The following is a 56,922-nucleotide window of genomic DNA, read 5'->3' on the forward strand; positions in this document are numbered from 1 at the left end:
GGGCGGCATTCGACTGGTCCTCAGCCATGAACCAGTTCGCGATTCTGTTTGGAGAGCGTTTTACCAACGCACGCGGGTAACTCCGCTAACCGCCTCGCACACAAAAATGCGGACAGGTTCGTGCGGGGCGGCACCTACTTTTCTTTGCCTGCCGCAAAGAAAAGTAGGCAAAAGAAAGCGGCTCACACCGCTAATTCTTAAGCGGGTCCCCCGCACAGTCGCGGTAGTGGTGCATCTGGAATCTGTCGCCTCGCACACTCCACCTTAGTGACAAGGCAGTCATACCTCCGGCGGCGCTGCGCGCGCCGATACCCGGTTCATAAAATCGCCCGCCGGATTTTCGCTTCCGCGGTTTGGTCCGCCCCCCCCCACTCGTCGTTACATCGCTGCTGGAAGCACAATCGCGATAGCGAAATCGATGTACCGACATTCATTTGAAATGGGATTGGCCAACCAGAGCGGGGGCGCCTCGCCGAGGCGAAGCCGACGGGTCCCGCTGCGCGGAGCAAACCCGCAGGTTTCCCTGGCAGACCCGTCCGCGACGCACGCAGTGCGGAGTGGGAGCTGATGAGTCCTTTGTCAACGGCGCGGAGTGTGCGAGGGGACGGATTCCAGATGCACCACTACCGCGGCTGTGCGGGGGACCCGCTTAAAAATTAGCGGTGTGAGCCGCTTTCTTTTGCCTACTTTTCTTTGCGGCAGGCAAAGAAAAGTAGGTGCCGCCCCGCACAGGGGCAACGCTAATAGACCACTAACAATTCAAGGAAAGGCCAAAAGACCAGAAGGGCAACGCCAAACACACCACGAACCCAGCAAGGCACCGCCCAAAATCCAGATCAACAACCAAACCGCCGAGCAGGCCCCACCCCTAAGTCTGCGCTTCAAACGCAGCCGCAGCCCGCCCTAACCTGTCATTAACAGCAATCCACTCAATCGTATCCGGCAACTTCTCGATCAAAATCCGCGTCACGTCCGCGCGATCCAGCGCTCTAAGCAACCCATACAACTCACGCGCATAAACATGCGGATCCTCAGGCGCAGCAATGAAATGCACTCCCTCAGCATGAGCCCACTCGCCCGCGCGAGAAACCCGCGCCACAAGAGCCACGCGTTCGTCGCCCCGACGCGCCGCAAGCAAAGCCTGCAAGGCATCAAAAGGCAACAACGCCAACGGCGTGCGCGGCGCATAGTGCGCCTTCAACGTACCCGATGCACGTGGAGCCGTCGCATCCGACCCATCCGGCAAACGGGGCGCCTCGCCGAGCACGTCGGCGATATCCTGCGGCGTGACTCGCCCAGGCCGCAACAGCGCCGGAAACCCGCGCGACAAATCGAGAATCGTCGACTCGATCCCGACCTCCGACGCACCACCGTCCAGCACGTGAATCGCACCGCCAAACTCGTCGCGCACATGTTGCGCCGTGGTCGGGCTCACATGACCAAAACGATTCGCCGACGGCGCAGCCACCCCACCATGCCCGCCACGCAACGCGCTAAACGCCTCCAGCAGAGCCTGAGCAACCGGATGCGACGGGCAACGCAAGCCCACTGAATCCTGCCCGCCGCTCACCGCCGCATTGATTCGCGCCGCCCGCTTCAGGATCAACGTGAGCGGCCCCGGCCAGAACGCGTCGATCAACCGCTGCGCCTCAGCCGGCAAATGCTCGACCCAATAGTTCGGGTCGCCCTGCGGCGCCAGATGCACGATCACCGGATGATTCGCCGGCCTGCCCTTCGCCGCGTAAATACGCGCAACCGCATCCGGATTCTCGGCGTCGCCGCCAAGTCCGTAGACCGTCTCCGTCGGGAACGCGACGAGGCCGCCCGCATCGAGCAGCGCGGCAGCGTGCTCGATCTGCGCGGCACTCACCGGCAAGACGCTCGCGGCGCCAGCTTCGACAGGTTTGCTTTGATCCGGCATAGCGTTCGCGTCAGCTCGTGACGATATGCAGGAGCCGCGCGCAATCGCGCGCCGCCGTGCGGGCTTCTTCAAGCGTCGCGGACGTGAAGTTCACGTGGCCCATCTTGCGCCCGCAACGTGCTTCTTCCTTGCCGTACAGATGTAGACGCGCCGCCGGCATCGCAGCGACTTCGTGCCACGGCGGCGTGACCGATGCGCCCTTCGGGCCGTCCGGGAACCAGACGTCGCCGAGAATGTTCAGCATCACGGCCGGCGAATGCTGGCGCGTGTCGCCCAGCGGCATACCGGTCATTGCCCGAACCTGCTGTTCGAACTGGCTGGTCGCGCACGCATCGACCGTGTAGTGGCCGGAGTTGTGCGGACGCGGCGCCATTTCGTTGGCGACGAGCGATCCGTCTTCGAGAATGAAGAACTCGACGCACAGCACGCCGACATAGCCGAGCTTGTCCGCGATTTGCAGCGCAGCCTGTTGCGCCTGCTCGACCAGCGTCGGGTTTGCATCCGGCGCGGGCACGATGGTGTGCGACAGCACGCCGTCACGATGCGTGTTCTGCGCAAGCGGATATACGACCGACGCGCCGCTCGCCGCGCGCGCGATCAGCGAGGACACTTCGAACTTCAACGGCAAGCGTTTTTCCAGCACGCACGGCACGCCCGCGAGCGACGCATGCGCCTCGCGCACTTCCTCGGCGTTGCGCACACGGATCTGGCCTTTGCCGTCGTAGCCCATCCGAGCGGTCTTGAGAATGCCGGGCAGCACCGCTTCGAGCTTCGCATCGTCAAGCGCGGCGAGCGCGTCCGACGATTCGATCACCACGTGCGGCGCCACCGTCACGCCCGACGACGCGATAAAGCGCTTCTCGGCGATCCGGTCCTGCGCCACGGCGACGCAGCGGCCGGCCGGGCTCACAAACGTGGTTTTGGCGAGGAAATCGAGACTCGTGGCCGGCACGTTTTCGAACTCAGTCGACACCGCCGCGCACAGCCGCGCGAGTTCGGTGAGCGACGCTTCGTCGTCGTAAGACGCGCGGATATGGCGGTCGGCCACGGTGCCCGCGGGACTGCTTTCGTCCGGGTCGAGCACGGCGACGCGATAGCCCATCGCCTGAGCGGCAAAGCAGAACATGCGGCCAAGCTGGCCGCCACCGACCATGCCAAGCCATGCGCCGGGCAGAATCGGTGAAACCGGTGTGTTGTCTGGATTCATCTTAGTGGTCGGTCGCGGCCGGATGCGCTGCAAAACGTGCAATAGCGGCATCCGGCCGAGGGTCAGACAGAGGGACGTCTAAAAGCAATCAGCCTTGGCGCTCACAGCGCCGGCAGCACCATGGCGTGGGCCGCTGCGTTCTGGCGCACGCGGAACGCCGCCAGCTTCTCCACATAGTCGCTGCTCGTGCCGCTCAGAATCGACACCGCGAACAGCGCCGCATTCGCCGCGCCCGCCTCGCCGATGGCAAACGTGGCAACCGGCACGCCCTTGGGCATCTGCACGATGGAGTGCAACGAATCGACACCCTTCAGATACTTGCTCGCCACCGGCACGCCGAGTACCGGCACCGTGGTCTTGGCGGCCAGCATGCCCGGCAGATGCGCTGCACCGCCCGCACCCGCGATGATCGCGCGAATGCCGCGCTCCCGTGCGCGCTCGGCGTACTCAAACATCTCGTCGGGCATGCGGTGCGCGGACACCACCTTGGCTTCGTACGGCACACCGAATTCCTGCAGGATCGCGACGGCGTTCTTCATTACTTCCCAGTCGGAACTGGAACCCATCAGCACGCCGACAACAGGCGCGTCATGCATATGGGCAGTCTGGACTTCACTCATCTTACGGCTTCCTTGTTTCTCAAGCTGTGCGGGTCGAACAGGTGCGCGTAATCAAGCGAGCTTGTGTCCGGTCAGGCGTTCGAGCGCTTCCTGATATTTCTCGCCCGTCTTCGTGACCACGTCGTCCGGCAGCTTCGGTGCGGGCGGCTCTTTCTTCCACGGTTGGGTTTCGAGCCAGTCGCGCACGAACTGCTTGTCGAACGACGGCGGGTTGGTGCCGACCTGATACTGGTCGGCCGGCCAGAAGCGCGACGAATCGGCGGTCAGTGCTTCGTCCATCAGATATAGCTGGCCGTGGTTGTCCAGACCGAATTCGAACTTCGTATCCGCGATGATGATGCCGCGCGTGGCGGCATAATCCGCAGCTTCCTTGTACAGCTTGATCGAGATGTCGCGGATCGTGGCCGACAGTTCGGTGCCGATGCGGCGCTCCATCTCGTTGTACGTGATGTTTTCGTCGTGATGGCCCATTTCGGCCTTGGCTGCCGGCGTGAAAATCGGCTCAGGCAGCTTTTGTGCGTTCTGCAGACCGGGCGGCAGTTCAACACCGCATACCGAACCGGTTGCCTGGTAGTCTTTCCAGCCGCTGCCGGCCAGATAGCCGCGCACCACCGCCTCGACGAGGATCGGCTCGAGGCGCTTCACCACCACCGCGCGGCCCTTGACCTGCTCGACCTCGTCAGCCGCCACCACGGATTCGGGCGCCACGCCCGTGAGGTGATTCGGCACCACGTGCTTGAGCTTCTCGAACCAGAAGTTCGCCATTTCGTTGAGCACGCGGCCCTTGTTCGGAATCGGCTCGCCCATGATGACGTCGAACGCCGACAGACGGTCGGTCGTGACGATCAGCAACTGGTCGTTGCCCACCGCATAGTTGTCGCGGACTTTTCCGCGGCCGAGCAGCGGCAGCGAGTGGAGCGTGGATTCGTAAAGGGTAGACATCGTCGTGGTTCGCTAAAAGTGGGGCAAAAATGGGACCGGAACAAAAGGGAAACGCCGTTCCCCGGATGATGCGGGAACGGCGATCGAACGACAACCTGGCCAATCGGCCAGGTGCAGAGCCTGTTTATAGCTTAGCGGACAACTTGCGCGAGCTCGCCCGATTTGTACTTCTCCGCGATTTTATCAAGCGAAACCGGCTTGATCTTGCCTGCCTGGCCTTCGCAGCCAAATTGGGTGAAGCGCTCGAGACAGATCTTCATCGCGGCTTCGCGCGCCGGCTTCAGGTAGTCGCGCGGATCGAACTTGCCCGGATTGGTCGCCATGTAGCGGCGGATCGCGCCGGTGATCGCCAGACGCAAGTCGGTGTCGATATTGACCTTGCGCACGCCGTGCTTGATGCCTTCCTGAATTTCTTCGACCGGCACGCCGTAGGTTTCCTTCATGTCGCCGCCGAATTCGCGGATTTCCGCGAGCAGTTCCTGCGGCACCGACGACGAACCGTGCATCACCAGGTGCGTGTTCGGAATGCGCTGATGAATTTCCTTGATGCGCTGGATCGACAGAATGTCGCCCGTGGGCTTCTTGCTGAACTTGTACGCGCCGTGCGACGTGCCGATCGCGATCGCCAGGGCGTCGCATTGCGTCTGCTTGACGAAGTCGGCAGCCTGCTCCGGGTCGGTCAGCAGTTGTTCGCGGGTCATCGTGCCTTCCGCGCCGTGGCCGTCTTCCTTGTCGCCCTTCATGGTTTCCAGCGAACCGAGCACGCCCAGTTCCGCTTCCACCGTGATGCCGATCGAATGCGCCGCTTCAACCACTTTGCGCGAGACTTCGACGTTGTATTCGTACGAGGCGACCGTCTTGCCGTCGGCTTCGAGCGAACCGTCCATCATCACGCTGGTGAACCCGCTGCGGATCGCCGCCATACAGACCGCCGGCGACTGGCCGTGATCCTGGTGCATCACGACCGGAATATGCGGATACGACTCGACGGCGGCTTCGATCAGGTGACGCAGGAACGGCTCACCCGCGTACTTACGCGCGCCGGCCGACGCCTGCATGATGACCGGGGCATTGACCTTGTCGGCCGCGGCCATGATGGCCTGCACCTGCTCCAGATTGTTCACGTTGAATGCCGGGATGCCATAGCCGTTTTCGGCGGCATGGTCCAGCAGTTGACGCATTGATACGAGAGGCATGCTGTAACTCCTTAGATTGAAACGAATTCTGTGCCGTCGGCATCTTGTATGGCGATTTTATCGCGAAGCAAGCTGCATACCCGTCACACATTCCCTAAAGCGCACTGCCTGCGGACCTTTACCGCATGCGCAATTGGAGTCTGTGCGCCGCCTCTCGCGGGGCATGACAACCTGCTTCGCTCATCAAAACTTCGTTGACCAGAGTTGGCGCTTTAGCTCCTGCTCCAGTCCCACCCAGTCCGTGCCGATCGAGCGGTACACCACGAATCAATACGGCTCGCCGACGCGCACGATCTTCAGCGTATTCGTGCCGCCTGCCTGACCCATCGGCTCGCCGACGGTCAGCACCACCATATCGCCGCGCGACGCGTAGCCCTTGCTGACCACGGTTTCCAGCGCCTGCTGCAAGGCCGTGTCGCGATCGGTGCTGGTGTCCAGATGCAGCGACGTGACATTGCGATAAATCGCCATTGCCCGCTCGCTGCCGACACGCGGCGTGAGCGCGAAAATCGGCACATGCGTCCAGTGACGCGACATCCACAGCGCGGTCGATCCCGACTCGGTCAACGCGACAATCGCCTTCGCACCGAGATGGAACGCCGTGAACAGCGCGCCCATCGCGATCGACTGGTCGATCCGCGTGAACGTGCGGTCGAGGAAATCCTTGTCCAGCTCCGACTGTTCCGACTTCTCGGCTTCGAGGCAGATCGCCGCCATCGTCTCGATGGTCTGCACCGGGTACTTGCCCGCTGCGGATTCGGCCGACAGCATTACCGCGTCGGTGCCGTCGAGCACCGCGTTGGCAACGTCCGACACTTCCGCGCGGGTCGGCACCGGCGCGTAGATCATCGATTCCATCATCTGGGTCGCGGTGATCACGAACTTGTTCGATTCACGCGCCATACGAATCATGCGCTTTTGCAGCGCGGGAACTGCGGCATTCCCCACTTCCACGGCCAGATCGCCGCGCGCCACCATGATGCCGTCCGATGCGTCGAGGATGCCTTGCAGCGCCGGAATCGCTTCCGCGCGCTCGATCTTCGCGATCATCTTCGGCTTGATGCCGTAGGGCGCGCCCGCGATGTTCGCGAGCTGACGGGCCATTTCCATGTCGGTGGCGTTCTTGGGGAACGACACCGCGACATAATCCACGCCGAGCGACATCGCCGTGCGGATGTCTTCCATATCTTTGGCCGTCAGGGCCGGTGCCGTCAGGCCACCGCCCTGGCGGTTGATACCCTTGTTGTTCGACAGATCGCCGCCGACCTTCACGGTGGTGTGGATCTCGCTGCCGAGCACGCGCACGACGTCGAGCACGATCAGACCGTCGTTCAGCAACAGCACGTCGCCCGGTTTCAGGTCGCGCGGCAGATCCTTGTAGTCGAGACCGACGCGCTCGTCGTTGCCGAGTTCGCACTCGGCGTCGAGGATGAACGAATTGCCGGGAACGAGCGTGGTCTTGCCGTTTTCGAATTTGCCGACCCGAATCTTCGGGCCTTGCAGGTCAGCCATGATGGCAACTTCACGGCCGGCCTGGCGGGCCGCCTCGCGCACGAATTCGGCGCGCTGGCGGTGGTCGTCGGCGGTGCCGTGCGAGAAATTGAGCCGCACCACGTCCAACCCTGCCCGAATCATTTGCAGCAGGATTTCCGGCGTACTGGAAGCCGGTCCGATGGTAGCGACAATCTTGGTAGCGCGATGCATGAGTCTCCTCGTCTGGATGGGATCGCTGGAATGAGCGCTGCGAGTCGGATGCGGAGGCTGCGCACCGAAGGGTGCTACGGGGGGCTGCGCGCCGGTTGAAACCAGCGTCGCTTTATGGGGTGAAGCGGTGTTCGACACCAGCACGGGGGGTGCCGGTGGGGGTACCGGTGCGACCTCTGCGTCCGGGAGTTCTGCCGCTGAGTGGGCGGATTGTCCGGTGGACAACTCCGCTGCCTCGCCGGCAGTGGTCAACTCCGCGAGCGCGAGGGGCGACCCGGATTCTTCCTGCTGGGTGGTCACCGCTGCCGGGGCGGCGGAGCGCGCTTCGCGCTCCCCTGCCGTTGCTGCTGCGGTATTGCGCGGCTTGCCGCCGCGCGCTTTTGCAGACTTCGCCGAGGGGGAGCGCGTCGCCACGTTAAGCCCGCGATTCCAGAACAGCGACCGCCGGCAGCGTCTTGCCCTCGAGGAACTCGAGGAAGGCGCCGCCGCCCGTCGAGATATAGCTGACCTTGTCGTGAATGCCGTACTTGGCAATCGCCGCCAGCGTATCGCCGCCGCCGGCAATCGAGAACGCCGACGATTTGGCGATGGCGTCAGCCAGGGTCCTCGTGCCGTTGCCGAACTGGTCGAATTCGAACACACCGACCGGGCCGTTCCACACAATCGTGCCGGCTTTTTCCAGTTGTGCGGCGAGCACTTTGGCGGTTTCCGGTCCGATGTCGAGGATCAGGTCGTCGTCCTGCACGTCGGCGACGGCCTTCACTTCGGCCTTGGCGGTCGGCGAGAATTCTTTCGCGGTGACCACGTCGGTCGGAATCGGCACCGAGGCGCCGCGGGCTTTCGCCGCGTCGATGATGGCTTTGGCTTCGTTGACCAGATCGGCTTCGGCGAGCGACTTGCCGATCTTCAGGCCGGCCGCCAGCATGAACGTATTGGCGATGCCGCCGCCGACGATCAACTGATCGACCTTGTCGGCGAGCGACTTCAGAATGGTCAGCTTGGTGGACACCTTCGAGCCGGCGACGATCGCCACCAGCGGACGCTTCGGCGCGCCCAGCGCCTTGCCGAGCGCTTCGAGCTCAGCGGCCAGCAGCGGGCCGGCACAGGCGACCGGCGCGTACTTCGCAATTCCGTGCGTGGTGGCTTCGGCGCGGTGCGCAGTGCCGAATGCATCGTTCACGTAGATGTCGCAAAGCTTCGCCATTTTCTGCGCGAGCTCGTCGGAATCCTTCTTTTCGCCCTTGTTGACGCGGCAGTTTTCCAGCAACACGACCTGACCCGGCGCCACGTTCACGCCGTTTTCGACCCAGTTCGCAACCAGCGGCACGTCACGGCCGAGCAACTCGGCGAGACGCTTCGCGACCGGCGCGAGCGAGTCTTCCGGCTTGAAGTCGCCTTCGGTCGGACGGCCCAGGTGCGACGTGACCATGACAGCGGCGCCAGCGTCCAGCGCGGCCTTGATCGCCGGCACGGAGGCGCGGATGCGGGTGTCTTCGGTGATGTTGCCTTGATCGTCCTGCGGCACGTTCAGATCGGCGCGGATGAACACGCGTTTGCCGGATAGCTTGCCTTCGGCGATCAGATCGGAGAGACGCAATACCTTGTTCATGGGCGTGTATGTGCGAGTTGATGAGAAGGCGGTGGTGGATGACGCGCCAGCAACCTGGCGCGGCAAACACCAGCGCTTCGGCACGGCAGCGGCTCCACTGAATCGGGTGCCGGCGACAAGGCCGCGGCTGTCGCGCCATGCAGCGGCGCGGTTATCCCGGAAACGAGCATTTTAACTGATCCCCACTGCCTTCTGACCCGCGACGAGGCGAATGTCCCGTATTTGGAGGATGCGCCGCGCATGCCGCAACGCAGCATTTCCGCTCCGGTCAATTACACAAAGAGGCGCAAGAGCGTGAATACAACCATTCCCACGACAATCGTACCGAGCATGGTGCGCCGCCACAAAAACCACACGAGACCGGACAGCGTCGCGTAAAACTCATGGTTCGACGGCGCGAACGAGAGCCCCTCCGGCGTCGCCAGCACATCGGGCAACACCACGGCGGCGAGCGCCGCGGCCGGCGCATAGCGCAGCATCCGCTGCACACGCTCCGGCAACACCGTGCGCTCGCCGCCGATTAGAAACATGGCGCGTGTCACGGCGGTGACGAAAGTCATGCCGATAATGGCCAGCCAGATCTGCGTGGATGTCATGGGGAATCTCCGGCGCTGTTACGGATGCGGCGCAAGTCGGCACGCTCGACCATCAGGTCGGCGGCACTGCCCGCGATAATCGCCGCGATCACGGCCAGCGGCAGCGCGAGCCGGTACGGCAGGTCGAAAGCGAGCAGCGAAACGAGGCCGGCGATGCTGACGGCGACCAGCGTGGAACGGTTGGCGATCGCCGACACCATGATGGGCAGCAGCGCCAGCGTGCCCGCGAGCGCGAGGCCCCAGTTGTCCGGAATCAGGCTCGCCAGCAGGATGCCGACGATCGACGAGACCTGCCACGACAGCCAGCTGCACGCCGCCATGCCCCAGAAGTACGCCTCCTTGCCCGGTACATAACCCGTCTGAAAGCTCTTCTTCTGGAACAGCAGATAGATCACGTCGCCGTTGAAGTAGCCCAGCACGATGCGCCGCCACATCGGCAGATACGAGAAATGCGGCGCGAGCCCGGCGCTGAAGATCACGAAACGCGTATTGACCATGGCGGCGGTCAGCAATACCGTCCACATTGGCAGCTTGGCGGCCAGCAACGGCAACACGGCCAATTGCGAGGAACCGGCGTAGCACAGCAGCGACATGGTGAGCGCCTGCGGCACGGTGAGCACGGACTTGCTCATCGCAATGCCAGTCACGAGGCCCCAGGAGAATATCGCCATGAGCGTGGGCGAATAGTCGCGCGCGCCCTGACGGAAGGCGCGGCGATCGATATCTGACAGGCGAGCGAGCATGAAGGCGAAGCGCGGGCGCGAGGCAGCGCCGCAACGAAGGGAAGTCGGCGCCAGGTCGTCAAGCACCCGCTGGCGCATCCGGATTTGAATTATGCGTGCGCCGAATTATAGCGCCCGACGTGCGGCCAAATGCCCGTTTCGTGTGCAAAAGAAGCTAAAATGACGCTCTTTCACCGCACCCGCTGGAGAATCTTATGTCAATGGCCGACCGCGACGGCAAGATCTGGATGGATGGCAAGCTCATCGACTGGCGCGACGCCAAGATCCACGTGCTGACCCACACGCTGCATTACGGCATGGGCGTTTTCGAAGGCGTCCGCGCCTACAAGACGGCAGACGGAGGCACGGCGATTTTCCGCCTCCAGGAACACACCAAGCGCCTGCTGAACTCGGCCAAGATCTTCCAGATGGACGTGCCGTTCGACCATGAAACGCTGGCAGCCGCGCAGCGCGAAGTGGTCCGCGAAAACAAGCTGGAATCCTGCTACCTGCGCCCGATCATCTGGGTCGGCTCGGAAAAGCTCGGCGTGTCGGCCAAGGGCAACACGATCCACGTGGCGATCGCCGCCTGGCCGTGGGGCGCTTACCTCGGTGAAGACGGGATCGCCAAGGGCATCCGCGTGAAGACCTCGTCGTTCACGCGCCATCACGTGAATGTGTCCATGGTCCGCGCCAAGGCGTCGGGCTGGTACGTGAACTCGATCCTCGCCAACCAGGAAGCGATTGCCGACGGTTACGACGAAGCGCTGCTGCTGGACGTGGACGGCTACGTGTCGGAAGGCTCCGGCGAGAACTTCTTCCTCGTGAACAACGGCAAGCTGTACACGCCGGATCTGTCGTCGTGCCTCGACGGCATCACGCGCGACACGGTCATCACGCTGGCGCGCGACGCGGGCATCCAGGTGATCGAAAAGCGCATCACGCGCGACGAGGTCTACACCTGCGACGAAGCGTTCTTCACTGGCACAGCCGCCGAAGTCACGCCGATCCGCGAACTCGACAACCGCACGATCGGTTCGGGTGCACGCGGCCCGATCACGGAGAAGCTGCAAGCGGGCTTCTTCGATATCGTGAACGGCAAGAGCGACAAGTACGCGCACTGGCTGACCAAGATCTAACGCGCGCTGCGCCGGCCCTTTGGCCCCGGGCCTTTTTGCCGGCGCAACGTACGCACCCTGCATACAACGAGAAAGTCCTCATGAGCGAAATCAAGGAAATGCCGCTGGTCGAACTGTCGGCAAAAGACCTGCCGGCGTATTGCCCGAATCCCGCGATGCCGCGCTGGAGCGCGCATCCGCGTGTCTTTATCGACGTCACGCACGGCGAAGCCAAATGCCCGTATTGCAGCACGCGCTACAAGCTGCGCGACGGCGAAGTGGTCAAGGGTCACTAAACCCGAGCACTGGGCCAGACCACTGAGCGCGACACGCTTGCCGCCGCTGCGGCGCGTCCGGCTTTGCCGGGCTCGCGCCCCGCGGCGCGCGGCTTATTCCCATTTACCCCTCCGAACGCCACGCGCATGACGCGCGCGGCGCTTCGTTTCGACACCGGACACTCACTCTGATGCGTCGCGCGTTGGTTATCGCACCGAACTGGATCGGTGACGCATTGATGGCGCAGCCGCTGTTTGCGCGCCTCGTGAAATTGCATCCGCGCATCGTGATCGACGCAGTCGCGCCCACGTGGGTCGCGCCCGTACTCGAACGGATGCCCGAGATCCGCGACGTCTACGCAACCGACCTCGCGCACGGCAAGCTGCAAATGCTGCGCCGCTGGCAACTGGCGAGCGATTTGCGCGATGTCGGCTACGACGCGGCCTATGTCCTGCCGAATTCGCTCAAATCGGCGCTGATTCCCTGGATGGCTGGCATTCCGCTGCGCATCGGCTACACCGGCGAAAGCCGCTACGGCTTGCTGAACGTGCGCCACGCGAATCCGCGCAAGGACGAGCGCCCGCCCATGGTCGGCCACTACGCCGCCCTCGCCTACGCGCCAGGCGCCAAGATCCCCGACGACTTGCCCATGCCGCGGCTCGACGCGGACCTGAACGAAGCGTCGCGGGTTTCGGCGCGCTTCAATCTGGATACGCGCGTGCCGCTGCTGGTGTTCTGTCCGGGCGCCGAGTACGGTCCGGCCAAGCGCTGGCCGCCCGAGCATTTCGCGGCGCTCGCGCAGATCGTCGGCCAGTCGTTCCCGTACACGCAGATCATCGCGCTCGGCTCGCCCAAAGACGCGCCGCTGGCCCAGGCCATCGCCGACAAAGCGCCGAACGTGCGTAACCTGTGCGGCCAGACCGCGCTGGGCGAGGCTTGCGCACTGATTTCGCGGGCCAGCGCCGTCGTCACCAACGATTCCGGTCTGATGCACGTGGCCGCCGCGCTGCGCCGGCCGCTGGTGGCCGTGTACGGTTCGACCGATCCGCGCCACACGCCGCCCTTGTCCGAGCTTGCGAAGGTACAATGGCTCCATCTCGAATGCAGCCCCTGTTTCCAGCGCGAATGCCCGCTTGGGCATCTGAACTGCCTTAAGCAGTTGAGCGCGGAGCAGGTATTCGGCGATTTGCGCGGCATGTTGCTTGCGCAACGCTGAACCAGACTGATTCGGCTGATACTTGCACGCAACACCGCACGCCCCCGAGCGCGTTGCGTCATGTTCGCGCCTTGCGGCGCGGGCATTCTCGCGCTTGGGTGCGATTGTCCGGTGCTCCGGACTGTCCCGCTGACCGCTGCCCCGCAACCGCGCGCCGCGCACAAGAGACTGACGAGCCATGCCACGTTTTGCCCATATCTTCGAAGCCGCCGCCGACACGCTGAACGCCTATTACCAGGCCGTCGCGGAGATGAACATCGACAGTTTGATGGGCCTGTGGATCGACGAGGAGTTCGTGAGCTGCATTTGCGCCGACGGCTCGCATCTGCACGGCATCGACAGCATTCGGGCCGGCTTGCAAATCCAGCTCGAAGCCGCGCCCGTGGCAATTGAACCGCTCGATATTCGCGTCTACGACAGCCTCGGCACCGTCGTCTACGCCATTGCCGAGGCGCATCGCCCGGCCGATCCGAAAGCGGCGCCCACCATGGTGTTCACCACTTACGTGATGGTCCATGAGCGCGGCGAATGGCGAATTGCGCACATTCACGCGAGCCCGATGCCGAATGAGGCCGCCAGTCAGTTCGCCACCAAGATGCGACATGGCCAGGGGTCGCTGCACTGACGCCCGGCGGGCATTTTTTCGCCTGTTTCACCGGTTTCACCTTTTGGCTTCGACGCTGGCATGAGTACGCCTCGCAGAAAGTCCCTCACGGGGACAACACACGATCAATCCACCGCTAACGGCGCAGCGCGCGCCGTAGCCGCCGTCGAGCGCGGCATCGAGGGCACTGTCGATCTGCTCTACCGCGCGCCGCTCTGGCTGCCGAACCGGCATGTGCAGACCATTATCCCGTCGCTGTTCGGGCGGCGTCCGGCGATCGCGTTCCGGCGCGAACGCTGGGATACGCCGGATGGCGATTTCATCGACCTCGATTGGGTCGTGCATGACGGCCAACCGGCCTCTGCGCTAAGCCCTCCCTCCGTGCCTCGCGCACCGGCAGACGACGCGCCGCTACTCGTGCTATTTCACGGCCTGGAAGGCAGTTCCGCCTCGCACTACGCCGCCACCTTGATGGCGGCCGCGCGCGAGTACGGCTGGCACGGCGTCGTGCCGCACTTTCGCAGTTGCAGTGGATCGCTGAACCTGTTGCCGCGCTTCTATCATCTTGCCGACAGCAACGAAGTCGACTGGATCCTGCGCCGTCTGCGCGGCACGCATCGCGGGCCGATCGTGGCGGCGGGCGTGTCGCTCGGCGGCAATGTGCTGCTGCGCTGGCTCGGCGAACGGCGCGAAGATGCGGTGCCGGTGCTCTCGGCCGCCGCGGCAATTTCAACGCCGATCGACGTGCACGCGGGCGGCCGCGCGTTGTCGCAGGGCTTCAATATGGTCTACACGCGCAGTTTTTTGAAGACACTGAAGCAGAAAGCCGAGCAGAAACTGCTGCAGTTTCCGGGGTTGTTCGACCGCGATGCGATGCTGGCAAGCCGCACGATGTACGACTTCGACAACGTGGTGACGGCGCCGCTGCACGGCTTTCGCGATACCAACCACTACTGGAGCACCGCGACCACGCGGCCGCTGCTACACGGCATCGCCGTGCCAACCCTGGTGCTGAACGCGCGCAACGACCCGTTCCTGCCGGCCGAAGCGTTGCCGGCGCAGCATGAGGTATCGGCATCGGTGGAACTCGATCAACCCCGGCATGGCGGCCACGCCGGCTTTATGACCGGGCCGTTCCCGGGCCGCATCGACTGGTTGTCGCGGCGCGTGCTCGGTTATCTGGAGCGCTACGTCGATCATGGATGACATCGTCAAGCAGGCCTTGGCCAAATGGCCCAATGTGCCGAGTTGCACCGGCTGGCTGATGCTGGACCGGCGCGGCAACTGGCGCATGCGGGATGAAGCTGCGCAGGCCAGCGGTGCGCCCGGCACGCCGATCCGGCATGAAGCCTTGCTCGGATTTATCAACCGGAATTACGCCGCCGATGAACACGGACAGTGGTTTTTTCAGAATGGTCCGCAACGGGTCTATGTCGAGCTGGGTTACACGCCGTGGGTGGTGAGGTTGTCAGCCGATGCCGCCGGGCAGCTTTCCCTGACCGACCAGGCCGGTGGGACTTTCGAGCCAACGGCCGTATTTGTCGACGATGAAGGCGGGATTCTGTTCGTCGATGGCTCGACGCCGCCGAGGGTCGCGGTTTTGCACGATCACGATCTCGAGGTTTTCTCCGATCACGCAAGCCTGGGCGATGACTCGATGAGCGGCGTGTTTCGCTGGAACCACGGCATCAAGTTACCTTTGCAGAGCGTGCAGCGAAACGAGGTAGCCGCGCGATTCGGGTTTGTCGAGAGTCCGGCAGCAAACGCCTAGCTTTTCTCGTCAAGCCGCTCCTCTTTATAGCGGCTCTCCATCTCATGTAACCGGGCATCGACGGTCGCGAGATCGTAGTAGCCGATGTCCTTCATATCCCGCGCTTCCTTCAGTTGCCGGATGGCCGACGGCCAGGCCCCTTCGAGGGCGAACTTCTCGGCCAGCGCCCGACGCCGCGTCAACGTATCGCCAGTGCCGGCACTGGCCTGGGCGAGATACAACCACCAGGCCGGCTGATCGGGTTGCGCGCGCGTTTCCTTCAAAGCCAGCGCCTGCGCGTCAGCAAATCGCTTCAAGGTCAGCAAGGTCTGGATATGCATGTCGATTGCGGCGTTCGACTGCGGCCAGCGCCGTTGCGCAAACTCGGCAAGACGCGCTGCCTCGTCGTCACGCCCGGCGCGGCGTGCGAGATCGGCCGCGAGCACGTCGAGACTCGGCGAACTGCGCATGAGCTCACCTTCACCGCCCTCGCCACGCTCACCGCGCTCACCGGTGGCAAACGCCGAGCGCGATGCAGCCAGCGACGCCGCCGCGTCGTCGTAACGTTCGAGCAGCATTTGCCCAAAGGCAATCCCGTACCAGTTCGCGGCGACGTTCACCGCGGTACGGTCCTCGATCTCGGAGCGCAGGCGCGAAATCTCATCGGCGTATTCACTGCGCGAGCGGTCCTGCAGCAGGCGCGCCCGCGCCCGCACAAAACCATATTCAGGCGTTTGATGCGGCTGCCGGTATGGCGCGCGACGCGCACGATCCTCCATGTCGGCAATCCGTTCGCCCGTCAGCGGATGAGTGCGCGCGTAGGCCGGGATGCCCGTGTCGCTCATGGCCGCGCGATCGAGACGGCCGAAAAACGTCGTCATCGCGTAGGGATCGTAACCGGCGCCGGCCAGCAGCAGAAAACCGACGCGGTCCGCTTCATGCTCGGCGGAGCGCGAGAAGCGCAACTGGTTGTCGACCGCATAGGCCTGGCCGCCGATCGCAATTGCGCTGCCCAGGTCGCCGCTGTGTGCGAGTACGCCCGCCACAATGCCGAATAGCAGGCCGGCAAGTGCCGCATAGGAACTGCGTTCGCCGGTGGTGATCATCCGCGAAATATGTCGCTGCAAAACGTGCCCCATCTCGTGGCCGAGCACGGAGGCGAGTTCGGACTCGGTTTGCGTCGTCACGATCAGACCGGTGTTCACACCGATGAACCCACCCGGCAGCGAGAAGGCATTGATCTGCGGGTCGCGGATCGCGAACAGATCGAAGTCCGGCCGGTAGCCGCCGATGTACAGCGCGCTCGCCGCCGCGGAAAGTTTTGCTGCGACCGAGTTCAGATAGTCGCGCACCAGCCAGTCGTCGAGATAGTCGGGGTCGCGGCGCACCTCGCGCATCACGCGCTCGCCGAGCTTGCGCTCGGCTTGTGGCGTCAATGAGCCGGAGCCGCCGTTGCCGAGGTCGGGCAACTGCTGCGTGACGATCGGCGCGCGCCAGCCTGTGGCCGCACCGCTATTGCCGGAGAAGCGGCTCTGCGCGCCGCCATACACGCCAAAGACGCCCTGAGCGATGTCGGGCGGCACGATCGGGTCGGCGAAAGTCTCGACCGGACCGCTTACCAACGGCGGTTCCGCGGACTGCGTGCTGAGCGCGAGGCTCGTATCCGAAGCGGTGCGCGATTGCGCGAACGCGCCCGGCGGAGCCGCAAGCGCGACGGACAACAACACAGCGAGAAACGATTTCGAACGCATCGCGAAGTCGGTATGACGAAGTCGAAAAGCGACACCCGCCGCTCGGACTAATATAGCGGGCACAGGGTAATTGTAGTCATCCCGGGCCGCCCGACCGCACTGCTATGATAGGCGCCCTCTGAAGGAGCCCAACCATGCCTGAACTCACTCATTTCGACGCCGCCGGCCAGGCGCATATGGTGGACGTCGGCGGCAAGCAGGAGACCAAACGCATCGCCGTCGCGCGTGGCTCGATCCGCATGCTGCCGGAGACCTTTGCGCTAATCCGCGACGGCAACGCCAAGAAGGGCGACGTGATCGGCATCGCACGCATCGCCGCGATTCAAGGCTCGAAGCGCACTGCCGATCTGATCCCGCTATGTCATCCGCTCGCGCTCACGCGAGTCAAGGTGGACTTCGATCTCGATGAAAAACTGCCCGGTGTGCATTGCACGGTGCAGGTGGAGACGCTGGGGCGTACGGGTGTGGAGATGGAAGCGCTGACCGCGGTGCAGGTGGGGCTGCTGACCGTGTACGACATGTGCAAGGCGGTGGATCGCGGCATGACGATCACCGATGTGAAGGTGCTGGAGAAGCACGGCGGGAAGTCGGGGGACTGGGTGGCGGGTTGACGACGGCCAAGGTCATCGCCCCGCTGCACCTCTTAAGCTGCGGCTACGGCACGGCTGCGCAGCGCGCAGCCGGCCTGAATCATCGTCAATCGTCGTCGCTGTCGTCGTCCTGATTGACGTCGCTCGGCGGCATGCCGTAGCGCTTGACCAGCTCCGTCTTGAAACCGGTCAGCGTCTTCTGCTCGTCGCACAGCTCGTACAGATAGGCCAATTGCGACGGCCAGTCCTTCAACTCCTGAGCAAAGATCTTCAGGCGCTCGACCGTGTCGTATGCGCCCGCCGTATCGCCGCTCAGAGCCTGGAGCACCGCATACCGGCGCAGCACGGTTTCACCCGGCAGCAACGCGATCGCCTGTTTATGCATGGCGAGCTTGTGTTGCAGATTCATCGAATTCATCGGCTCGAGGGTCGCCATGCCGTACTCGCCCCACGCCTGGAACAGGAACGACGGATCCGCCCGATACTGCTCGGCTGGACGCGAGCCGTAATACAGCACCTCGGCACGGGCGTAGTCGCGATACACCGGATACAGCGCAGCGATGCCGCCGAACACGATGACGGCAAACGCACCGAACGACAGGCGCGCCGGCACTAGGCGCAGCGACCGCGTCTCGAGCAAGCCGAACACGAACATCGCCGGCAGCAGGAAGAACATGTACTGCTGCGGATATTCGACCAGTGCATGCATGACCAGCACGCCGATCAGCGCGATGCCAAATACACGAGCGGCGTTTTGCGGCGCGCGAACCACGCGCACGAGCCACGTGATCAGGCCGAACAGCACGATGGCGAGACCGATCAAACCGGTTTTCGCGAGCAGGTCGATGAAGATGTCGTGCGAATTATTGGCAATCTCGACACCGCCCAGCGATTTCACATACTCGAACTGGTAACTCGGAAACTCGCCCCAGCCGACCCCCAGCAGCGGATGCGTCCTGAACATCGTCCAGCCGTATTTCCACAGCGCAAGGCGCGGCGCGATCTGGCCGGCGTCCTTGAACCGATCCGCCGCGGACTGCGCGAGTTCCAGGTGATAGTGGACATTGGCCCACCGAACCAGCGCATTGACGACGAAGAACAGCACCGCCAACGCAATCGGAATCAGCCATTCGCGATTGCTGCGGCGCAGAAGCGGCTGACTACGCGTTTGCGCGAAAGCCATCCAGAAACCCGCGATCACGATTACGCCCATCTGCAGCCACGGGCCGCGCGACACGGTCAGCGCGAGGCCGACGGAAAAAACCGTCGACACGAGCAGCCAGATGCTGATGGCAAGGCGGCGTGTCTGCACGAGGAACAGCGCGCCCGCCATCGCGAACGAGATATAGGTGGCGAGATGGTTCGCCTGCGCCATGTTGCCGAACGGCCGACGCTCGACGAGCACGTTATAGGCGACAACCAGCGGCGACACACGCGCCTCGAGGTGAAACAACTGGATCACCTGGCAGAACACCGCAAACAGGCCGCCAACAATCAACGCCCCGGCAACCCAGCGCAGCGCCGTTTCGTTCAGCTTGACGCGCGTGAAGCCGTAGCCGGCGTGCGTCGCCATCAACGCGGCGAGCAGGTACCCGCCGCCAAGCCAGTTCATCGACGGCTGCGAGACCGGCAGCAGCACCGACTGCGCCACCAGCACCAGCCCGAACAGCAACGGCACGAGCGCGACCATCGGCGACGCGAACGTGACGCGCGGCCTGGCCGTCGAGACCAGCAGCACCACACCCGCACCCATCAATAGATACAGCGCGAGCGCCGTGAATTCAGCGTAGAAGGTCGGAATCGGATACGTATGGCCGACGACTGCATAAGGCAGCACCAACGCAAGAGACAACAGAATGAGAGACAGGTAGCGCGCAAATGGGGTGGGCATCGAATAACCGGAGGGCGTCAGCAACCGGCGCACTATACAAAAAAATCCTCCTGCTGTGCGCCGGCTGGGCTGAAATATCCCGGAAATCAGTGTTTTACGTTCGGATAACAACTCCCCGATCGTCCACCCGCCTGCTTACGAACGGCACTCCGGTGGTGCAAGATTCGACGGCAGCGATGGCGCATCGACTGGCGAGGGCCCGGCGCCAGGAGCCGGTAGCGAGGAGGCCGTTTTGCCGCCGCTGAAACACTCCCAGGTGACGGCGCCCACCTGCGCGACGCCCTTGCTCAGGGCGACCCGCGCAGTCGGCGCCTCGGCGTTATCGGGCACCGATGGCACAAGCGTCAGCGTGTTCGAACCGGCGGGCGCAACGCGCGTCGAGAATGCGACAGTGATCTGGCCGGTGTCGTCATCGACATGAATGGATTCGACATTACGAGTAGCAGGCGGCGACGCGTAGCCCCCACCGAACGCATTGCCGCTGGCTGCGTTTTCGGACACCGCAAGCCGCGCGGATGAGGCGAGCGAGAGACCCTCGCCCACTCTGCTGCGGGCCAGGTAGTCCTGATACGCCGGAATCGCATAAGCCGCGATGACGCCGACGATCGCAAGCACGATCATCAACTCGATCAGCGTGAAACCGACGCTGAAGCAGCGGCACGCGCGAACGAGCGGCACAACCCAGCGCGCCCGTTCGAATGCGCGCCGCGGGGACAGCGTGGACTGTGAATAAGGGGAGTACGGCAAAGTAACGATCATCGGCAAGCTCCTGAAACGAAAAACGCCTGCCCCTCGAATCGGGGACAGGCGTTTCAATCGTAGCCAGCGGAGCCTGTTCCACACAGTCAGCCAGATGGCTAACGCTGCGCTAGCATCGCGTCATGGCTTGCGGGTCAGGCGGCCGCGCCCTTCGCGTTGCGGCGCTTGAGCAGGTAACCAAGGATCACGACGAACAGCGCGCCGGCAATGCTCATGCCGTATTCGGCCGCCGGCGTATCGAGGATCGGCCAACGGTCGCCGGCCGGGTCATTGATGATCAGGCCGCCCGCGATCCAGCCCAGCAGCGCCGCGCCGAGCGTGATAACGATAGGAAAGCGGTCGAGCAGTTTCAGCACGAGCTGGCTGCCCCACACAATCAACGGAATACTCACCAGCAGCCCGAAAATCACCAGCGCGAGACGATGCTCGGGATCGGCCGCCTCGGCCGCGCCGGCAATCGCGATCACGTTGTCGAGGCTCATCACCGCATCCGCGATGATGATGGTCTTGATCGCCGAGATGAGCTTGTCGGCCGGTTTCACGTTCTCATGGGCGTCATGCGCGGGCGCCATCAGACGTACGCCGATCCACAACAGCAGCAGGCCGCCCGCGAACTTCAGCAACGGCACGTCGAGCAGTACCACGGCAAACGCGATCAGCGCGACGCGCAGCACAATCGCGCCGGCCGTGCCCCACAACACGCCCTTGGTCCGCTGCGCGGGCGGGAGATTGCGGCAAGCGAGCGCGATCACAACGGCGTTATCGCCACCCAGCAGGATGTCGATGACGATGATCTGGATGACTGCGCCCCAATGGAGGGTGGCGAAGAACTCGAGCATGAAAGGAAGAATAAGAAGGAATCGGACACGCAGCCAACAAAAAAGCGGGGGAGTTGAAAACTCCCCCGCTTTTTAGGACTGCACGCTTACGAAAGGATCTCGTAAGCGTATCAAAAAACGCGCTGTGCGAGCCGCGAATTTTGATTTACAGCATCGCCTTCAGAAGACGCGCCATTTCCGACGGGTTCTTCGTAACCTTGATGCCGCATGCGTCCATGATTTCCAGCTTGGCTTCAGCCGTGTCCGCACCGCCCGAGATCAGCGCGCCGGCGTGGCCCATGCGCTTGCCCGGAGGCGCCGTGACACCGGCGATAAAGCCGACCACCGGCTTCTTCATGTTGTCCTTGATCCACTCAGCAGCGTTCGCTTCGTCCGGACCGCCGATCTCGCCGATCATGATGACGGCGTCCGTTTCCGGATCGTCGTTGAACATCTTCATCACGTCGATGTGCTTCAGACCGTTGATCGGGTCGCCGCCGATACCGACCGCCGACGACTGGCCAAGGCCGATCGCCGTCAACTGGCCGACTGCTTCATACGTCAGCGTGCCCGAACGCGACACGACGCCGATGCGGCCCTTGCGGTGGATGTGACCCGGCATGATGCCGATCTTCAGTTCGTCCGGCGTGATCGTGCCCGGGCAGTTCGGTCCGAGCAGCAGCGTCTTGCTGTTCTTCGCGCGCATGCGTGCCTTGAGCTCGATCATGTCACGGACAGGAATGCCTTCCGTGATGCAGATTGCGAGATCCAGGTCGGCTTCGACGGCTTCCCAGATGGCAGCAGCAGCGCCTGCCGGCGGAACGTAAATCACCGACACGGTCGCGCCCGTTTCAGCCTTGGCTTCAGCGACGCTAGCGTAGATAGGAATGCCTTCGAAATCTTCGCCGGCCTTCTTCGGGTTCACGCCTGCAACGTACGCTTCGCGGCCGTTTGCATATTCACGGCAAGCACGCGTGTGGAACTGACCGGTCTTGCCGGTAATGCCCTGCGTGATGACCTTGGTGTCTTTGTTAATCAGAATCGACATGTATTGACCTCTGTTCGTTTGGCGTCGCGGTGGTGCGTGGCGCGGCGGGATGTTCTTCGCCCGCGCCGCTCATGCATCACACACGCGCCGCCATTCGTAATCCTGGTAAACGCGCTTGGGGTTTGGCTTACGCCTTGCCCGCAGCGGCCGCGACGACCTTCTGAGCCGCTTCTTCCATGCTGTCTGCCGCAATGATCGGCAGGCCGGATTCAGCCAGCATCTTCTTGCCCAGGTCTTCGTTCGTGCCCTTCATGCGGACCACGAGCGGCACCTTCAGCGACACGGCCTTCGACGCCGCGATCACGCCTTCCGCGATCACGTCGCAGCGCATGATGCCACCGAAAATGTTGACCAGAATCGCGGTCAGGTTCGGGTTCTTCAGCATGATCTTGAACGCTTCCGTGACCTTCTCGGTCGTGGCGCCACCGCCCACGTCCAGGAAGTTCGCCGGTTCGCCGCCGAACAGCTTGATGGTGTCCATCGTTGCCATTGCGAGGCCTGCGCCGTTCACGAGGCAGCCGATGTTGCCGTCGAGCGAGATGTAGGCGAGGTCGAACTTCGACGCTTCGACTTCAGCCGGATCTTCTTCGTCCAGATCGCGGTACGCGACGATTTCCGGGTGACGGAACAGTGCGTTCGAATCGAAGTTGAATTTCGCGTCCAACGCGATGACCTTGCCGTCGCCGGTCAGGATCAGCGGGTTGATTTCGGCCAGCGATGCGTCGGTTTCCCAGAATGCCTTGTACAGGCCTTGCAGGATCGCGCGTGCTTGCGGCAGCGAAGCGGCGGGCACGCCGATCTTCGTTGCCAGCTCGTCGGCTTCGGCGTCTTTCAGACCGGTCGACGGATCGACGGCGATCTTGTGGATCAACTCAGGCGTCTTTTCCGCGACTTCTTCGACGTCCATGCCGCCTTCGCTCGATGCCATCACGACGATCTTCTGCGAAACGCGATCGATCACGAGGCCGACATACAGTTCCTTCTTGATGTCAGCGCCTTCTTCGATCAGCAGGCGATTCACCTTCTGGCCTTCCGGACCGGTCTGGTGCGTGACGAGCTGCATGCCGAGGATCTGTTCCGAATACTCGCGAACCTGATCCAGCGACTTGGCGACCTTCACGCCGCCGCCCTTGCCACGGCCACCCGCGTGGATCTGAGCCTTCACGACCCATACCGGGCCGCCGAGCTCTTGCGCGGCCTTGACCGCATCATCCACCGAGAAGACCGGCTTGCCGCGCGGTACCGCGACGCCGAATTTCCGCAGGATTTCCTTACCCTGGTACTCGTGAATCTTCATGCGTGATTCCCTTCAGTCTGAGAGTTGGATTGAACATCGTTTCCGCTGCCGTCGTTCATGCCGGACGCGTTGCCGCCCTCGCCTGTCTGGCGGGCTGCCCCGGCGCCTGACGATGCCGCGCGATCCGCTGTATACGGAGCGCGGCCATACCAGCGCGGATAAAACTGTTGCACCGCCTCGCCGTCGAAACGCAGCGCGTGGCAGCGTCCCAGCTGGAATGGCGGTTTATCGTTGGAATGCTCGTCTTTGCTTTGCGACGAGCCGTTCCCTGAACCCGTCTCCGCGCCCGGCGTGCCTTCATTGGTGTTCCACACGTCGCCGGCGAATGCCTGGATTGCAGCGGTCGGCAGGAGTGCGCACAACTCGGTGAGATGCGTGCAACCAGCCGTGCCGGCCAGCAAACGGGCGGCATCGCGACGGAAGTTGTTGAACAGATTGAGCCCGATGAGGGCACGGTAGGCGGGATTGCTGGCTTGGCACAACCCTGGATAGGGCACCCAGTCGGACGACGCTTCGGCGTCGACGACATTGAGCTTGCGATCGATGGTGATGCGAAGCCAGAGTTCATGGATCGGCTGACCATTGGGCCGGACGCCCGACGCAAGCACCACATCACGCGGTTTTTCGTCGGTCAAGCACGCTTCCACATCCCACAGGCCATCGGCTCGCTCATAGGCTTCCGCTCTGATTGCGCGACGGTGGCGCAACTGACGGGACACTGGCGGGGAGAGCGGCATGCGGGAAGGAAAGGCCGGATTGGAAAACCCCCGGATTTTAGCATACTGGGTATTTGGGACAGCGCGGAACGCGCAGGGCCGCACCGCGAGCCGGGGCGCACGACGGACGCTATCTCAAAGTGGGGCTACTCGCCGCTCCACTCCTCGTCGAACCCTTTGAGAATTTTGCCGATGGTTGCCCCCGAAAACCCGCGCGACGCCAGAAAGCGCGCCTGCCTCGCCCGCTCGGCGGCGGTTTCCGGAAGCCGGTCGAATTTCTTCCGCCAGACGGCCTGAGCGCGAGCCAGTTCGGTTTCGCGCAGCTGCGCACTCGCTTCTTCGACCAGTGTTTGGTCCACTGCATGCTGCTTCAATTCGCCGACAATCCGGCTCGCGCCCAAACGCGACGAGCGCCGATGGATCAGGCTTTCCGCAAAGCGCGAATCGGATAGCCAGTTTTCGGCTTCCAGTGAATCGAGCAAGGTATCGAGCGAATCGGTTTCCTCGACGAACGGCTTGAGCTTGCGCGCGAGTTCGGTGCGGCTGTATTCACGCCGGGACAGATAGCCGAGCGCACGTCCTTTTAGCGAACGGGCTGGGCGTTGGGATTTTTTTGCATCGTCCTGGCCTGGCTTCGCCTCGCCGGGTGTGCGGCGCGAGCGGCTGTAGGTGGTTTCGGACGGGTCCGCTGCAGCTTGGGCGGAGGAATCGGGCCGCGACTGGCGGCCCTCTGCGCGATCGTGGGCGTCGAATGACTCGAAAGGATCGAACGGATCAAACGGATCGCGCGGATCATCGTCACCGACACGCGGGCCGTCCGCGTTGCGTCCAGCGTTAGCAGCATTGGACAGCGGCCGGCCCTTGCGTATCACGTGCGGGTTACTCTTCTTCGTCTGCGACTTCAGCGCCTGCGCCGGTCACCGCTTCCGCCATGGCATTCACGCCCAGCGATTCACGGATACGGTTCTCGATCTCGCGGGCAATGTCCGGATTCTCACGCAGGAATTCACGTGCATTGTCCTTGCCCTGACCAATACGTTCGCCGTTGTAGCTGTACCAGGCACCGGCCTTGTCGACGATTTTTGCTTGCACGCCGAGGTCGATGATTTCGCCCTGACGGGAAATGCCTTCGCCGTACAGAATGTCGAAAATCGCTTCACGGAACGGCGGCGCAACCTTGTTCTTCACCACCTTCACGCGCGTTTCGTTACCGATCACTTCGTCGTTCTTCTTGATCGAACCGATCCGGCGAATGTCGAGGCGCACCGACGCGTAAAACTTCAGCGCGTTACCACCCGTGGTGGTTTCCGGATTGCCGAACATCACACCGATCTTCATACGGATCTGATTGATGAAGATCACGAGGCAGTTCGTGCGCTTGATCGTACCGGTGAGCTTGCGCAGCGCTTGCGACATCAGACGCGCTTGCAGACCCGGCAGCGAGTCGCCCATTTCGCCTTCGATTTCGGCCTTCGGCACGAGTGCCGCGACCGAGTCGATCACGATCATGTCGATCGAGCCCGAGCGCACCAGTGCGTCGGCAATCTCGAGTGCCTGTTCGCCGGTATCCGGCTGCGAAACCAGCAGGTCGCTGACGTTCACGCCGAGCTTGCCCGCGTACTGGATATCCAGCGCGTGTTCCGCGTCGATAAACGCTGCCGTGCCGCCGAGCTTCTGCATTTCGGCGACGACTTGCAGCGTCAGCGTGGTTTTACCGGACGATTCCGGGCCATAAATTTCGACCACACGGCCACGCGGCAAACCGCCGACGCCCAACGCGATGTCGAGGCCGAGCGATCCGGTTGAGACCACCTGGATATCTTCGACCGCCTCACCTGCGCCGAGCCGCATGACCGACCCTTTGCCGAACTGCTTTTCGATCTGCGCGAGTGCGGCAGCCAGTGCCTTGCTCTTTTCAGCAGTCAGTCCAGCCGAGCCTTTCTTGCTTTCTTCCATGAATCGTCCTTTGCTATGATGAACGGCGTCTGAGGCAGATGTGCCGCCCTTTTTAGCGGACCGCACACGAAACCCAGACACTGTATAAAAAAACAGTAGTTTTGGCAAGCGCGATTCTCATGCGAACGCGCATTTTTACCGTCGCGCTGCCCAACTACCCACAATAATTTTCGGAGACCGCTGTGCGCCGGGGAAACATCCCACGGTGCCGGCAAGGCCAGGTTGGCGCACCATGCGAATTCTGATTGCCGAAGACGACAGCATACTCGCGGACGGTCTGGTTCGATCACTCCGCCAATCGGCCTATGCCGTCGATCATGTGAAGAGCGGCGTCGAGGCCGACACCGCCCTATCCATGCAAACTTTCGACCTGCTGATCCTCGATCTGGGCCTGCCGCGCATGTCGGGGCTCGAGGTGCTGCGCCGCCTGCGCGCCCGCAATTCGAACCTGCCGGTGCTCATTCTGACTGCCGCTGACAGCGTCGACGAACGCGTCAAGGGCCTCGATCTCGGCGCCGACGATTACATGGCCAAGCCCTTCGCCCTGAACGAGCTCGAGGCGCGCGTGCGCGCGCTGACCCGACGCGGCGCGGGCGGCGGCCCGACCGTAGTGCGGCACGGTTCGCTGTCGTTCGATCAGGTGGGCCGGATCGCCTACGTCAACGAACTGGTGATCGACCTGTCGGCGCGTGAACTAGGTCTGCTCGAAGTGCTGCTGCAAAGGATCGGGCGGCTGGTATCGAAGGAACAACTGGTCGACCATCTGTGCGAATGGGGCGAGGAAGTCAGCAATAACGCAATCGAAGTCTACGTGCACCGGTTGCGCAAGAAGATCGAGCCGAGCGGCGTGCGCATCATCACCGTGCGCGGCCTCGGGTATTGCCTCGAGAAAGCCGCCCAGCCTTCTAACGTCAGCGCCGGCGCGCTCGCGCCGCCCGGTTCCGCCGAGCCCGAACCACCGGCATCGCCGCCGTCGGCCGCGATGCCGGCGAGTCATCACTACAAATAGAGAGCCCCCATGTCCGCACGCGCAGACCGCGCCACGGCGCACGCGGCGGACCTCGACGAAGCGCGCGACGAGCGCTACGCCAATCCGTTCGCCCCGCCCGACGAGACCGAAGCCGCTGCTGAAGCGCGCCCACGTTCGCTGTTCGGCGAAATTCTCGACTGGATGCTGGCGCCGCTCCTGCTGCTTTGGCCAATGAGCCTCGCGATCACTTACCTGGTCGCCAAGTCGATCGCCAACGGTCCGTTCGACCGCGCGCTCGAAACCGACGCCTACGTGCTAGCTCGCCAGATTCATCCGATCAATGGCGTGGCGGAGCTGTCGCTGCCCGATTCCACCCGCGACTTTCTGCGCGCCGACAATGTCGACAGCGTGTTCTATCAGGTGCTCGGCACGCGCGGCGAACTGGTGGGCGGCGAGCGCGACATGCCGCTGCCGCACGAGGAAGACCGGCCGCCGCCGGGCCTCGTCGAATTCCGTGACGACGTGCTGCGCGGCAACGATATCCGCGTCGCCTATACGACCGTCGAGTTTCCGCAGACGCCCGGCGCGCAGCCGGTGCTGGTACAGGTCGCCGAAACACTCGACAAGCGCAGCCAGCTTGCCAACGACATCATCAAAGGCGTGATCCTGCCGCAATTCGTGATCCTGCCGCTCGCGATCCTGCTGGTGTGGTTCGGCCTGTCGCGCGGACTCGCGCCGCTGCATGCCCTGCAGGCGCATATTCGCGCGCGCCGCCCGGACGATCTGTCGCCGCTTGAAGCGCGCCGCGCGCCGCCGGAAATCGAGCCTCTGGTGACCTCGTTCAACGATCTGCTGACGCGTCTCGAACAAAACATGGAGTTGCAAAAGCGCTTTATCGCCGACGCCGCGCATCAGATGAAAACGCCGCTGGCCGGCCTGCGCACCCAGGCTGAACTGGCGCTGCGCCAGGACGCCTCCGCGGAAGTCCACCGCTCGCTCGAACAGATCGCCACCAGTTCGGAGCATGCGGCGCGCCTCGTCACCCAGTTGCTGGCGCTGGCGCGCGCGGAAAACCGCATGTCGGGCCAGATTTTCACACCCGTCGAGGTGACGGAAGTCGCGCGCAGCGCGGTGCGCGACTGGGTCCAGGCCGCGCTCGCCAAGCAGATGGACCTCGGCTACGAAGCGCCCGAAGAACCGGTCGAAGTGGACGGCAATCCGGTCATGCTGCGCGAAATGTTGTCGAACCTGATCGACAACGCGATCCGCTACACGCCGGCCGGCGGCCGGATCACCGTGCGGGTGCGGCACGACGCGACGGCGCGGCGCGTGCATCTGGAAGTGGAAGACACCGGACTCGGCATTCCGGTGGCCGAACGTCCGCGGGTGGTCGAGCGGTTTTACCGGATTCTCGGTCGCGAAGGCGACGGCAGCGGCCTCGGGCTTGCGATCGTACGCGAGATCACAACCATGCACGGCGGCGAGATGACGATCGACGACAACGTCTACCAAACCTCCCCGCGGCTTGCCGGAACGCTTGTCCGTGTCAGCTTGCACGTGCTCGAACGGGCACAGGACTTACCCTAACGAGGCCAAAAGCACCCATCAGGACCGCCATCATATTGAGATGGCGTTATCAGATTTTGCAAGAACTTAGACGGAAATTACTGCATTTTTGCAGAATTTTATAGCATGCAACCGATACCGACATGTGCCCCTTCCACGTCAGTAGGCCGTAAGTTTCCACTCCAATAATCCGTTTCACGGGAACGCCTTTACCGGCGGACCACGTGTACATATCAATATTGGAGACGACATATGGCTACCGTTGGCGGACAACTCTCCCAGGCGCCGATGACGCACGAAGAGAAGCGGGTGATCTTCGCATCGTCGCTGGGCACGGTTTTCGAGTGGTACGACTTCTATCTGGCCGGTTCACTCGCCATCTTCATCAGCAAGAGCTTCTTCTCCGGCGTCAATCCGACTGCCGCTTTCATCTTCACGCTCCTTAGCTTCGCCGCGGGCTTCGCAGTTCGGCCGTTCGGCGCGATCGTATTCGGCCGCCTTGGAGATATGGTCGGGCGTAAATACACGTTCCTCGTCACGATTGTGATCATGGGGCTGTCGACCTTCCTGGTCGGCTTTTTGCCCGGCTATGCGTCGCTTGGCATTGCGTCGCCAGTGATCTTCATCGCGATGCGGATGCTGCAAGGCCTCGCACTCGGCGGCGAATACGGCGGTGCGGCCACCTACGTCGCGGAGCATGCGCCAGCTGGACGCCGCGGCTTCTACACCGCATGGATCCAGACGACTGCCACGCTCGGCCTGTTCCTCTCGCTGCTGGTGATTCTCGGCGTGCGCACCGCCATGGGCGAAGACACGTTCGCCGCATGGGGCTGGCGCATTCCGTTCATCGCGTCGATCATCCTGCTCGGCGTGTCGGTGTGGATTCGCCTGCAACTGCATGAATCGCCGGTGTTCGAGCGCATCAAGGCCGAAGGCAAAACCTCGAAGGCGCCGCTGACCGAAGCATTTGGCCAGTGGAAGAATCTGAAGATCGTGATCCTCGCGCTGATCGGCCTGACCGCCGGCCAGGCCGTGGTCTGGTACACGGGTCAGTTCTACACGCTGTTCTTCCTGACGCAGACGCTGAAGGTCGACGGCGCGACGGCCAACATCCTGATTGCGATCGCGCTGCTGATCGGCACGCCGTTCTTCCTGTTCTTCGGCTCGCTGTCGGACCGCATCGGCCGCAAACCGATCATCATGGCCGGCCTCCTGCTGGCAGCCTGCACGTACTTCCCGCTGTTCAAGGCGCTGACTCACTACACCAACCCGGCGCTCGAAACGGCCACGGCGAAGTCGCCGATCGTCGTGATCGCCAACCCGGACGAGTGTTCGTTCCAGTTCAACCCGGTCGGCACGGCGAAGTTCACGAGTTCCTGCGACATCGCCAAGAGCGCGCTTTCGAAAGCCGGTTTGAACTACGAGAACGTTGCGGCGCCAGCTGGCACGCTGGCGGAGATCAAGGTCGGCGATACGGTGATCAACACGTATGACGGCAAGGCCGCCGACGCCAAGGACCAAGGCAAGGCGTTCGACAAGACGCTCGCGACCACGCTGAAGACCGCCGGCTATCCGCCGAAGGCCGATCCGTCGCAGATCAACTGGCCGATGAGCGTGGTGATCCTGACGATCATGATGATCTACGTGACGATGGTCTACGGGCCGATTGCGGCAATGCTGGTGGAGATGTTCCCGACGCGCATCCGCTACACCTCGATGTCGCTGCCGTATCACATCGGCAATGGCTGGTTCGGCGGCTTCCTGCCGGCGACCGCCTTCGCGATCGTGGCGGCCAAGGGCAACATCTACTCGGGGCTGTGGTATCCGATTGTGGTCGCGCTCATCACGCTCGTGATCGGCATGCTGTTCGTCAAGGAGACCAAGGACTCGGATATTTACGCCAAGGACTGAAACGCTTGATGGATGGGGCAACTTGAAAAAGTTGCGCGCCGGGGGTTGACAGCCTCCGGCCCTATCCTCATAATCTCGCTTCTTTCGGCGAATTAGCTCAGTTGGTTAGAGCGACGGAATCATAATCCGCAGGTCCGGGGTTCGAGTCCCTGATTCGCCACCAGTTGCAAGAAAAAGCCGCTGATCCACAAGGTCAGCGGCTTTTTTGTTTTGGTCTTCCGTTCGGTCTTCCAAATCGCAACTTCAAGGAGGTTTCTTGATGACATTCCGCACCGCCGCACGTGCCGTAGCTACCGCCGCCGTCGCGCTTCTCGCCGCCGCAGCACCGCTCGCCGCCAACGCCCAAACGCCGACCAGCAGTCAGTGGCGTGCCAGTCCGGCCACACTGTCGACGCTGCTGCAGGACGGCTACAAAATCGTCGCCGTCGTGAACGGCGCCCATGTCGATGGCGGCTCGGCCGATACGATTTTCGTCCAGCGCGATCAGAGCGCCTTCAAGTGCATCGACCCGCAGCAACCGGACGCGAAGTCGAAAACGCCGGCCATGCCGCCGGCCTGCTTCGAGCTGGCCCCGCCGTCCGGCGCGAACGCAGGGTCCGAGGCCAAATAAACACCTGGCCAAATGGCCATAAAAAAAGGAGTCAGCCGAAGCTGACTCCATCAAATGCCACTCCTCGCTTAATCAGCGCGACATCGCCGCTGCCTTAACTCGCCACCCCCATTGCCGGATCGCTGATACTGTCCTTGCCGGTTTCGACACGGCCCGCAAAACGCCGCGTGAAACCGCCCGCCGCGGCCAGCGTGAAGTCATACCAGCCGCCCGCGGCGCTCACCGACCAGTACGGCTCGACCTGCATTCCCGCGGGCACGGCGTAGGTCCACGGACCATCGCTGCGATACGCGTTCGAGGTCACGGTCACGTTGGCCGTCGCATTGCCGGTGTTCATGATCGTCAGATAGACCGCGTTGTTGACGACGTCATAGCAGACCCGCACCTCCGGATTCGGCCCGGTTGCAACTGTCGTCACGCTGCCTTGAAACGACCGATGAAAACCATTCGGCCCGAGCACCCACAGGCTGTAATTGCCCTTATCGTCGGCGAGCGCGGCCCATGAGTCCGATAATTCCTTGCCTGCTTCGACGGTATAGCGGCGCGGCGGCCGGTCGAGGTGCAACTGGTCGTACACATGGAACACCGCGCCCGCCGTGCCGGTATTGCTGAAAATCAGCCAGATCAAACCGTCCTGCACATCGGCATTGGCGCTCACGTGCAGCAGATACGGCAGCGCGCGCGACGGCCGCGACATCAGCACCTGTTGCGGCATCTGCTGGCTCGCCGCCGGCGGCACAGGCACCGCCCCCAAGGCGCTCTGCTGTGTGTTCTGCGCATCGGCCTGAGCCTTGGTCGGCGCGGGCAGCGCCGCCACCGGCGCATCGTTCGGATTGCGAAAGTTGAATGCCGAGGTGAGATCGCCGCATACCGCGCGCCGCCACGGGCTGATGTTGGTCTCGGTCACGCCGAACCGCTGCTCCAGAAAGCGCAGCACCGACGTATGGTCGAACACCTGCGAATTCACCCAGCCGCCCGTGCTCCACGGCGACACCACGAACATCGGCACACGCGGACCCGGCCCAAAACATTGTCCGTCCGGCACGATCGGCGACGAATCGCCGGGCGGGTTGGCCTTCGTGAAATATTCGTACTGCGCGTTGACCGTCGATTTGCCGGCGAACGTGCCGTCGGCATTTTTGCTCGGCGCATCGGGAGGCGGCATGTGATCGAAGAAGCAATCGTTCTCGTCGTAATTGACGAACAGCACGGTCTTGCTCCACACATCCGGGTTGGCCGTCAGCGTGTCGAGCAGCAGTTGCAGGTAGTAAGCGCCCTGCCCCGGCGTCGACGTGCCCGGATGCTCACAGTAGGCCTGCGGCGAAACGATCCAGCTCACCTGCGGCATCTGGCCGGCGGCAATGTCGTCTTTCAGCGACTGGAGGAAACCGCCGTCGGGCATCGTATTGCCGATGCCCTTGTACAACGGCGCCACGGTCTCCAGCGACTGGGTGTACGGCAACAACGGCGAACCCGGCAGCGTCTCGTTCACCTTGCGGTAAGTCGCAAAGCCGGCGAGCGAGTTGTCCGTGTAGTTGTCCGGCATGTTCTGGTAGACCTTCCAGCTCACACCCGCCGCCTGCAGACGTTCGGGATAAGTCGTCCACGTGAGGCCGGTCGCCGATGCGCCGAGGCCGTCCCAGCCGTCGTTGTTGACGACCGGGTTGGAGCCCGCGCTCGCGCCATTGGTGCCGGTCCACAGAAAGATCCGGTTCGAATTCGTGCCGCCATGCAGCGAGCAGTGATAGGCGTCGCAGATCGTGAACGCATTCGCCAGCGCGACATGGAACGGCAGATCGGCCTGCTTCAGATAGCCCATCGACACATCGCCTTTCGCTTTCGGCCACTGTGTCATACGGCCGTTGTCCCACGCCTGATGCGCGTCGGTCCACGAATGCGGGCCGCCGGCCAGCAGCGCGTTGCCCTTGGTGCTGTCGAGGTAAAACGGCAGCACGGTGCGCGTGCCGTCGTTCTGCTGGAACACGGTCGTGCCGCCCGGCTGCGGAATCGTGAAGCGGTCGCTAAAGCCGCGCACGCCCGGCAGCGTGCCGAAGTAATGATCGAACGAGCGGTTCTCCTGCATGAAGATGACGACGTGCTGGACGTCGTTGATGGTGCCGGTCGTGTTGTTCGCGGGAATCGCAAGCGCGCGGCGGATCGCGGGCGGAAACAGGCCGAGCGCGGCAGCGCCCGCGGCGCTGCGCAGGAAGGTACGGCGGTCCAATGAGGTCATGTTTGGCGTGTTGGGATCGTCAGAATCTGTGCGCTTGCCGGGCCGTCGCAGCCAGCGGCTCGACAGGCAGGCGGCAAAGCGCACGCGGCAAACAGCACGTCAGGGCGCGCAGACAAGTTGCGTGTTCTGCAACGGCTGCGCGGCGCTCGCGCCCGATGCGGCGCACGCACCGGAGGCCGGCGCCGCGACGATCGGCACCGGCGCGCTTGCACCGCCCGCGCCGGCCGCCGCGTTGTTCGCGGCGGTGCCGGAGCCGCCCGCACCATTGCTGGTGCTGCTGCTCGATCCGTCGCCGCAGCCCGTCATCGATACGCACAGCGCGCAGAGGGCAGCGGCCGTCAGCAGGCCACGCGTACGACGCAGCCTGCTGCGGATTTGCGCTTGCCGCGCTTCGCCCATCGCCTTCATCTCAGGCGCTTTCGCAAAGGAAACCATCGGGTTCATCGCTGGACTCCGGTCAGTGGGTAAGCGTGGACAACGGCTGGCCCGAACCGAAGATCGACTGCAACTCGGTTTCGGTGACGACACGGGTCCACAGCGCGAGGTCGCCGAACGCCTGTACATCCGGCGGCGTCGCCGCGCATTTGCCGACGGTGTACGGCGGCGTGTCGTTACAGGCATTCATGTAGTAGCGGCCGGTGCCGTCTTCGTTCAGGCCGAACACACCGAGGCCCGGCAGCTTGGCGATGTTGACGCTCAGCGCCTGGCCCAGCACCTTCTGCTCGCCGAGCACCGGATCGAAGATGTAGGCGTTGATCTTCTTCGCTGTGGTGTCGATAGCCAGCGCGAGATAGGTCCACTTGTTGGCGCTGACGTTCAGGCTGTTAATGTCGTTACGCGTGCTGCCGTCGCCGAGATTGAAGCGGATGTTGCAGCTCGTGCTCGAGCCCGGGAACAGGCCGATCGCGATGCCGGCATTGCCGCCCGAGTAGTAGTTCTTGTTCGAGAACACCGGCGTGCCGTTACCCGTGAGATTCGCGCACGAGGTGTAGAACCAGAAGCCGATGGTGAATTGCGCGTGGGTCGTAACGTCGTTGGTCTGCGTGAGCTTGTAGCCATCGAAGCCATTGCTGTCGACCGTATGCGTGTCGATCTGCAAACCCTTGCCGCCGAACGGATCGGTGACCAGCGTGCCGCTATCGGCATCCGCAGCCCACGGCCCCATCGTGCTGGCGTTCAGGCGATCGACCGGCGGCAGCGCACCGAACGGGTAGTAGCTCGACAGACCGTTGGTCAGCGTGGTTGCGAGCGGCGGCGGCGGGGGTGGAGGCGGCGGGGGTTGCACGTACACAACCTGGGTGATCGTCGCGAGCGGCGCGCTGCCGGCCACCACCGTGTAGTTGAACGGGTAGACGCCGGTCGTCGTCAGGCCGAGTTGGCTGTCGGTATAGGTCGCCGTGCCGGCGGGCAGGCTCGCGATCAAGGTGCCGTTGCGCAGCACGCTGATCGCGCCGGTCGCGGGCGCGGTCCACGTCAGCACAAGGCTCGAGTTGTCGCTACCGGTGGTGCCGAGCAGTTGCGATACGGGCGTGGCGCCGATGAACTGGCCGCCGTCGAGCGCATAGGTCGTGGGATCGGGCAGCGCGCCCTTGTAGGCGAGCAGCGTCGGCGTGATGTCGGCGATGCTGGCGCGCGTGTAGAGCGCGGCCATCGTGGTCGGCGCCGTGGCGTTACCGAGGCGCGCATTCGGCGCCTGGTTCAGCGCGATGAAGCTGGTCGACTCGGCCGGCAGCGGTAAGCCGTCGGTGCCGCCGGCCGCGTTCAGACCGTGACTGCTGGTCACGACGATCAGCCAGTTCTCGTTGCTGCGTTTGGCGGTTTCAGCGACCAGCGTGCCGAGCGCGGCATCCAGTTGCGCCAGGGTGCTCGCATAGTTCGCCGACGACAACCCGTCGTTCAGCGCGGCGTCCTGCGCCGAGTGGTATTGCGCGAACACCAGCGAGTAGCCGTTGTCGATCAGGTTCACGCCGTTCTGCGTGACGCAGGCGTCGACCGACGCGCAGTTCACGAGCGTGTCGAGATTGCCGGCATTCTGATCCGGCGTCAGCAAGGCCGCGAGACCGCTCGAATCGACGGCCGCGCCCACCGTGCCGGCGCCCGCGGTCTTGAGCATCTGAAACACCGTGCTGCTATGCGAGGCCTGATTGGGCGCGTCGGAGTTGATCTGGTGACGGTCGGCCCACGTGCCGGTCAGCACGGTCGCCCAGCCCGGCGTATCGAGATTGGGTTGCTGCGACAGCGTGCCGTTGACACCGCCGCTGTACGCGGGCGCCACGTTCAGCTTCGCCAGATTGGGCAGCTTGCCGCCGGCGATCCCCGCGCTCAACGCGCCGTACGTCACGCCGTCGAGTTCGACCAGCAGTATCTTTTTGGCTGCCGGCCCGGCGGACGCCGCCGGTGTGCTGGCCGGCGTACCCGCGCTGGCTTGCGTGTTGCCCGCGCCGTTGCCGGAACCACCGGCGCCGGTTTGCGATGTGCCGCCGCAGCCACTCAGCGCAGCCGTTGCGCCGAGCGCGCCGAGCAGCGCCAGACCGCAGGCGAATTGCACGACGGTGTGCCGTCTCATGTTTGTCCCCTCTCGATGCCGATATGCGCCGGACCATCCGGCGAGTCGTTGCAACGATAGGGACCGCGGGCGACGCGGCTATGTCGTTTTGCGCAAGCTGGCCGATACCGGCATCAGCATTTTTTAGGGACCGCTAAGGGGCGGTTAAGCGGCCACGCCGACGTTGGCCATGAAGGCGGTGATGAGACGTGACCCCGCGCGCGCCTCGAGGTAATACAGATACTCCTGGAGGACCGGCGCGTCGGCGTCCAGCGGCAGTTGACGCAGATCGGGATGCGCCGGCGCTTCGCCAAGCGGCATCAGCGTGCAGCCCATGTTGTGGCGGATCGCTTCGTAGATCGCCTCACGGCTGCCGATTTCGATCAGCCTCGCCGGCACCACGCCGATACGCTTGAGCGCGCCCTCGGTGGCTTCGCGAGTCCGCGAGCCAGGCTCGCGCAGCAGCAGCGTATGGGCGGCAACGTCGGCAAGCTTGACCACTTTCTGTGCGGCCAGCGGATGCCTGCAATGCGCGACGACGACGAGCGGATCGTCGGCAATCGTACGGCGTGCGAAACGCGGATCGTCGACCCGTTGCGACGACACCGCAAGATCGACGCGGAAATCGAGCAACGCATCGAGGATCTGCTGAGAATTGCCGATCTCGACACAAATCTTGACCGCCGGATACTGCCGATGAAACGCCGCGATGGCAGGCAGAATGTAGTAAGGCCCGGTCGCGCCGACCCGCAGATTGCCGGCGGCCAGTTCGCGTTCATTGCGCAGCGTGAAGTCGATATCGCTTTCGGTTTGCTGCATGCGATCGATCAGCGGCATCAATGCGGCGCCGGCGTCGGTCAGATCGAAACGGCTGCCGCGCCGGTGGAACAGCTCGACACCGTATTGTTTTTCCAGTTGCTGGATGCGCGCCGTGATGGTCGGCTGACTGACTTCGAGCCGCTTGGCGGCGGCGGTGACACTGCCCTGCCGGACGGTTTCGTAAAAGGCAACCAGAAGCGGAGCAAGCATGGAAGGCCAAAGGCAAAACTTCCAACTTATTACCGCAACGTGACAATTTCGTTACGAACGGCTTTTGATTTTGTAATGAGTTGCAAGCGCCGCCGCGAACGCGCGGACGTAATACCTTGCGCGCGGCGTCAGCGGTCCACGAGGCTGCTGAGATTGCCGCGCACCCGTTGCAGCAGCGCGATGAGTTGCTTGGCTTCTTCGTCGGTAAAACCGTTCAGCGCTTCGAGCGCGACTTTATCGCCCACCTTGCGTGCTTTGCCGAGCGTGCGCTCGGCCTTCGGCGTCATGCTCACCTGACGCTCGCGACGGTCATTCGGATTGGCCGTGCGCTCGATCCAGCCGCCCTCTTCCATGCGGTCCAGCAGCCGCCCCGCCGAAATCGGCGCGACTTCGAGCAGGTCCGCGAGCCGCGCCTGGTTGACGTCGCCGTAGCGGGCGAGGTTGGCCAGCACACGGCACTGCGCGCGTGTCAGATCGACCGACGACTTCGCGAGATCGTCGAAACGCTTGCCTGTCAGGCGTCCGACGTCGGAAATCAGAAAGCCGAAGCGTTCTTCGAGTTGGATGGTCATGTGCGGATTATACGAAGGCTTTGGTTTGTCATCGTCGGAATGCGTGGCGAACGGGTACGCCACAGAAATAACGCGGAAACAAAGCGGGCGCAATTCAGGCTCCGCATAATTCCTGGTGGGCACCTGTGCCGACGGCCGATATACTAAGCATGCTTACTATATCGAAGATCCCCTCCCCCATGCCCTCCGATTCCACGCCGACGAGCGCCGCCGCCCCGCTCAACCGGCCGATGATCACGGTCTCGATCATGCTCGCGACGCTGATCCAGACGCTCGACAGCACGATCGCCAACGTCGCGCTGCCGCACATGCAGGGCACGCTGTCCGCGTCGCAGGACGAGATCACGTGGGTGCTGACCTCGTATATCGTCGCGGCCGCGATCGCCACGCCGCTGACGGGCTGGCTGTCCGACCGGCTGAGCGTCAAGCGGCTGCTGCTCTTCGCGATCGGCGGCTTCACGGTCGCCTCGGCGCTGTGCGGATTGTCGGAATCGCTGACGCAGATCGTGGCGTCGCGGTTGCTCCAGGGGATTTTCGGGGCCTCGCTGGTGCCGCTGTCGCAGTCGATCCTGCTTGACATCAATCCACGCGAAAAGCAGGGCCAGGCGATGGCGGTGTGGGGCATGGGCGTGATGGTCGGACCGATTCTCGGGCCGACGCTCGGCGGCTGGCTCACCGATAGCTACAACTGGCGCTGGGTGTTTTTCATCAACGTGCCGATCGGCGCGTTCGCGCTATTCGGCGTGGCCACCTTCCTGCCCGCGCGCGAACCGAAGCACGACGCGAAGTTCGACGCGTTCGGCTTTGCCACCCTGGGTCTCGCGATCGGCGCTCTGCAAGCGCTGCTCGACCGCGGCGAACAACTCGACTGGTTCGGCTCGAATGAGATCGTTATCGAAGCGTTGGTCGCGGCGATCAGCTTCGCGTTCTTTCTCGTGCATACGGCCACGGTCGGCAAAAAATCGTTCTTCAAATACGAGTTACTGAAGGACCCCAACTTCGCGACCGGCACGTTCTTCATCTTCGTGATCGGCGCCGTGATGTACGCGACGCGTGCGTTGCTGCCGCCGATGTTGCAGAACCTGATGAACTACCCGGTCGCAACCACGGGGCTTGTGACCGCGCCGAGCGGCGCGGGAACCATGGTTGCTATGCTGTTCGCCGGGCGGCTACTGAAGCGGATCGACGCGCGGCTGTTGCTGCTTGCCGGCTTCCTGATCTCCGCCTTCGCGCTGTGGCAGATGATGCATTACACGATCGTGCTGTCGGCCTCGGACATCGTCTGGCCTGGTGTGATTCAAGGCTTTGGCCTCGGCCTCGTATTCGTGCCGCTGAGCGCGTTGACCTTCTCGACGCTGACACCTGAACTGCGCGCGGATGGCACCGCGACGTACAGCCTGATGCGCAATATCGGCAGCAGTATCGGCATTTCGATCGTGCAGACGCTGATGACGCGCAACACGCAGGTCTCGCATGCGGACCTCGCCGCGAATATCACGCCGTTCAATCCGGCGATCCAGCCGATGCTCAATAGTGGATCGAACTACGACCTGGCGGTGTTGAACGCGTCGATCACGCAGCAGGCGTCGATGATCGCTTATCTGAACGACTTCAAACTGATGTTCATGGCTACGCTGCTGGTAATTCCGCTGCTGCTGTTGATCCGGCCGGCGCGCCACGCACCGGATACGTCGGTCGCGCACGCGGCGATGGACTGAACGCGAGGATCGGGTCAACGGATGCAGCGGCGCATTCGCGCCACGCTTAAACGATTCGCGTCGCGCTCACCCTTCGATTCTTCCGCGCGTCACGCCCAGCAATCCCGCCATCGCCTCGCGCGCCGCGTTCGCATCACGGTCGCGGATTGCTTCGAACACCGCCGTGTGTTCGGCCAGCGACGCATTGAACACGTCCGCACGTTTCGCATTCAGGCGAAGCTGCGCTTCCAGCGTGCGCTCGATCAGCGTGCCGAGCGGAATCAGCAATTCGTTGCTGCATGCCGTCAGCACGCTCAGATGAAACTGCAGATCGGCACGCACCCATTCGTCGACATTACGCGCCGCGACCATCGACGCGTGGGCCGCCGCCAGCGCATTAAAGGTGTTGTCCGTATGCGAGGCCGCGGCCAGACCCGCCGCGTACGGTTCGATCATCTCGCGCATTTCCTGCAACTTGAGCGCGAAGGCCATCGGCTCGGCAACCCGCGAGTACCAGTCGAGCACATCGGCATCCAGCAGATTCCATGCGTGTTTCGGCCGCACGCGCGTGCCGACTCGCGGACGCGATTCGATCAATCCTTTCGACGTAAGCGTGCGCAGCGCCTCGCGCAGCACCGTGCGGCTCACGCCGAAGGTGTCCATCAACTCCGCCTCGCGCGGCAGGATCGAGTCGGGCGCGTAGTCGCCGCGCAATATCGCGGTCGCCAGCAGATGGGCGACGCGCCCATGCAGATCGTGCTGAATAGCTTTCTCCCCTCAACCTCTCGGCGCTTTTGATATCGGACCTGAGCCCGCGATGGACCGCGATTATCCGGCATCCTGCCACTATTTGGCCAATAGTACTATTAATAGTACTTAAGCGCGCTTTTGTTGTAGCATGTGAATCCTCGAAATATTCCGCACACGCGGACGCCCAGCCCGCAAGGAGACGCACACCATGAAAATCACCAAGCTCGAAACCTTCATCGTTCCGCCGCGCTGGTGCTTCCTGAAGATCGAGACCGACGAAGGCATCATCGGCTGGGGCGAGCCGGTGGTCGAAGGCCGCGCGCACACGGTGGCGGCGGCGGTCGAGGAACTGTCCGACTATCTGATCGGCAAAGATCCGCTGCTGATCGAAGACCATTGGCAGGTGATGTATCGCGCGGGCTTCTACCGCGGCGGCCCAATCACCATGAGCGCGATCGCCGGTGTCGACCAGGCGTTGTGGGATATCAAGGGCAAGCATCATGGCGTGCCGATTCACGCGCTGCTGGGCGGCCAGGTGCGCGACAAGATCAAGGTGTATTCGTGGATCGGCGGCGATCGTCCGAGCGACGTCGCGGACAACGCGCGCGCCGTGGTCGAACGCGGCTTCAAGGCGGTGAAGATGAACGGCTCGGAAGAGCTGCAGATCATCGACACCTTCGACAAGGTGCAAGGCGTGATCAACAACGTCGCCGCGGTGCGCGAAGCAGTCGGGCCGAACATCGGCATCGGCGTGGACTTTCACGGCCGCGTGCATAAGCCGATGGCAAAGGTGCTGGCCAAGGAACTCGACCCGTACAAACTGCTCTTCATCGAAGAGCCGGTGCTGTCGGAAAACGCGGAAGCCCTGCGCGACATCGTCAATCAGACCAACACGCCGATCGCTTTGGGCGAACGCCTGTATTCGCGCTGGGACTTCAAGCACATCCTGTCGGGCGGCTACGTCGACATCATTCAGCCGGACGCGTCGCACGCGGGTGGGATTACCGAGTGCCGCAAGATCGCGTCGATGGCCGAGGCTTACGACGTCGCGCTCGCGCTGCACTGCCCGCTCGGTCCGATCGCCTTGGCCACCTGCCTGCAGATCGACGCCGTGAGCTACAACGCGTTCATCCAGGAACAGAGCTTGGGCATTCACTACAACCAGGGCAACGACCTGCTCGACTACATCAGGAACCCCGAAGTCTTCAAATACGAAGACGGCTTCGTGTCGATTCCGCAGGGCCCGGGCCTCGGCATCGAAGTGAACGAAGAGAAGGTGCGCGAGATGGCGAAGGTCGGCCACCGCTGGCGCAACCCGGTGTGGCGCCACGAGGACGGCAGCGTCGCGGAATGGTGATGGTGTAGTTGAACGCCGCCTGCGGGCGGCGTTTTCTTTGGCTCACCCGCCGCGCCGCCAGCAAAACCAATCAGAGGACACCCTACGTGGAGACAACCCACCTTCGAACGCACGCCACCGGCAAGCGCCACCGTCTGCTTGCGATGCTGTTCGTCACCGTCGTCATCACGTATCTCGACCGCAGCAATCTGTCGATCGCCGCGACCGCGATCGCTAAAGATCTGCAACTCGATCCGGCCCGTATGGGGCTGGTTTTCTCCGCATTCGGCTGGTCATACGCATTGCTGCAGATTCCCGGCGGCATGCTGGTCGACCGCACGCGGCCGCGGCTGCTGCTCGCGCTCGTCATCGGGCTGTGGTCGCTGGCGACGATTCTGCAAGGCTTCGCCGGCACGTTCGCGATCCTGCTGTCGTTGCGTGTGCTGCTCGGCGCACTGGAGGCGCCGGCCTATCCGACGCTGAATCGTGTCGTCACCACCTGGTTTCCCGACAGCGAACGGGCTCGCGCAATTGCCACCTACACGTCCGGTCAATATGTCGGGCTCGCGTTTCTCACACCGGCGCTCGTTCTTACCCAGCAGCATTTCGGCTGGCAGGGGGTATTTTTTCTGACCGGCGCGCTTGGTGTCGCGTGGGGTCTGGTCTGGTATGCGTTGTATCGCGAGCCGTCGGAAGCATCGGATGTGAATGAGGCTGAACTCGAGGCGATCCGCGCGGGTGGAGGGCTCGTCGAACTGGGCGACACGCGCCGCGCCCGCGCGCGTTATACGGCCGCCGACTGGCGCGCGGTACTCGGCAACCGCAAACTGTGGGGCGTGTATATCGGCCAGATCGCGGTGACCTCGACGCTGTGGTTTTTCCTGACGTGGTTTCCTACCTATCTCGTCAAATACCGGCACATGGATTTCCTGAAGGCCGGTTTCATGGCGGCCGTGCCGTTTCTCGCCGCATTCGTCGGCATTCTGAGTTCGGGACTGCTGTCGGACGGGATGATCAGGCGTGGCGTGTCGGCCACCGTCGCCCGCAAGGTGCCGATCGTGACGGGCTTGCTGCTGTCCACCGCGATCGTGGGTGCAAACTATGTCGAGACGCCGTCGATGGTGATCCTCTTCATGGCGATCGCTTTCTTCGGTAGCGGCTTTTCGTCGATCACGTGGGTTCTGGTGTCGTCGATGGCGAAGAAGGAGTTGCTCGGCCTCACCGGCGGCATGTTCAACCTGATGGGCAATCTGTCGTCGATCTGCGTGCCGATCGTGATCGGTCTCATTGTCCGAAACGACGACTTCAAGCCCGCGCTGGTGTTCATGAGCGCGGTCGGCCTGCTCGGCGCGCTGTCGTATCTGTTTCTGGTCGGCCGCATCGAACGGATTCGCTGAAGACCAGCCAGGCGCCTTTCAGAACGCTTTCCCGGCGCCTCGCGCGTCACGTCACGCGGCGTTACGTGGCGTGACGCGCGCGCCGTCGCAGTTACGTAACATCGCGGACCGAAACGCTCTGAAACCGCGTTTTCCGACTGTTCGCACGCTCCCGCCCACCTTGGGCAAAGCCTTATCCACAAAGGTTCTCACGCCGTATGTCCGGCAGCGGACATACACATGGCCCGCTCCTTGCTCAAATGTGTTCAAACAACACATGCAGCGGGGAACATCATGGGCGAATTCCTTCCAGACTATCTGATCCGAGAACAGGCTGCCGTTGGCGCGCTGGTGGTGTTCGGCGTGCTTCGCCTCGTCGGTGCAATGCTCGCCTATGAGCGCGGCTGGCGCATCTCCGTGGTCGAGAAATGCTTTATCGCGGCCGCGGTGTTGTACTGCCTGCCGCAACTGTTCGATTTGCTGACGCAGATGTACGGGTCGCGCGCCGCCGGCGCGGAGCTGGAAGGCAAGGCGGCGGGGTGCGCGATCGCGCTGTTCTGCGCGCCGATTGTCGGACACCGGCTCGGCCTCGAATAATCGTGCTGATCGAACGGATGCTCGCGATGCGGCCGGGAAAGCGGCCTGCAAGGCCCACCAAGCCTGCAAAACCCATCTACCGCGTCGGCGACGTCCTGACGCTCAAGTCCGGTGGACGCCGGATGACCGCCGCCTGGAGCGGGCCGGTACTGTTCGCGCCGGGTAACTGGCTGATCTGCCAGTGGTTCGGCGACGACGGCGAACTGCAACAGGAGATGTTTCCGGAAGAAACGCTGGAGCGGGTGCACAACGCACTCGCCGCCTGAAAGGGCAGCAGGACAGCACCAGGCAGTAACGGATCAGCCGGCCACCGCCGGGCGACCGTGTGTATTGCGCCGCACGCTCTTGCTGTGCGGCGCTTTTTTTGACCTCAGCCCAATGCGGCAAAGGCCGGCACGCTGTGCGCCAACGCGGCCGCCGCGACGAACACGCCGATTATCGCCAACGCTTCCAGATACAGCACGTTGACGAAGGTATGCGCGTCCATCGTCGAGGCTGTGCGGCGCAGGCGCGGCAGCGCGAGGAAACGGTTGAGGCCGCCGAGCACCAGCGCAAGCCCGACCAGCGTCAGCTTCAGCGTGAGCACGTGACCCCACGTGCTCATCTCGATCGCCTGGAACGAGCCGCCCGAACCGCGCACGCCATTGAAGATGCCGGTAAGCAGCACCAGTCCGACCGCCACAATCGATACGTTCGACACCTGCGTCGCCGTGCGGATCAACATCCCGCGGGCGGTCGAAGTGCCGAGCGCGGGCAATACCGAGAGCCCCGCCGCCATGGCCAGGCCGCCCCACACGCTCGTGACCAGCACATGCAGCGTCTGCATGGCGATCGGCGCCGACAGCGGACCGGCATCGGCCGCGTGCCCGAGCGACGCCTTGCCCGCCGCGATCACGATCACCGCGAACCACAGCAGCGCATTGCGCAACATGCCCGTATGACCGGCCATGGCGGTGCCCAGCAATAGCAGCGCGCCGGCGAACGCCACGCTCCAGCCATAGCCGACGTGGGTTTGCGTCAGGACGGTCGGCACCACGCCGATGGCCGACGGCAGCGCGACGCCGCTCATCGACGCCGCCTGATACAGCAGCCAGCCGAGATCCGCGAGCACCAGCACGACGGTGGCCGTCAGCATCGACCGTTGCGCGCGCAACCAGGCGGGGCGCGCAGGGTTGATCTTGGCCTGAGCGTCTTTAGCGAGCCACGCGCCGAGCAATGCCGATCCGACGGCAAACGCAAACGCGACATTCATGAGCGCGGCCATGGCGACCTGCCCGATCCACAGTCCGTCCATGCTCATTTGACGATGAACGCGAAGTTGCCTTGCGTGCGGTGGCCGTCCGTGGCAACCGCGGTCCATTGCACTGCGTAGCGGCCGGCCGTCAGTTGCGGCAGCGCCAGGTGCATCACCTTTGCATCACTTTTGTCGACTTGCGACGCAGCCGGCGCGGCGGGCTTGCCGCTCGCGTCGCTCAGTTCGATCCGGCTGAAAGCCGGCTCGAGCGGCTCGGTGAAATGGATCGTCACTTCAGTGGGGGCGGTCACTTCCGCGTTCGCCGCCGGCTCGCTCGAGATCAGATGCGCGTGAGCGAAAGCCGTCGACGTCACGACCAGCGTGGCGGCGCCGACCATCGACGCACGCAGCGCCAGGCGGGAAAAATTGAATAGCTTCATGTAAGGCCGATAGCTTGTGAAAAGTAAAACGGTGGACGTTGGGCTTAAGGGCACGGACGCCGGACAGAGGCCGGCGAGCCCGGAAGTGTACGCTTCGATGGCCGGTACGCGCGTCGGTTCAACCTGCTTTGTCAGGCCAACCGACCTGAACCGGGCGGGCGCCCGACCTCGTCCGGACAAAATCGAGACGGCCGGCCACTTACCACCTGACGGCGCCAGCGCGCGTCAAACTGTCGCATGGTTATCACACCAGGAACCTTCTCTAATGTGGCAAATAGTCACCATCACCCTTCGATGATAGAATGCTGCGTCGCCGCAGCGCCGGCTGCCCTTCACACCGAGCCGCTCGAAGTTCGGTCAGGTCCCCGATTTTGATGGAGTTACGCGTGTCTTCAAGACGCATTTTCCGCCCGCTGCTTGCCCTTCTGCTGATCGGCTCCGCGGGTGTCTATAGCGCTGCGAAAGCGCAGACTCAACCGAAGGCCCCCGATACGATGGAAGCGCGCGTGCAGGGCTGCACGGCCTGTCACGGCTCGCACGGCCAAGGTACCGACAACGATTACTTCCCGCGCCTGGCGGGCAAGCCGGCCGACTATCTGTACAACCAGTTGCAGAACTTCCGCGAAGGGCGCCGCAAGTATCCGCCCATGAACTACCTCGTCACGTATCTCTCTGACGACTACCTTCATCAGATCGCCACGTACTTCTCGCAGCAACGCCCGCCGTACCCGGCGCCGGCCAAGCCGACCGTGTCGGCGGCCATCGTTGCGCGCGGCCAGCAGATCGTGCTGCACGGCGACGCATCGAAACAGATTCCGGCCTGCGCGGCTTGCCACGGCAAGGCGTTGACCGGCATGGAGCCCGCAATTCCGGGTCTGGTCGGTCTGCATGCGGACTACATCAGCGCGCAGTTGGGTGCTTGGCGTTCGGGTTCGCGTCATGCCATCGCCCCTGATTGCATGCACACCATCGCCACCCGTCTGACCGATGACGACGTGAACGCCGTCGCGGCATGGCTTTCCACGCAAACGGCCCCACAAAACCCCGTGCCGGCTCCGGCCCGCTCGATGAAGACTCCGCTTGCCTGCGGCAGCGAACCGCAATAAGGCACCGGGAGAGACACTCAAATGAAACGCAAGTCTTTGTTCGCCCTCTCGGCTGTCGTCGTCGTTGCGGCTGCCGCACTCGTTCCCGTCCTCTGGTCGGGCGGCGACAACCTGCATAACGGCTCGGCGATGGCGGCAACGCCCGCCGACCAGGCCGCGCTGATCAAGAAGGGCGAGTACCTCGCCCGCGCCGGCGACTGTATCGCCTGCCACACGGTGCGCGGCGGCAAGCAGTTCGCTGGCGGCCTGCCCATGGCTACGCCGTTCGGCACGATGTTCACGCCGAACATCACGCCTGACGACCAGTACGGTATCGGCAAGTGGACGCAGGACGACTTCTACCGCGCGATGCACACGGGCCGTTCGAAAGACGGCAGCCTGCTGTATCCGGGCTTCCCGTTCACGAGCTACACGAAAGTCACGCGTGCCGACTCGGACGCGATCTACGCGTACCTGCGCTCGGTTACGCCGGTCAATGTGCCGAGCCGTCCGCACGAACTGAAATTCCCGTTCAACCAGCGCAACATGCTGATCGGCTGGCGCACGCTGTTCTTCCGCGAAGGCGAGTACAAGGCTGATCCGACCAAGTCGGTCGAATGGAATCGCGGCGCGTACCTGATCGAAGGCCTCGGCCACTGCGGCATGTGCCACACATCGATCAACGCCATGGGCGGCCCGGTCAGCTCGGCGGCATTCGCCGGCGGCCTGATCCCGCTGCAGAACTGGTATGCCCCGTCGTTGACGTCGAACAAGGAAGCCGGTCTCGGCGACTGGGAAACCAAAGACATCGCCGATCTGCTGAAGACCGGCGTGTCGAATCGCGGCGCGGTGTTCGGTCCGATGGCTGAAGTGGTTCACAACAGCCTGCAGTACATGTCGGACGAAGACATCAATGCGATGGCTACGTACCTGAAGACCATTCCGCAGAAGAGCGAGGCGCCGGAACCCCTGCAACTCGAAACGTCGGAAAAGTTCGGTGGCGAACTGTTGAAGCAAGGTCAGAAGATCTACGCTGACAACTGTGCGAAGTGTCACGCGGACAACGGCCTCGGCATGCCGCCGGCCTTCCCGCCGCTGGCGAACAACCAGTCGATCCAGATGCCGTCGGCGGTCAATCCGATCCGCATGGTGCTGAACGGCGGTTACCCGCCGAGCACCGATGCCAATCCGCATCCGTACGGCATGCCGCCGTTTGCCCAGGCACTGTCGAACACGGAAGTGGCCGCCGTCGTGACCTACATTCGTATGTCGTGGGGCAACCACGGTACGGCTGTGTCGCCGCAGCAAGTGTCCGATCTGCGCTCGGCGCCGCTCGACTAAGCAGCGTGTGATGCACCTGGGGCGCGGCCTGCGAATCACGCGGCCGCGCCCTTCGTTTTTTCAGGACCGGTATCATGTGGGGATAAACCCTTATGAACCGCGCAGGAGGAAAGAGCCGTGCATGTCGGTGAGCGTTTCAACAGCATTACCCATCTCGTCGGCGCCGTGCTGTCGGTGGTGGGACTGGCTACGCTCGTGACAATGGGCGCGCTCGCCGGCGACGCGTACAAGGTGGTGAGTTTCAGTGTCTACGGTGCAATGCTGTTCGTGCTGTATGCTATCTCGACGCTTTATCACAGCGTGCGCAATCCGCGGGTCAAAGCGGTCCTGCAGAAATGCGACCATTCGGCGATCTACCTGCTGATCGCCGGCAGTTACACCCCATTCACACTTGTTACGTTGCGTGGACCGTGGGGCTGGTCGCTATTCGGCGTAAGCTGGGGGCTTGCCGCTCTCGGCATCGTGCAGGAACTGACGCTCGGACGACGCACCCGCAGCGTTTCGATGGTGCTGTATGTATTGATGGGATGGCTCGCGCTCGTTGCCGTCCGCCCGCTGGTTGAAGCTTTACCGGCAGCGGGTACCGCCTGGCTCGTGGCCGGCGGGGTCATCTATAGTGCCGGTATCTACTTCTTCATCAACGACGAGCGCATCCGGCACGGACATGGTATCTGGCACCTGTTCGTACTGGCGGGCAGTCTGTGTCAATTCGTCAGTGTCGCGCGCTACGTCGCATGACATCCCACGGCGGCGAAATGCAACTTAAGGCCAGTCAACGTGTCTGCATAGCGCGTTGAAGCATTCGGCACGCGTATCGCGCGTGCCGCCGATTTCTCTGCGACCGGAACCGGGCTTTGGCCTCGAACGCGCCATGCGGGCGTGTTCATGCCGCGCCTGTACCCGCTTGGGTCCACGTGGTGCCGTCTGGTGCCGTTCGCGAAACTGCATTGCAAAGAGCATTTATGTCTTTTGATTCCCTCGGCTTGTCCGAACCGCTGGTCCGCGCTGTACACGAACTCGGCTACACCACCCCGACTCCGATCCAGACGCAAGCGATCCCCGCCGTGCTCAACGGCGGCGACCTGCTGGCCGGCGCACAGACCGGCACCGGCAAGACCGCCGGCTTCACGCTGCCGATCCTGCAGCGTCTGAACACGATGCCAGCCGTCACCTCGGCCTCGGGCAAGCGCGTCGTGCGCGCACTGATCCTCACGCCGACGCGCGAGCTGGCCGCCCAGGTCGAAGAAAGCGTGCGTGCTTATGGCAAGTATCTGAAGCTGAAGTCGACCGTGATGTTCGGCGGCGTCGGCATCAATCCGCAGATCGGCGCGCTGCGCAGCGGCGTGGACATCGTCGTCGCAACGCCGGGCCGTTTGCTCGACCACATGCAGCAGAAGACCATCGACCTGTCGCATCTCGAGATTCTGGTGCTCGACGAAGCCGACCGCATGCTCGACATGGGCTTCATCCACGACATCAAGCGCGTGCTTGCGAAGTTGCCGCCGAAGCGGCAGAACCTGCTGTTCTCGGCTACCTTCTCCGACGAGATCAAGACGCTCGCCGACAATCTGCTCGACTCGCCGGCGCTGATCGAAGTCGCGCGCCGCAACACGACGGCCGAGACGGTTGCGCAGAAGATTCACCCGGTCGACCGCGACAAGAAGCGTGAACTGCTCACGCACCTCATCAAGCAACACAACTGGTTCCAGGTGCTGGTGTTCACGCGTACCAAGCACGGCGCGAACCGCCTCGCCGAACAGTTGACGAAAGACAACATCAGTGCGCTGGCGATTCACGGCAACAAGAGTCAGTCGGCCCGTACTCGTGCGCTCGCCGAGTTCAAGGACGGCACGCTGCAAGTGCTGGTCGCGACCGACATCGCGGCGCGCGGCATCGATATCGATCAACTGCCGCACGTGGTCAACTACGATCTGCCGAATGTGCCGGAAGATTACGTGCACCGCATCGGCCGCACGGGCCGCGCCGGCGCGACGGGCGAGGCGATCTCGCTCGTGTGTGTCGACGAACTGCAACTGTTGAAGGACATCGAGAAGCTGATCAAGCGTCCGGTGCCGCAGGAAGTGATCGCCGGTTTCGAACCGGATCCGACCGCGAAGCCGGAGCCGATTCTGCGCCGTGGCCAGGGTGGCGGCGGCGGTGGCGGTCGTTCGCCGCGTCAGAGCCAGGGTGCGCCGAAGCGCGATGGCGGTAGGGGTGATGGTGTCAGGCGCGATGGCGCGTCGGCTGCCAAGCCGGCGCCACGCGCGGGCCAGCGTCCGGCGAATGGTCAGCAGCAACCGAAGCCGCAAGCTGCGAAGCCGGCAGGCAACGGCGGCCAGCCGCGCCGCGACGGCCAGCGCCACGACGCTCAGCCGCGTGCAGCGGCGCACGAAGGGGGCGCCGCGCAACACGCGCCGCGCAAGCCGCAAGGTGCAAAACCGCAAGGCGGCAACCCGGGTGCACTGCTAGGTGGCGCCAAGCCGCGCAACGACGCACCGCGCGGCGGTCAGCCGACTCGCAGCGGCCAACGCGGCCGTTAAGTTTCAGGCAATGCCTGCTCGCTAGCCCCGGTCCCCGACTAACGGCTAGCCGCAGCGGCAGCTTGCTTCAGGTGCTCGATCTGGCGTTCCCATCGATCGAGCACCGCCTTCCCTTCCCCTTGCAGCTCAAACGTAATGCCGCTTGTCAGGCGCGCATAACGCACGCTTTGCGCCCCCCCCGTGTCGATCGAGCCGCTGAGGTACACGAGGCCGCTGTCGTCGCCTGCCACGCCCGCTAGCGGCGTCAAGCGCAACTGCACCTGATAGAACGCTTCGTCGCAAACGAACGTCAGCGCTGCCCGTCCGCTTTGCGCAATCACGCGCGCCGCCCGCGCCTGTGGCCACAACGCGATGCAGAGCGAACGTGAATCAGGCGCGTACAACTCGCCGACGCCCAGCAGCGACGTGCGCACGTGGCCGTTCGCATCGACGGTGAGCAGCGCCGCGGTGAACCCCGTCTTGCTCGCCAGTGACGAGCCGTCGAACAGCGCGCGGACCGCGTCAGGCCATTCGTCGAACACATGCTGTTCGAGCGGGCGTTCGGGTGAAGGAAAATCGCTCATCGTATCGATCCGGTCTGAAACGGGTTACGGGGTTGCGCGGGTTGCTGGCGTTGCCACGATCAATCATGCCTCGAAAAACGAATGGCCCGCGCGAGCGGGCCATTCCTCTTCATCCATACGTCGCAAGCTCAGCCGAAGAACATCAACGGAAAAACACGTGCTGCGTGATCTTGGCGAGCGGGTAATGCACACCCGGCTGAATCCTGGCCGGAATGTCGAGCGGCTTGAGCAGCATTTTCACGCACATGTCCGCCGACAGATTGCGCCGCACCAGTGCGTTGATGCGCGCCGCGCGTTCGCGGTTATAGGCCGAATCATGCACCCGCTCCGGATATCGAATCGCAAAAACGTGACGCAACGCGATCTCCGAGTCTTCGTTCTTGATTTCCATCACACGACGCATCAACGCGCCGAGAACCGCAAGACGCCCATTTCCTTCGATCTTGTTGTACTTCTTGAAGTACTTGAAAAAGTGCTTGTAGTGACGGACCTCGTCGGTACGGATGTTGTCGGTGATCTGCTTGAGCACCGGCTCGTCCGAACATTCGCCGATCGCGCGATACAGCGTGGCGGTGCCCGTTTCCACCACACAGCGTGCAACCATTTCAAGCGCGCGGGTCTTCTCGAAGTCTTCGACCGAGCAGGTCAGCGAATACTCTTCCATGAAATTGCGGAACGCGGTGTCCCAGTCGAACTCCGGCCAGACGTAGGCGATATACGTCTTGAGCGCCCGGCCGTGCTGCATTTCTTCCGGTTCCCATTCCTGGTTGAGCCACGCCGAAACTTCCGGGTCGCCGTCGAAGAAGGTGCTCAGATTGCTGGTGTAAAGATCGGTACCACTTTCAATAAACGAAGCGGCGCACAACAGAAGCAGCAGGTCTTCGTTAGCTACCGCTTTCTGGCGATCTATGCGGGTCAGGTCGATATCCTCGATCCGCCAGGGCATCACATGGTTCAGCTCAGTGTGCATTGTGTCTTTGCTCCGAAAGCTGTATCGACTCGTGGAGCCCGCCCGGAACCGCCCGCTTGCAAGGACGGTCCGCCGTGTCAGATACAGCGCCTTGAATTAGAGTTAACCCCTTGTATCTTGCATCTTAGCCGGTGTTTAGCAACTCTGCAGATAACCCAGCACAGACCATGCCGGGCTCCCGCAGTTCCAGATTCACGGTAGTCGAATCCTTCGGTTGATTACAAGCGGGGCCCGCAAGGCGAAAAAAAGCCAGCTCGAAGAGCTGGCTTTGAGTTGACGCGGGTGCATGTCTGGCACGGCGACGCTTGCGGCAAGGCTCGCTGCGCAGCACAACGGCCGCCGGCCGAAGCGTCATGGCGTCATGCGAGCTTGACGCGTTCGAGCTGCCGGACGCGCCGCATACGCCACGCAACCACGACCAGCGACAAGCCCGACAGCACTGCGGCAATCAGCACGTAGTAACTTGGCGCAAGCTTGTCGCCAGTCAAGTGAATGAAGGTCTCCACAATCGTCGGCGCAAAGCCGCCGAAAATCGTCACGCCAATGCTGTAACCGATTGAAAGACCGGTGGAGCGCACCTGGGTCGGGAAGATCTCCGACATCAGCGCGGGCATCGGCCCGGAATAGGCCGCCTTGAAGATTCCGGCGGTGCCTTGCAGCAGAAGCAGCCAGCCGAGCGTCGGATGCGATTGCAGCAACGCAAACATCGGGTAGATCAGCACGCCCATCAGGATCGACGTCGTCAGCATGATGCGAATCCGGCCGGTGCGGTCGGACAATGCGCCCATCACCGGCGAGAGCAGGAACTGCAAGCCGCCGTTGAGCACCACCACGCCGAACGATGCCGCAGCCGGCATATGCAATTGCTTGACCGCGTACATCGGCATGTAGAGTTGCAGCACGTACACGCCGACCGTGGACTGCGCCACGATGCCCACCGCCAGCAACAGGTTCACCCATTGATTGCTGAACGAAGCGTCCTTTTCCCGAGGCAGCGCCTGACGCTTGCCGGCGGCCTGGCGCGCCGCCTCACCCGCTTCACGTTCTTTACGCAACGCGAGAAACTCCGGCGTCTCGTCGAGATGCGAACGGATGTAATAGCCCACCGGCCCGACCAGCAGACCGAACACGAACGGCAGGCGCCAGCCCCAGCTATTGAGTTGCTCGGGCGGCATCCACGCGGTCAGCAGCGATCCAAAGGCCGCCGCGGTGATTGCCGCGAGACCCTGGCTTGCGAACTGCCAACTCGCGTAGTAGCCGCGACGCGACGCGCTATGCTCGACCATGAAGGCCGTCGCGCTGCCGAACTCGCCACCCACTGCGAAACCTTGCACGAGCCGTGCAAGCAGAATCAACACGGGCGCCGCGAGACCGATCGACGCATACGGCGGCATCACGGCCATCGTGAAGGTGCCGACCATCATCAGCGCGATCGCGAGCGTGAGCGCCGCCTTGCGGCCCTTGCGGTCGCCGTACATGCCCAGCACGATGGCGCCCAACGGCCGCATCAGGAAAGAGATGCCGAAGGTTGCAATGGCGAGCAGCGTCGAGAGCCACTCGTCGTGCATCGGAAAGAACTGTTTCGCGATGATCGTCGCAAAGTAGCCATAGACCAGAAAGTCGAACCACTCGAGCGCATTGCCGACCGACGACGAAAACACGATACGCCGCACCATCGCTTTGGAAAGCTGCGCGGACGTGGAATGGGGGGAAGCTGTCACGGGTTGCGACGCGGGGGTGTTCATGATGTCTCCTGCCCTGCCTGATATTTGACGCGCTGCAAGCGCTCGTGGCGCTCGATGCCCGGCTGTCGCGCGCAGTCCATTGCGGTTGCGCGTGACGCCCTGCTTTAATTGCCTGATCGGTCCGCCTTCGACAATGCGACATGCATCGTCGACGGCGGCAACGAGACACGGCCGCCGCCCACGCGGCGCCGCGCTTCGCTTAAGTCGTTCAGAAGCCGGCTGCCAGCCCGTCGCGACGGCTATCGCTCGCCGCCACGTAGCCGCGCTCCGGATCGTTACGGTCGAGCTTCCAGATGTACTGGCCCGAGCCGAAGTCCATGTACGGATCGTCGACCGACTTGATCGTGTGGCCCAGCTTCTGCAACGCCTCGGCGGTCTTCGGATTGAGCGTCGATTCGATATCGATCGTGAAGTCCCGGTTGACCTTCCAGCGCGGTGCGTCGCAGGCGGCCTGCGGCTGCTGACCGTAGTCGAGCATCCGCACGATCGATTGCAGATGGCCTTGCGGCTGCATATCGCCGCCCATCACGCCGAAACTCATCACCGCCTCCTGCTTGCCGTCCACCTGCTGGGTGAGGAACGACGGGATGATGGTGTGGAACGGCCGCTTGCCGCCTTCCACCACGTTCGGCGACTTGGGGTCCATCGAGAAGCCGCAGCCGCGGTTCTGCATCGCGATGCCGCTGTCCGGCACCACGATGCCCGAGCCGAAGCCCATGTAGTTCGACTGAATGAAGCTGACCATCATGCCGCGCTCGTCCGCTACCGACATGTAGATCGTGCCGCCGGCCTTCGGCATGCCGAAGTCGAACTGCGTGGCCCGCTTGTGGTCGATCAGCTTCGCGCGCGACGTGAGGTACGCGTCGTCGAGCATCTGCTCCGGGGTGACGTCCATCGAACGCGGATCGGCAACGTAGCGGTAGACGTCGGCGAACGCCAGCTTCATCGCTTCGATCTGCAAATGCTGCGACTCGATGTTGTCGACAGCCAGTTCCTTCACGTCGAACTTTTCGAGGATGCCCAGCGCGATCAGCGCCGCGATGCCCTGGCCGTTTGGCGGAATCTCATGCACGGTGTAGCCGCGATAATCCTTGCCGATCGGCTCGACCCAATCCGCCTTGTAGTTGCGCAGATCGTCGAGGGTCAACGCACCGCCGCCTTCACGCGCAAACGCCGCGATCTGTTCGGCGATCTCGCCTTCGTAGTACGCGCGCGGGCCTTGTTCAGCCAGCTTGCGCAGCGTCTTCGCGTGACCGGGAAAGCGCACCAGTTCGCTCACTTCCGGCGCGCGGCCGCGCGGCATGAAGGTTTGCGCGAAGCCCGGCAGGTCCTTCAGTTCCGGTACCGCCGCCGCCCATTTATAAGCGACGATGCTCGCCACCGCATGACCGCGCTCGGCGATTTCGATCGCCGGCTCCATCAGAGCGGCGAACGGCAGCGAACCGAATTTCTGATGCAGCGCTTCCCAGCCGGCAATCACGCCGGGCACCGTCACTGCGTCCCAACCGCGCTTGGGTTGCTTCGCGAGACCATCTTCTTCGCCGTACTTGCGCTTGAAGTAATCGACATTCCACGCCGCCGGCGAGACGCCCGACGCATTCAGACCATGCAGTTTCTTGCCGTCCCATACCAGCGCGAACGCGTCGCCGCCAAGGCCGCACGACACCGGCTCAACCACCGTGATGGCCGCTGCCGCCGCGATCGCCGCGTCGACGGCATTGCCGCCTTTCCACAGCATCCGCAGCCCGGCTTGCGCGGCGAGCGGATGCGAAGTGGAAACGATGTTGCGCGCGAATACGGGCAGACGCGGCGTCGGATAGGGGTTTTGCCAGTTGAAGCCAGTCATGTCGAACACTCTCGAAAGCGTGGCCCGGCGTGTTCTTGAACGCCGGAAGCCATGGGAAACGGGTAAGACTCAGGTAACACGCGGGTAACACGCGGAACCTTGGATTGCAGCGCGATCCGGCACAAAAAACAAATTCATTTATCAAATGAATAAATGCACAAATGATCTGAATAGCTCGCTGCCGGGTCGCTGAGGATCCGAACCATGACGCACGAGTTGGCAGACAAGACGTGCGATGGTCTTACAATACGCTCACCCTCGTTCACGCATGACCCGTTTTCCGCCTCGACTTTTCGCGCTGTTGGCGGGGCATGCCGATAAAAGCCCACGACCCGAGACACATGACCCGAGACCCCCGCCTGACTCTCAACGCCCGGCAACAGGAACTGCTGGAGTGGGTGCAACGCGACGGCTTCGTGACCGTGGACGACCTCGCGGCCCACTTCGACGTGACGCCGCAGACGATCCGCCGCGATGTCAACTGGCTCGCCGACATGAACCTGCTGCGCCGTTATCACGGCGGCGCCAGTCTGCCGACCAGCTCCGAGAATGTCTCGTACACAGCGCGTCAACGGATGTTCCATGAAGAGAAGCGGCGCATCGCGGCGCTAGTGGCCACTCACATTCCCGACCAGGCGTCCCTCTTCATCAATCTCGGCACCACCACCGAGGAGGTCGCACGAGCGCTCAACCGGCATCGCGGCCTACGCGTGATCACCAACAATCTGAACGTCGCCAGCATGATGAGCGGCTATCCGGATTGCGAAGTGCTGGTGACGGGCGGGATCGTGCGGCCATGGGACAAGGGCATCGTCGGCGAACTGGCGATCGACTTTATCCGGCAGTTCAAGGTGGACTTCGCGATCATCGGCACATCGAGCATTGAAACGGACGGCACGCTGCGCGATTTCGACACCCGCGAAGTGCGCGTGGCCGAGGCGATCATCCAGCACGCGCGCACCGTGTTTCTCGCCGCCGACAACTCCAAGTTCGGCCGTCCGGCACTTGTCCGGCAGGGTCATCTCGACCAGATCGACGCGCTTTTCACCGACGCCGCGCCACCCGCCGAGATGAACGAAACGCTCGCCGCCGCCAACTGCCAGGTGTATGTCGCCGAATGATCCAGGTGTCTTCGGCCATGTTGCAGTGCACGCAAAACTTCGAGTGAAATCAAGGATCTGGCCGCTGCCCCAAACCGCCTGTGAGGGTCCCAATTGTCAAAGGGAAAATTTACTGGGGCCCCTTTGGTGTTTGTCTGGCGGTTGACTACACTCCAGTTCCCCAGCGTCCGTTCCGCGCTACGCGGCGCGCTGGCAGTGACCCTGTGTGTATGAGCCGTACCTCCCGCCTGATCCTCTAGCGGACTTCACTGGCATCGTGCCAGTCGCCGGCAAGGCCGTCCGCGTTAGCTTGACATGGAGAGAACGATGCTGAGTCCGCATGAATTCGCCACGTTGTTGCTCGTCAAGGACGCCCCCAATCAAGTCGACATGGAGCGAGATGAGCTCGATGCCCTGCTGGAACGCCAGTTGGTGCAGCTCGAACGGCTCGCATCGGGCAACGAACAATGGCGCGTGACTGAAAGCGGCGACAGCGCACTTCGTGCCATTAAACGTTTTTCGTAATACGCTGGCTTTTGAAGCGGCCGCCTGAACGGCC

Annotated in this window: 52 protein-coding genes and 1 tRNA gene; 23 read left to right on the forward strand and 30 right to left on the reverse strand. The window is 63.2% G+C overall.

Translation table 11 applies throughout. From position 1 onward, the window contains the following. Positions 1-868 precede the first annotated feature (868 nt). From AC57B6_RS29180 to AC57B6_RS29220, 9 genes are all read right to left on the reverse strand, one after another. The gene (locus tag AC57B6_RS29180) at positions 869-1,921 is read right to left on the reverse strand and encodes an L-threonylcarbamoyladenylate synthase (RefSeq protein ID WP_496422678.1); all 1,053 of its coding nucleotides are present in this window, start codon (positions 1,919-1,921) and stop codon (positions 869-871) included. A gap of 10 nt (positions 1,922-1,931) precedes the next feature. Next, the gene (locus tag AC57B6_RS29185; protein WP_144193296.1) at positions 1,932-3,128 is read right to left on the reverse strand and encodes a 5-(carboxyamino)imidazole ribonucleotide synthase; all 1,197 of its coding nucleotides are present in this window, start codon (positions 3,126-3,128) and stop codon (positions 1,932-1,934) included. 101 nt (positions 3,129-3,229) lie between these two features. Next, entirely contained in the window at positions 3,230-3,748 is a 519-nt protein-coding gene (purE, locus tag AC57B6_RS29190; RefSeq protein WP_178369279.1) for a 5-(carboxyamino)imidazole ribonucleotide mutase, read from the reverse strand. 51 nt (positions 3,749-3,799) lie between these two features. Next, positions 3,800-4,690 (reverse strand): phosphoribosylaminoimidazolesuccinocarboxamide synthase, encoded by an 891-nt coding sequence (locus AC57B6_RS29195; protein WP_028196245.1) that lies wholly within the window; start codon positions 4,688-4,690, stop codon positions 3,800-3,802. Between the two features lie 131 nt (positions 4,691-4,821). After that, on the reverse strand, positions 4,822-5,886 hold the full coding sequence (gene fba, locus AC57B6_RS29200) for a class II fructose-bisphosphate aldolase (RefSeq protein WP_028196246.1): 1,065 nt from the start codon (positions 5,884-5,886) through the stop codon (positions 4,822-4,824). Positions 5,887-6,153: 267 nt separating this feature from the next. Then, positions 6,154-7,590, reverse strand: a complete 1,437-nt coding sequence (gene pyk, locus AC57B6_RS29205; protein WP_028196247.1) for a pyruvate kinase — start codon at positions 7,588-7,590, stop codon at positions 6,154-6,156. A 415-nt stretch (positions 7,591-8,005) separates the two neighbouring features. Then, entirely contained in the window at positions 8,006-9,199 is a 1,194-nt protein-coding gene (locus tag AC57B6_RS29210) for a phosphoglycerate kinase (RefSeq protein ID WP_028196248.1), read from the reverse strand. Positions 9,200-9,471: 272 nt separating this feature from the next. Further along, complete coding sequence (locus AC57B6_RS29215) at positions 9,472-9,795, reverse strand: AzlD domain-containing protein (protein WP_028196249.1); 324 nt, start codon at positions 9,793-9,795, stop codon at positions 9,472-9,474. Further along, positions 9,792-10,538, reverse strand: coding sequence for an AzlC family ABC transporter permease (locus tag AC57B6_RS29220; protein WP_046570126.1), 747 nt, complete (start codon positions 10,536-10,538; stop codon positions 9,792-9,794). The genes AC57B6_RS29215 and AC57B6_RS29220 overlap by 4 nt, the downstream gene beginning before the upstream one ends. 194 nt (positions 10,539-10,732) lie before the next feature. On the opposite strand from AC57B6_RS29220, the gene AC57B6_RS29225 reads away from it, so the two are divergent. From AC57B6_RS29225 to AC57B6_RS29250, 6 genes are all read left to right on the forward strand, one after another. Beyond that, complete coding sequence (locus tag AC57B6_RS29225; protein ID WP_028196251.1) at positions 10,733-11,656, forward strand: branched-chain amino acid transaminase; 924 nt, start codon at positions 10,733-10,735, stop codon at positions 11,654-11,656. Positions 11,657-11,736: 80 nt separating this feature from the next. Further along, positions 11,737-11,931: a zinc-finger domain-containing protein gene (locus AC57B6_RS29230; protein WP_007180502.1), complete on the forward strand. Its 195-nt coding sequence runs from the start codon at positions 11,737-11,739 to the stop codon at positions 11,929-11,931. Positions 11,932-12,101: 170 nt separating this feature from the next. Continuing rightward, positions 12,102-13,127: a lipopolysaccharide heptosyltransferase II gene (gene waaF / locus AC57B6_RS29235; protein WP_028196252.1), complete on the forward strand. Its 1,026-nt coding sequence runs from the start codon at positions 12,102-12,104 to the stop codon at positions 13,125-13,127. 178 nt (positions 13,128-13,305) lie between these two features. Continuing rightward, positions 13,306-13,752, forward strand: a complete 447-nt coding sequence (locus AC57B6_RS29240) for a nuclear transport factor 2 family protein (RefSeq protein ID WP_106354229.1) — start codon at positions 13,306-13,308, stop codon at positions 13,750-13,752. A 60-nt stretch (positions 13,753-13,812) separates the two neighbouring features. After that, positions 13,813-14,937 (forward strand): YheT family hydrolase, encoded by a 1,125-nt coding sequence (locus tag AC57B6_RS29245; protein ID WP_216750069.1) that lies wholly within the window; start codon positions 13,813-13,815, stop codon positions 14,935-14,937. Next, entirely contained in the window at positions 14,930-15,502 is a 573-nt protein-coding gene (locus AC57B6_RS29250) for a DUF2946 family protein (protein ID WP_106354224.1), read from the forward strand. Before AC57B6_RS29245 ends, AC57B6_RS29250 begins: the two co-directional genes overlap by 8 nt. On the opposite strand, the gene AC57B6_RS29255 is transcribed toward AC57B6_RS29250, so the two are convergent. Further along, on the reverse strand, positions 15,499-17,232 hold the full coding sequence (locus AC57B6_RS29255; RefSeq protein ID WP_496422679.1) for a M48 family metalloprotease: 1,734 nt from the start codon (positions 17,230-17,232) through the stop codon (positions 15,499-15,501). The two genes, AC57B6_RS29250 and AC57B6_RS29255, sit on opposite strands and share 4 nt — an antisense overlap. 134 nt (positions 17,233-17,366) lie before the next feature. Between AC57B6_RS29255 and moaC the strand changes: the two genes are divergently transcribed. Continuing rightward, the gene (gene moaC / locus AC57B6_RS29260; RefSeq protein ID WP_046567816.1) at positions 17,367-17,843 is read left to right on the forward strand and encodes a cyclic pyranopterin monophosphate synthase MoaC; all 477 of its coding nucleotides are present in this window, start codon (positions 17,367-17,369) and stop codon (positions 17,841-17,843) included. 85 nt (positions 17,844-17,928) lie between these two features. On the opposite strand, the gene AC57B6_RS29265 is transcribed toward moaC, so the two are convergent. From AC57B6_RS29265 to recA, 8 genes are all read right to left on the reverse strand, one after another. Continuing rightward, positions 17,929-19,713 (reverse strand): PglL family O-oligosaccharyltransferase, encoded by a 1,785-nt coding sequence (locus AC57B6_RS29265; protein ID WP_496422680.1) that lies wholly within the window; start codon positions 19,711-19,713, stop codon positions 17,929-17,931. Between the two features lie 135 nt (positions 19,714-19,848). Then, positions 19,849-20,472 carry a pilin gene (locus AC57B6_RS29270; RefSeq protein WP_496422681.1) on the reverse strand — a complete coding sequence of 208 codons (624 nt, stop codon included), beginning with the start codon at positions 20,470-20,472 and terminating at the stop codon, positions 19,849-19,851. 134 nt (positions 20,473-20,606) lie between these two features. Further along, complete coding sequence (locus tag AC57B6_RS29275; protein WP_153134536.1) at positions 20,607-21,311, reverse strand: TerC family protein; 705 nt, start codon at positions 21,309-21,311, stop codon at positions 20,607-20,609. 145 nt (positions 21,312-21,456) lie between these two features. Then, complete coding sequence (gene sucD / locus AC57B6_RS29280; protein WP_030101039.1) at positions 21,457-22,338, reverse strand: succinate--CoA ligase subunit alpha; 882 nt, start codon at positions 22,336-22,338, stop codon at positions 21,457-21,459. Between the two features lie 127 nt (positions 22,339-22,465). Beyond that, positions 22,466-23,635 (reverse strand): ADP-forming succinate--CoA ligase subunit beta, encoded by a 1,170-nt coding sequence (gene sucC, locus AC57B6_RS29285; protein WP_028196262.1) that lies wholly within the window; start codon positions 23,633-23,635, stop codon positions 22,466-22,468. Then, positions 23,632-24,372: a DUF2889 domain-containing protein gene (locus tag AC57B6_RS29290; RefSeq protein WP_030101038.1), complete on the reverse strand. Its 741-nt coding sequence runs from the start codon at positions 24,370-24,372 to the stop codon at positions 23,632-23,634. The genes sucC and AC57B6_RS29290 overlap by 4 nt, the downstream gene beginning before the upstream one ends. A 125-nt stretch (positions 24,373-24,497) precedes the next feature. Then, positions 24,498-25,223 (reverse strand): recombination regulator RecX, encoded by a 726-nt coding sequence (recX, locus tag AC57B6_RS29295; RefSeq protein WP_474633920.1) that lies wholly within the window; start codon positions 25,221-25,223, stop codon positions 24,498-24,500. Positions 25,224-25,230: 7 nt separating this feature from the next. Beyond that, positions 25,231-26,307, reverse strand: coding sequence for a recombinase RecA (gene recA / locus AC57B6_RS29300; protein ID WP_028196265.1), 1,077 nt, complete (start codon positions 26,305-26,307; stop codon positions 25,231-25,233). Positions 26,308-26,539: 232 nt separating this feature from the next. Here recA and AC57B6_RS29305 point away from each other — a divergent pair, with 232 nt between their 5' ends. The 5 genes from AC57B6_RS29305 to AC57B6_RS29325 all read left to right on the forward strand — a co-directional run bounded on the left by AC57B6_RS29305 (position 26,540) and on the right by AC57B6_RS29325 (position 31,364). Further along, positions 26,540-27,316 (forward strand): response regulator transcription factor, encoded by a 777-nt coding sequence (locus tag AC57B6_RS29305; RefSeq protein WP_028196266.1) that lies wholly within the window; start codon positions 26,540-26,542, stop codon positions 27,314-27,316. Positions 27,317-27,325: 9 nt separating this feature from the next. Beyond that, a complete protein-coding gene (locus AC57B6_RS29310) occupies positions 27,326-28,864 on the forward strand; it encodes a sensor histidine kinase (RefSeq protein ID WP_028196267.1) in 1,539 nt (512 codons plus the stop codon). A gap of 231 nt (positions 28,865-29,095) precedes the next feature. Further along, entirely contained in the window at positions 29,096-30,754 is a 1,659-nt protein-coding gene (locus AC57B6_RS29315; protein ID WP_046567805.1) for an MFS transporter, read from the forward strand. 86 nt (positions 30,755-30,840) lie between these two features. Continuing rightward, positions 30,841-30,917: transfer RNA gene (locus tag AC57B6_RS29320), tRNA-Met, on the forward strand. A 96-nt stretch (positions 30,918-31,013) separates the two neighbouring features. Next, on the forward strand, positions 31,014-31,364 hold the full coding sequence (locus AC57B6_RS29325; RefSeq protein WP_030101013.1) for a hypothetical protein: 351 nt from the start codon (positions 31,014-31,016) through the stop codon (positions 31,362-31,364). 94 nt (positions 31,365-31,458) lie between these two features. On the opposite strand, the gene AC57B6_RS29330 is transcribed toward AC57B6_RS29325, so the two are convergent. The 5 genes from AC57B6_RS29330 to AC57B6_RS29350 all read right to left on the reverse strand — a co-directional run bounded on the left by AC57B6_RS29330 (position 31,459) and on the right by AC57B6_RS29350 (position 37,743). Further along, the gene (locus AC57B6_RS29330) at positions 31,459-33,597 is read right to left on the reverse strand and encodes a phosphocholine-specific phospholipase C (protein WP_496422682.1); all 2,139 of its coding nucleotides are present in this window, start codon (positions 33,595-33,597) and stop codon (positions 31,459-31,461) included. Positions 33,598-33,696: 99 nt separating this feature from the next. Further along, on the reverse strand, positions 33,697-34,041 hold the full coding sequence (locus AC57B6_RS29335) for a hypothetical protein (protein ID WP_244207557.1): 345 nt from the start codon (positions 34,039-34,041) through the stop codon (positions 33,697-33,699). Positions 34,042-34,054: 13 nt separating this feature from the next. After that, on the reverse strand, positions 34,055-36,163 hold the full coding sequence (locus tag AC57B6_RS29340) for a LamG-like jellyroll fold domain-containing protein (protein ID WP_496422683.1): 2,109 nt from the start codon (positions 36,161-36,163) through the stop codon (positions 34,055-34,057). Positions 36,164-36,307: 144 nt separating this feature from the next. After that, the gene (locus AC57B6_RS29345; protein WP_028196337.1) at positions 36,308-37,171 is read right to left on the reverse strand and encodes a LysR substrate-binding domain-containing protein; all 864 of its coding nucleotides are present in this window, start codon (positions 37,169-37,171) and stop codon (positions 36,308-36,310) included. Positions 37,172-37,299: 128 nt separating this feature from the next. Beyond that, positions 37,300-37,743 (reverse strand): MarR family winged helix-turn-helix transcriptional regulator, encoded by a 444-nt coding sequence (locus AC57B6_RS29350; protein ID WP_496422684.1) that lies wholly within the window; start codon positions 37,741-37,743, stop codon positions 37,300-37,302. A gap of 179 nt (positions 37,744-37,922) precedes the next feature. On the opposite strand from AC57B6_RS29350, the gene AC57B6_RS29355 reads away from it, so the two are divergent. Continuing rightward, positions 37,923-39,461, forward strand: a complete 1,539-nt coding sequence (locus AC57B6_RS29355; protein ID WP_028196339.1) for a DHA2 family efflux MFS transporter permease subunit — start codon at positions 37,923-37,925, stop codon at positions 39,459-39,461. Between the two features lie 66 nt (positions 39,462-39,527). Here AC57B6_RS29355 and AC57B6_RS29360 read toward each other — a convergent pair whose 3' ends face one another. Further along, entirely contained in the window at positions 39,528-40,205 is a 678-nt protein-coding gene (locus AC57B6_RS29360) for a FadR/GntR family transcriptional regulator (RefSeq protein ID WP_028196340.1), read from the reverse strand. 193 nt (positions 40,206-40,398) lie between these two features. Between AC57B6_RS29360 and dgoD the strand changes: the two genes are divergently transcribed. The 4 genes from dgoD (at position 40,399) to AC57B6_RS29380 (ending at position 43,765) form a co-directional block, all read left to right on the forward strand. Next, positions 40,399-41,547 carry a galactonate dehydratase gene (dgoD, locus tag AC57B6_RS29365; protein ID WP_496422685.1) on the forward strand — a complete coding sequence of 383 codons (1,149 nt, stop codon included), beginning with the start codon at positions 40,399-40,401 and terminating at the stop codon, positions 41,545-41,547. Between the two features lie 143 nt (positions 41,548-41,690). Then, positions 41,691-42,923 (forward strand): MFS transporter, encoded by a 1,233-nt coding sequence (locus AC57B6_RS29370; RefSeq protein WP_496422704.1) that lies wholly within the window; start codon positions 41,691-41,693, stop codon positions 42,921-42,923. A 273-nt stretch (positions 42,924-43,196) separates the two neighbouring features. Further along, on the forward strand, positions 43,197-43,499 hold the full coding sequence (locus AC57B6_RS29375) for a hypothetical protein (RefSeq protein WP_028196343.1): 303 nt from the start codon (positions 43,197-43,199) through the stop codon (positions 43,497-43,499). Positions 43,500-43,501: 2 nt separating this feature from the next. Further along, positions 43,502-43,765, forward strand: coding sequence for a YodC family protein (locus AC57B6_RS29380; RefSeq protein WP_370689572.1), 264 nt, complete (start codon positions 43,502-43,504; stop codon positions 43,763-43,765). A gap of 104 nt (positions 43,766-43,869) precedes the next feature. Here AC57B6_RS29380 and AC57B6_RS29385 read toward each other — a convergent pair whose 3' ends face one another. Both AC57B6_RS29385 and copC read right to left on the reverse strand, forming a co-directional pair. Next, positions 43,870-44,799, reverse strand: coding sequence for a CopD family protein (locus AC57B6_RS29385; protein ID WP_030101005.1), 930 nt, complete (start codon positions 44,797-44,799; stop codon positions 43,870-43,872). Continuing rightward, a complete protein-coding gene (copC, locus tag AC57B6_RS29390) occupies positions 44,796-45,173 on the reverse strand; it encodes a copper homeostasis periplasmic binding protein CopC (RefSeq protein ID WP_028196345.1) in 378 nt (125 codons plus the stop codon). The genes AC57B6_RS29385 and copC overlap by 4 nt, the downstream gene beginning before the upstream one ends. 374 nt (positions 45,174-45,547) lie before the next feature. On the opposite strand from copC, the gene AC57B6_RS29395 reads away from it, so the two are divergent. The 4 genes from AC57B6_RS29395 (at position 45,548) to AC57B6_RS29410 (ending at position 50,139) form a co-directional block, all read left to right on the forward strand. Beyond that, complete coding sequence (locus AC57B6_RS29395; protein WP_035519891.1) at positions 45,548-46,279, forward strand: c-type cytochrome; 732 nt, start codon at positions 45,548-45,550, stop codon at positions 46,277-46,279. A 21-nt stretch (positions 46,280-46,300) separates the two neighbouring features. Then, the gene (locus AC57B6_RS29400; protein ID WP_030101003.1) at positions 46,301-47,599 is read left to right on the forward strand and encodes a c-type cytochrome; all 1,299 of its coding nucleotides are present in this window, start codon (positions 46,301-46,303) and stop codon (positions 47,597-47,599) included. Positions 47,600-47,716: 117 nt separating this feature from the next. Beyond that, complete coding sequence (gene trhA / locus AC57B6_RS29405) at positions 47,717-48,337, forward strand: PAQR family membrane homeostasis protein TrhA (RefSeq protein ID WP_028196348.1); 621 nt, start codon at positions 47,717-47,719, stop codon at positions 48,335-48,337. A 224-nt stretch (positions 48,338-48,561) separates the two neighbouring features. Then, the gene (locus AC57B6_RS29410; protein ID WP_028196349.1) at positions 48,562-50,139 is read left to right on the forward strand and encodes a DEAD/DEAH box helicase; all 1,578 of its coding nucleotides are present in this window, start codon (positions 48,562-48,564) and stop codon (positions 50,137-50,139) included. A gap of 38 nt (positions 50,140-50,177) precedes the next feature. On the opposite strand, the gene AC57B6_RS29415 is transcribed toward AC57B6_RS29410, so the two are convergent. The 4 genes from AC57B6_RS29415 to ggt all read right to left on the reverse strand — a co-directional run bounded on the left by AC57B6_RS29415 (position 50,178) and on the right by ggt (position 55,263). Continuing rightward, on the reverse strand, positions 50,178-50,702 hold the full coding sequence (locus AC57B6_RS29415; RefSeq protein ID WP_144193304.1) for a pyridoxamine 5'-phosphate oxidase family protein: 525 nt from the start codon (positions 50,700-50,702) through the stop codon (positions 50,178-50,180). A gap of 142 nt (positions 50,703-50,844) precedes the next feature. Beyond that, positions 50,845-51,672, reverse strand: a complete 828-nt coding sequence (locus tag AC57B6_RS29420) for a ferritin-like domain-containing protein (RefSeq protein WP_028196351.1) — start codon at positions 51,670-51,672, stop codon at positions 50,845-50,847. A gap of 359 nt (positions 51,673-52,031) precedes the next feature. Beyond that, the gene (locus AC57B6_RS29425; protein ID WP_496422686.1) at positions 52,032-53,417 is read right to left on the reverse strand and encodes an MFS transporter; all 1,386 of its coding nucleotides are present in this window, start codon (positions 53,415-53,417) and stop codon (positions 52,032-52,034) included. Positions 53,418-53,625: 208 nt separating this feature from the next. Next, the gene (gene ggt, locus AC57B6_RS29430; RefSeq protein WP_046567792.1) at positions 53,626-55,263 is read right to left on the reverse strand and encodes a gamma-glutamyltransferase; all 1,638 of its coding nucleotides are present in this window, start codon (positions 55,261-55,263) and stop codon (positions 53,626-53,628) included. 341 nt (positions 55,264-55,604) lie between these two features. On the opposite strand from ggt, the gene AC57B6_RS29435 reads away from it, so the two are divergent. Together AC57B6_RS29435 and AC57B6_RS29440 are read left to right on the forward strand one after the other, a co-directional pair. Continuing rightward, entirely contained in the window at positions 55,605-56,384 is a 780-nt protein-coding gene (locus AC57B6_RS29435; RefSeq protein ID WP_028196354.1) for a DeoR/GlpR family DNA-binding transcription regulator, read from the forward strand. Positions 56,385-56,690: 306 nt separating this feature from the next. Next, a complete protein-coding gene (locus tag AC57B6_RS29440; RefSeq protein WP_028196355.1) occupies positions 56,691-56,888 on the forward strand; it encodes a hypothetical protein in 198 nt (65 codons plus the stop codon). The last annotated feature ends 34 nt before the right edge of the window (positions 56,889-56,922 follow it).

The sequence above is a fragment of the Paraburkholderia sp. BGA-UO-ETr-F12 genome (assembly GCF_059567945.1).

Excerpts from the sequence above, each read along its gene's own strand:
- AC57B6_RS29240 (WP_106354229.1), top strand. The coding sequence starts at position 13,306 with ATGCCACGTTTTGCCCATATCTTCGAAGCCGCCGCCGACACGCTGAAC.
- AC57B6_RS29250 (WP_106354224.1), top strand. The coding sequence starts at position 14,930 with ATGGATGACATCGTCAAGCAGGCCTTGGCCAAATGGCCCAATGTGCCG.
- dgoD (WP_496422685.1), top strand. The coding sequence starts at position 40,399 with ATGAAAATCACCAAGCTCGAAACCTTCATCGTTCCGCCGCGCTGGTGC.
- AC57B6_RS29255 (WP_496422679.1), bottom strand. The coding sequence starts at position 17,232 with ATGCGTTCGAAATCGTTTCTCGCTGTGTTGTTGTCCGTCGCGCTTGCG.
- AC57B6_RS29275 (WP_153134536.1), bottom strand. The coding sequence starts at position 21,311 with ATGCTCGAGTTCTTCGCCACCCTCCATTGGGGCGCAGTCATCCAGATC.
- AC57B6_RS29330 (WP_496422682.1), bottom strand. The coding sequence starts at position 33,597 with ATGACCTCATTGGACCGCCGTACCTTCCTGCGCAGCGCCGCGGGCGCT.
- AC57B6_RS29185 (WP_144193296.1), bottom strand. The coding sequence starts at position 3,128 with ATGAATCCAGACAACACACCGGTTTCACCGATTCTGCCCGGCGCATGG.
- recA (WP_028196265.1), bottom strand. The coding sequence starts at position 26,307 with ATGGAAGAAAGCAAGAAAGGCTCGGCTGGACTGACTGCTGAAAAGAGC.
- AC57B6_RS29215 (WP_028196249.1), bottom strand. The coding sequence starts at position 9,795 with ATGACATCCACGCAGATCTGGCTGGCCATTATCGGCATGACTTTCGTC.
- AC57B6_RS29290 (WP_030101038.1), bottom strand. The coding sequence starts at position 24,372 with ATGCCGCTCTCCCCGCCAGTGTCCCGTCAGTTGCGCCACCGTCGCGCA.
- AC57B6_RS29435 (WP_028196354.1), top strand. The coding sequence starts at position 55,605 with ATGACCCGAGACCCCCGCCTGACTCTCAACGCCCGGCAACAGGAACTG.
- AC57B6_RS29340 (WP_496422683.1), bottom strand. The coding sequence starts at position 36,163 with ATGAGACGGCACACCGTCGTGCAATTCGCCTGCGGTCTGGCGCTGCTC.
- AC57B6_RS29230 (WP_007180502.1), top strand. The coding sequence starts at position 11,737 with ATGAGCGAAATCAAGGAAATGCCGCTGGTCGAACTGTCGGCAAAAGAC.
- AC57B6_RS29355 (WP_028196339.1), top strand. The coding sequence starts at position 37,923 with ATGCCCTCCGATTCCACGCCGACGAGCGCCGCCGCCCCGCTCAACCGG.
- AC57B6_RS29350 (WP_496422684.1), bottom strand. The coding sequence starts at position 37,743 with ATGACCATCCAACTCGAAGAACGCTTCGGCTTTCTGATTTCCGACGTC.
- AC57B6_RS29325 (WP_030101013.1), top strand. The coding sequence starts at position 31,014 with ATGACATTCCGCACCGCCGCACGTGCCGTAGCTACCGCCGCCGTCGCG.
- AC57B6_RS29410 (WP_028196349.1), top strand. The coding sequence starts at position 48,562 with ATGTCTTTTGATTCCCTCGGCTTGTCCGAACCGCTGGTCCGCGCTGTA.
- sucC (WP_028196262.1), bottom strand. The coding sequence starts at position 23,635 with ATGAAGATTCACGAGTACCAGGGTAAGGAAATCCTGCGGAAATTCGGC.
- pyk (WP_028196247.1), bottom strand. The coding sequence starts at position 7,590 with ATGCATCGCGCTACCAAGATTGTCGCTACCATCGGACCGGCTTCCAGT.
- AC57B6_RS29425 (WP_496422686.1), bottom strand. The coding sequence starts at position 53,417 with ATGAACACCCCCGCGTCGCAACCCGTGACAGCTTCCCCCCATTCCACG.
- AC57B6_RS29375 (WP_028196343.1), top strand. The coding sequence starts at position 43,197 with ATGGGCGAATTCCTTCCAGACTATCTGATCCGAGAACAGGCTGCCGTT.
- AC57B6_RS29180 (WP_496422678.1), bottom strand. The coding sequence starts at position 1,921 with ATGCCGGATCAAAGCAAACCTGTCGAAGCTGGCGCCGCGAGCGTCTTG.
- AC57B6_RS29315 (WP_046567805.1), top strand. The coding sequence starts at position 29,096 with ATGGCTACCGTTGGCGGACAACTCTCCCAGGCGCCGATGACGCACGAA.
- AC57B6_RS29265 (WP_496422680.1), bottom strand. The coding sequence starts at position 19,713 with ATGCCCACCCCATTTGCGCGCTACCTGTCTCTCATTCTGTTGTCTCTT.
- ggt (WP_046567792.1), bottom strand. The coding sequence starts at position 55,263 with ATGACTGGCTTCAACTGGCAAAACCCCTATCCGACGCCGCGTCTGCCC.
- AC57B6_RS29225 (WP_028196251.1), top strand. The coding sequence starts at position 10,733 with ATGTCAATGGCCGACCGCGACGGCAAGATCTGGATGGATGGCAAGCTC.
- sucD (WP_030101039.1), bottom strand. The coding sequence starts at position 22,338 with ATGTCGATTCTGATTAACAAAGACACCAAGGTCATCACGCAGGGCATT.
- AC57B6_RS29370 (WP_496422704.1), top strand. The coding sequence starts at position 41,691 with ATGCTGTTCGTCACCGTCGTCATCACGTATCTCGACCGCAGCAATCTG.
- purE (WP_178369279.1), bottom strand. The coding sequence starts at position 3,748 with ATGAGTGAAGTCCAGACTGCCCATATGCATGACGCGCCTGTTGTCGGC.
- AC57B6_RS29440 (WP_028196355.1), top strand. The coding sequence starts at position 56,691 with ATGCTGAGTCCGCATGAATTCGCCACGTTGTTGCTCGTCAAGGACGCC.
- AC57B6_RS29220 (WP_046570126.1), bottom strand. The coding sequence starts at position 10,538 with ATGCTCGCTCGCCTGTCAGATATCGATCGCCGCGCCTTCCGTCAGGGC.
- AC57B6_RS29210 (WP_028196248.1), bottom strand. The coding sequence starts at position 9,199 with ATGAACAAGGTATTGCGTCTCTCCGATCTGATCGCCGAAGGCAAGCTA.
- waaF (WP_028196252.1), top strand. The coding sequence starts at position 12,102 with ATGCGTCGCGCGTTGGTTATCGCACCGAACTGGATCGGTGACGCATTG.
- AC57B6_RS29270 (WP_496422681.1), bottom strand. The coding sequence starts at position 20,472 with ATGATCGTTACTTTGCCGTACTCCCCTTATTCACAGTCCACGCTGTCC.
- AC57B6_RS29415 (WP_144193304.1), bottom strand. The coding sequence starts at position 50,702 with ATGAGCGATTTTCCTTCACCCGAACGCCCGCTCGAACAGCATGTGTTC.
- AC57B6_RS29195 (WP_028196245.1), bottom strand. The coding sequence starts at position 4,690 with ATGTCTACCCTTTACGAATCCACGCTCCACTCGCTGCCGCTGCTCGGC.
- AC57B6_RS29335 (WP_244207557.1), bottom strand. The coding sequence starts at position 34,041 with ATGAACCCGATGGTTTCCTTTGCGAAAGCGCCTGAGATGAAGGCGATG.
- fba (WP_028196246.1), bottom strand. The coding sequence starts at position 5,886 with ATGCCTCTCGTATCAATGCGTCAACTGCTGGACCATGCCGCCGAAAAC.
- copC (WP_028196345.1), bottom strand. The coding sequence starts at position 45,173 with ATGAAGCTATTCAATTTTTCCCGCCTGGCGCTGCGTGCGTCGATGGTC.
- AC57B6_RS29345 (WP_028196337.1), bottom strand. The coding sequence starts at position 37,171 with ATGCTTGCTCCGCTTCTGGTTGCCTTTTACGAAACCGTCCGGCAGGGC.
- AC57B6_RS29395 (WP_035519891.1), top strand. The coding sequence starts at position 45,548 with ATGGAGTTACGCGTGTCTTCAAGACGCATTTTCCGCCCGCTGCTTGCC.
- AC57B6_RS29420 (WP_028196351.1), bottom strand. The coding sequence starts at position 51,672 with ATGCACACTGAGCTGAACCATGTGATGCCCTGGCGGATCGAGGATATC.
- AC57B6_RS29305 (WP_028196266.1), top strand. The coding sequence starts at position 26,540 with ATGCGAATTCTGATTGCCGAAGACGACAGCATACTCGCGGACGGTCTG.
- moaC (WP_046567816.1), top strand. The coding sequence starts at position 17,367 with ATGCCTGAACTCACTCATTTCGACGCCGCCGGCCAGGCGCATATGGTG.
- AC57B6_RS29310 (WP_028196267.1), top strand. The coding sequence starts at position 27,326 with ATGTCCGCACGCGCAGACCGCGCCACGGCGCACGCGGCGGACCTCGAC.
- AC57B6_RS29385 (WP_030101005.1), bottom strand. The coding sequence starts at position 44,799 with ATGAGCATGGACGGACTGTGGATCGGGCAGGTCGCCATGGCCGCGCTC.
- AC57B6_RS29400 (WP_030101003.1), top strand. The coding sequence starts at position 46,301 with ATGAAACGCAAGTCTTTGTTCGCCCTCTCGGCTGTCGTCGTCGTTGCG.
- AC57B6_RS29245 (WP_216750069.1), top strand. The coding sequence starts at position 13,813 with ATGAGTACGCCTCGCAGAAAGTCCCTCACGGGGACAACACACGATCAA.